Raw genomic sequence first — 57,671 nt, 5'->3', positions numbered from 1 at the left:
TAACGGGACAGGCTGCCTTCATGCGCTACGGCGAGATATTTGCAAATGTTACGGCACTCATGTTGCTGGCCTTGATGATTGGCGGCGTCTTCGTCCTGTTTGGAGAGCCGCTGTGGCCGCGGCACTACGCGAGAATGGTGCTGGTTACGGATATCGATGCCATGACCACCGCGTCAGTCCGAACAAGCTGCCTGCCCAGTCCCTGCCTGCCCGACACCATCGATCATACCGTGCTCACTCCTCGCCCCGAAGACGGACCTTGATTTGCGATTTGCAGACGCTGGAGCTGGGTACGGAAAAGCCCGCCGCGCAGCTCGGGCGGCGGGCTTTTTTGGTGAATCAACCCACGGTAGACCGTCTGGCCACGACTAGGTCAGGATAATCACGATCTTGTAGGTATTCGGGTCGACGATGACGATCCGGCCGTCGGCGAGCACGAAATACTCATAGCCTTCGTAAGCCGGAACGATCTTGACGATGCGCGCCGGCAGGCGATGCAGCCGGACCTTCTTTCGCGGGACCTCGACACCGACGGAGATGTCGAAATCGACGTTGGAAACGGGTTGGACGTTCGTCTCCTTGATGACCTGAGTGATCTCTGTCTTCTGCTCAACGGTCACATTGCTGATGGAAGCGGTCGAACTCTGGTCCTGCTGGGTAGAAGTATTGCTCTGAGCCTGGTTTGTGGTCGTGGTCCCAGCCTTACCCTGAGCCTGCTCTTCGGTCTGCATCTTGGAGCTGCCCTGAGCCTGCTCGGTGGTGGTGGTTCCAGCCTTGCCCTGGGCTTGCTCCTCGGTCTTCATCTTCGTGTTGCCCGTGGCCTGCTGGTCAGTCGTGGCGCCAGCCTTGCCTTGGGCCTGCTCTTCAGTCTTCATCTTCGTGTTGCCCGTGGCCTGCTGCTCAGTCGTAGCGCCAGCCTTGCCCTGAGCCTGCTCGCCGGTCTTCAGCTTCGGTTTGCCCTGCGCCTGTTGATCAGTGGTGGCGCCGGCCTTGCCCTGAGCCTGCTCGCCCATCTTGGCGCCGTTCTGGCAATTGGCAGTGCCGGCTGCACAATTGGCGCCGGACTGATCGTCGGTCGACTGCTGCATCTGGGCAAGTGCGGCCCCGCAGCTGACGCTGATTGCTAACATGCTGGTGATCAGAACGCCTTTCATGAGAGATCTCCTTGGAAAACGCGTCCCTTCACCCCGCAAAACTGCGTCTAAAAAACTTTGTTCCAAACTAATGGAGGGAAACGGCAAGCGATCCGAGTGGCGGAACAAGCTCCACCTGATGACGTTACCGGCCTATAGCGACCCCGCTGCGAACAGCATGACGCGGCGCAGCGCAGAGGTGGCTCACGAGGAAAGGAGACTATCATGAGAATGCATCTTTCGGCGGCCGCGGCTGGGTTTTTGCTGCTTGCGGGTGTCGGCGCCGCTGCCGCTCAGGACGTGGTCATCGAACCGCAGCAGGAGACGATCGTACGCGAGTATGTGAAAAAGCAGCCTCTGGCGTCCGTCCAGCTTCCCGGCGTGGAGCTCAATGTCGGCTCGACCCTGCCCGATACCGTCGAGCTTCATGAGGTTCCCGACGTCAAATACCGCTATGTCGTCGTCGACAATCGGACCGTCCTGGTCGATCCTGGCACGCGCAGGATTGTAAAGGTCATCGAGTGAGCAAGCGCGTCGCTTTGAAGGGACATGCGGCGCGTCCAGCATTGTCGACATCCCGACGCAGAAAGGCCCGCCGTTTCGAAGCACGGCGGGCCTCATAGCGGAGACGAGGTCCGGACAATTTCTGAACCAGCATTGGCCTAGAACGCATGATCCCAGCACGCCCTGTGCTCGCCAGGCCCGAAACTTTGAGAGAATATTCCCGGCTTCGCATCTCGCGGGAAATACGGTGCTTTGATCCGACGGTCAGCATTCCCGATGATGCCGACAAGGCTTGGCACTCCGCCTGGCCGCAACGACTTCAGAACCGACGGGATAGATCATGTCTGGGAACACCAACACTTTGCACTCATTTTTCTCCGCAAGTATAAACCGGCGCGCCGGTCTCGCTGTACTTCTCGCATCAGCGGTTGCGATTGTCAGCCTTGCTGCGCCGTCGCTCGCCGAGGACAAGACGGCGGTCAAGGTCGGCATCATGAGCGGCGAGGACGAGGACGTCTGGCGCGTCGTCACCGCCCAGGCGGCGGATAGGGGCCTGACAATCGAGACCGTGGTGTTCAACGACTATACCCAGCCGAATGAAGCGCTCGAGCGTGGCGAAATCGACGCCAACGCCTTCCAGCACAAGCCCTATCTCGACAACCAGATCAAGACGCAGGGCTATCACATCGTCCCGGTCGGCTATACCGGGGTCTGGCCGATCGGCCTTTATTCCAAGAAGTACGCGAAGATTGCCGACCTGCCAGAAGGCGCGGTCATTGGCGTGCCGAACGACCCGTCCAATGAGGGCCGCGCACTGCGCGTCCTGCAGAGCGAACATCTGATCAAGCTCAGGGAAGGCACCGGCATTCTGGCGACGACCACCGACATCGCCGAAAACCCGAAGCACTTGGTCATCAAGGAGCTGGACGCAGGCATCGTCGGGCGCTCGGTGGAAGACCTCGACGCGGCCGTAGTCAACACGGATTGGGCGCTTAAAAGCGGCCTCACACCGGAGAATCGCATCGCCCAGGAGGCGGTGGCCGACAATCCCTACCGCAATTTCATCGCGGTCAAGGCCGGCAATGAAAACCAGCCCTGGGTAAAGACATTGGTCGCCTCCTATCAGAACGAAAAGGTGAAGGCCGAATTCGATCGGGTCTACAAGGGAACCGGCATCAGCGCCTATTGATGCCGAGCTCGACTGGGCGCCGAAGCCCGGCATGGTAAAGCGGTCCGCGCTTCAACGCGGACCGCGATCGCGTTTGCGGGACACCAATACAGGAACTTTCATGAACCAGCATTTCGCCTCGGTCACCGAAGTCATGCGTCCCGTCGGCGGCCGCTCCGCCGGACCGAACGATGTCGTGCGCCTCATCGAGCTGAAACGCCGCTTCGGCGCGACAGCGGCGCTGGACGGCGTGTCGCTCAGCGTGCGCCAGGGCGAGATCCTCGGCATCATCGGCCGCAGCGGCGCCGGCAAGTCGACGCTGATACGCTGCCTGAACGGCCTGGAGCGGCCGGATTCAGGACAGGTCTACATCGAAGGCCGCGACATCAGCCGGCTCGGCGAGCGCGAATTGCAGCCGCTGCGCCGGCGCATCGGCATGATCTTCCAGCATTTCAACCTGCTGTCCGCCAAGACGGTCGAAGACAACGTAGCGCTGCCGCTCAAGATCGAAGGCCGGCCCAGGGCCGAACGCCTGGCGCGCGCCGCCGAGCTGCTCGAGCTCGTCGGGCTGTCGGAGAAGGCGAAAGCCTATCCGGCGTCGCTGTCGGGCGGGCAGAAGCAGCGTGTCGGCATTGCCCGGGCGCTTGCGGCGCGCCCGGCGCTACTTTTGTCCGACGAAGCGACCTCGGCGCTCGACCCGGAGACGACGCGCTCCATCCTCGCCTTGCTGAGGGACATCAACCGGCAGCTTGGCTTGACCATCCTGCTGATCACGCATGAGATGGAGGTGATCCGCTCGATCGCCGACCGGGTCGCGGTGATCGACGCTGGGCGGATCGTCGAGCAAGGGCCGGTGTGGTCGGTCTTTGCCGACCCGAAATCGGCGATCACACAAAGCCTGCTCGGCGGCATCCGGCCGCAATTGCCGGCGGAGATCGCAAGCCAGCTAACGCAGAACGCCGGCGTGGAGGCGATCCTCAGGATCGACGTGGCCGGTGAGGCCGCGCGAAGCCCGCTTTTGTCCGATCTTGCCTCGGCAGTTCCCGGCTCGTTCCGCCTCGTGCATGGCGGCATCGATCACGTCCAGCAGCAGCCTGTCGGGACACTGTTCGTGGCGGTCGCCGGCAGCAATGAAGCTCACCTGGCAGAGGTGATCGCGTTCTTGAAAGCCCGCCAAGCGCGGGTGGAGGTGCTTGGCCATGTCGCCGGTTCTGTTTGAGCTTCTCGTCCGTTCAATCTGGGAAACGATCCTGATGACGGCCGCCTCCGGCCTCGTCTCGCTGACTTTCGGGCTGCCGCTCGGCCTGGCGCTGGTCGCCACCGACCGCGGCGGCATCGCCGAAAACCTGTGGGTGAACCGCGCGCTTGGCGCTGTCATCAACGGCTTCCGCTCGGTGCCTTTCATCATCCTGCTGGTTGCGCTGATCCCGGTGACGCGGCTGATCGTCGGCACCTCGATCGGCACCTGGGCAGCGATCGTGCCGCTGTCGATCGCGGCGACGCCTTACTATGCCCGGATCGCCGAAGTGTCGCTGCGCGAGGTCGACCATGGGCTGATCGAGGCAGCACGCGCCATGGGCGGCAACCGCTGGACGATCATTCGCGAGGTGCTGGTGCCGGAAGCGTTGCCCGGCATCGTCGCCGGCTTCACGGTGACGCTGGTGACGCTGATCGGCGCCTCGGCCATGGCCGGTGCCATCGGCGCCGGCGGTCTCGGCGACCTCGCCATCCGCTACGGCTACCAGCGCTTCGAGACGTCCGTCATGATCGCCGTTGTCATTGTGCTGATCATCCTGGTCTGCGGCATCCAGTGGGCCGGCGACCGGCTGGTCGCGAGGCTGGACCACAGAGCGTGACCGGCGAACCGCGGCCAATCAACGCCTTTAATTTCTGAGAAAGTTCAGATTGTTCTCGATGCTCTCGCTGGCCCAAGCGAGCTTTTCGCGATCGTCGGGGCGCAAGGGAGCCTCGACCGCGACGGTGAACAAGTGCCAGGCGAGACTGTCGGATAGAAGCCATGTGGTGACCTGTTCGCTGAAGATCACGTGCCCATTATCGAGTGTCTTGATGTTGCCGGTAATCACGTCCGCACAGTGCAACATGGCCTCGGGGTAAGGGCTATCACGCCATGCCGCTAATGCAGCTGCTACATCCATTCCGGCAAGCACTATGCCCTCCAGCCAGGGAACCGCGTTCCCTTCATCGGGATGCATGGTCATCGCTTTTCGCCAGGCAGCCTGAAACAGCTCCTTGACAGCCTGCTGTTCTTCCAACGGCCAATCGCGCCAGGAGGTCCTTTCGAGCTTTGCGGCAATCACGTTGGCGTCGAACCCCATCGAAGGTTCGCCTTGGATGGCAAGTTCAAGCACTCTCGGCAGAAAGTGCCGGTAGTCATCGACGTCGCCGACCGTCCATATGGCCGATCCGGCATAGGCGCCGAGGTTTTCACCACTGAGCTCCCGAAGCGGACCACTGGATACTCCCCGAAAGATCGATTCCAAATCCTTGTACGGCGAGCCATGCAGGTGGCGGGGCGATGGATAAGACGCGAAAGCGGCATAGACGCGTTCGACTGCGTGGGCCAGTTCAGACGAGAGATCAGCCTCCAGGGGATTTGGGTTGCTCATCCGCTACGACTCCGAACAGGTCTCTGGCTTGCTCTGCGGTATAGTAGCCAAGCTTGACATCCCGAGCGACCAATTGCGGATCGCGCTGCAACGGATCGCCGTAGCCGCCGCCGCCCGGTGTGCCGACGCGCACGCGGTCGCCTGCCTTCAACGCGATGTCCTGTTCCTTGGAGAGGTGCGGCGGCACATGTTCCTCGCCGTTGCGGAACACGGTGACCGTGTTAACCGCGCCGTCCTTGCCGCCGAGCGCGCCTTGCGGGCCGAAGCGGCCGTGATCCATGACGAAAGAGGCGCGGGCGTCGCCGCGCAGGATCTCTACCTCATAGGCGAGCCCAAACCCGCCGCGGTGCTTGCCGGCGCCGCCCGAGCCTTCGCGCAGCGCATAATGCCGGTAGAGCACCGGGAAGGCCTGCTCCATGATCTCGACCGGCGGCGACTTGGAGATGCCGATGGTAGAGCAGCCATTGGTCAGGCCGTCGTGACCGGCATTGCCGCCATAACCGCCGCCGGAGATCTGGTACATGACATAATCGCGGCCACGGACCGGATCGTTGCCGCCGAGCGCGAAATTGCCGCTGGAGCCAGCCGGAGCCGCCGTCACCCTGTCCGGCAGGGCCTGCACCATCGCCGCGAACACCGCCTCGGCGATGCGCTGCGAAACCTCGGCCGCGCAGCCCGACACAGGGCGCGGATATTTGGCGTCGAGGAAGGTGCCTTCCGGCCGCTTGACGATCAGCGGTTCGAAGGCGCCGGCGCTGATCGGCACGTCCGGGAAAATATGGCGCATGGCGAGATACACCGAGGACAAGGTCGTCGCCAGAACGCTGTTCATCGGCCCGGCGCAGGGCTGTGATGAGCCCGAGAAGTCGAAGCTGAGCGTGTCGCCTTGTTTCTCGACTGCCAGCGCGATGATCAGCGGCTCGTTTACCACGCCGTCTGAATCGACGAAGGCCTGTGAGCGATAGATCCCGTCGGGAATGGCCGATATGTTGACGCGCATCTGTTCAGCGGCGCGGCGGCGCAGTTCGGCGATCGCATCGACGACCGTTTCATCTCCGTAACGATCCAGGATTCCGCTAAACCTGTCCTGGCCGATTAGCAGTGCCGCCGCCTGCGCGCGGATATCGCCAATGCGCTGGTCGGCGACACGGATGTTGGAGCAGATGATGGCGTAGATCTCAGGGTCGAGCACGCCCTTCTTGAACAGTTTCACCGGCGGCAACCGCAGGCCTTCCTGCTCGACCGCCGTTGCCGAGGCGGAGAATCCGCCCGGCACCGAACCGCCAATGTCGGGCCAATGGCCGGTGTTCGAAAGCCAGCAGAATATCCTGCCGTCGCGGTAGACCGGCATGGCGAAGCGCACATCCATGAGATGGGTGCCGCCGAGATAGGGATCATTGACGATGTAGATATCGCCCGGCTCGGGCGGCAGGCAGCGTCCGTCGGCGATCATCTCGATCACGGTTTTGGTCGAATACTGCATGACGCCGACGAACACCGGCAGGCCCTGGCTGCCTTGCGCGATCAGCGAACCATCGAGCGCCGAATAGATGCCATCCGAACGGTCATTGGCCTCGGCGATAACAGGCGAGAACGCGGCGCGCGAAAACGTCAGGTCCATTTCGTCGCAGACTTGCTGCAGGGCCGCCTGGAGGACCGAAAGCGTAATGGTGTCGAGCTGCGCCATCTCAGGCCTCACCGATGTCGATGATGATGTTGCCGTCGGCATCCGATCGCGCCCGGTCACCGGGCTCCAGCACAGTCGTCGCGTCCATCTGTTCGAGGATCGCCGGACCTTCGATTGTTGCGTCGAGCGGCAACTTTTCCCTGCTGTAGACCGGCGTGTCGTACCAGCGCCCGCCATACCAGACAGGCCGGATCTCGCGCCGCGCCTCTTCGAGCGTTTTGGCGCGCCCAGCCGGGTCGATCAGCCGGGACAGATCGATTGCCGGCCGCACGCCGGTGACCGAAGTGTTGAGATTGACCAGATTGGCGCGGATTTCCGGCAACTGGACCTTGAAGCGGGCGAAATAGGCCTTCTCGAACAGTTGCTGCAGTCCCTCGCGTGTCACCGCAGACGACGGCAGCGGCACGTTGATGATATGCGTCTGGCCGACGAACTGCATGTCGGCGGAATGCGTGATACGGATTGCTTCCGGCTTCACCGCTTCCTTGCCGATCAGCTCCTCGCCTTCGTTTCGGTGCCGTTCCAATGTCTCGTGGAGTTGGGTTTCATCGAGACTGGCCACCGGCTGGTTGACCGTGTTGACGAAATCATGGCGCAGATCGGCGACGACGCAGCCGAGAGCATTGGTGATGCCCGGCCGCGCCGGCACCAGCACTTTCGGCAGGCCTAGTTCGCGCGCCAATGCCGTCGCATGCAGCGGCCCGGCGCCGCCGAAGGCGAACAGCGCGAAATCGCGCGGGTCGTGGCCGCGCGACACCGAGACCATGCGGATGGCGCCAGCCATCTTCACGTTGCCGAGCCGCAGCACCGCACCCGCCGCCTCGACGCCGGACAAGCCTGTGGCGCGGCCGATCCTGTCCTCGAATATACCGGTGACCCGCTCGACGGTGACCGGGTTTTCCACCGCGAGCAGCTTCTTCGGCGCCAGCCTGCCGAGCACCAGATTGGCGTCGGTGATGGTCGGCTCCAAGCCGCCGCGTCCGTAGCAGATTGGCCCGGGATTGGCGCCGGCGCTTTCCGGGCCGATCTGGATCAGGCCGGCCGCATCGACGCGGGCGATCGAGCCGCCGCCGGCGCCGACCGTATGCACCGCCACCATCGGCACGTGGATCGGCATCGCATATTCGATCTCGATCTCGTTCGACACCGCCGGCTCGGCGTTGCGGATCAGCGCCACGTCGGTTGAGGTGCCGCCCATGTCGTAGGTGACCAGATTTTCGAAGCCGGCGCGTTTTCCGGTATAGGCGGCAGCAATGACACCGGAAGCGGGGCCGGACATGACGGTCTTGGCCGACTCACGTGTGACAAAGCGGGCCGAGATCATGCCGCCATTGCCGTTCATGATCAGAAAGTCGCGGGCGTAGCCTTTTGACGCCAGCTCCTTGCGCAGCCGCTCGACATAGCGTTCGAGGATCGGTTGCACCGAAGCGTTGACCGAAGCGGTCACCCCGCGCTCGAATTCGCGCGCTTCCGAAAGCAGGGCGTGGCCTGTCGTGATGTAGCCGTTCGGCCAAAGCTCGGCCGCGATCTCGGCGGCGCGCCGCTCATGCGCCGGGTTGGCGTAGGAGTGCAGGAAATGGATGACGAGGGATTCGCAGCCGGCTGCGATCAGTTGTGAAATCGCTGCCCGCATCTCGGCCTCGTCGAGTGGGATGCGCACCGCGCCCGAGGCCTCGACCCGCTCCGACACTTCGAGCCGCAGATTGCGCGGAATGATCGGCACGAACGTGCCTGTCATGCCATAGGCTTGCGGCCGTGTCCGCCGGCCAAGCTCGATGACGTCACGAAAGCCGCGCGTGGTGATCATGCCGGTTTTGGCCAGCCGGCGCTCCAGCACCGCGTTGGTGGTGGTCGTCGTGCCGTGCACGATGAGGTCGATGCCGTCGACCGGAAATCCGGTGGCGCCAAGTGCCGAAACGACGCCGAACGCCTGGTTGTCGACTGTCGTCGGGGTCTTGGCGATGTGCACCCGGCCACCGTCACGGCCGTCGATCAGAAGCAGGTCGGTAAAGGTGCCGCCGACATCTATGCCGGCGACGACGCCGCCAGTTGAATCCAGCGCTTGCGCCGAAAAATTCTGTCCCATTGTCGAAACCCGAAATGCCCGAACTGCCTAGATGCCTTAGTTTGGAAAGCTGTTTTACGGTGGCGTCTTGACGCAAATATCGTTTGTATACTAATAAATTCCGGACACAAGAGCTTACCGCTTCGGAGTGTGCAAACGGCACGCTGGAACCTGACCGGTTCGGGCGCGCAGGTGGAGATTTGGCGCCGGCGCTGAGCCGGCCCAGAAGGTTAGGTTTGATGAACACCACATCCGCGTTCAACACAGCCGGCGCCCGGCCGCTGCAGTTCCCGATACCGGCCAATGTCTATGCCGAAACCGTCGTCTCGGTGAAGCATTATACCGACCGGCTGTTTTCGTTCCGCATCACCCGGCCGCAGTCGCTGCGCTTCCGCTCCGGCGAATTCGTCATGATCGGCCTGCCCAATGCCGAGAAGCCAGTGTTCCGCGCCTATTCGATCGCCAGCCCGTCCTGGGACGACGAACTCGAATTCTTCTCGATCAAGGTGCCGGACGGCCCGCTTACCTCGGACCTGCAGAAAATCGAGATCGGCGATACCGTCATCATGCGGCAGAAGTCGACCGGCACGCTGGTGGTCGACGCGCTGACGCCGGCCAAGCGCCTGTTCATGATCTCGACCGGCACCGGCATTGCTCCATTCGCCAGCCTGCTGCGCGATCCCGACACCTATGAGAAGTTCGAGCAGGTGGTGCTGACCCATACCTGCCGCGACAATGCCGAGCTCACCTACGGCCAGGAGCTGGTGACAGCGCTTGAGAAGGACCCGCTGATCGGCGAACTGACCGGCGGCCGCGTCACGCTGTATAGTTCGACGACGCGCGAGACCTCCGTGCGCATGGGCCGCATCACCGCGCTGATCGGCTCGGGCAAATTCTACACCGATCTCGGCATCGACAGGCTCAATCCCGAGACCGACCGCATCATGATCTGCGGCTCGATGCATATGCTCAAGGACGTCAAGGAACTGGCCGAAAGCCTCGGCTTCCAGGAAGGCTCGCTGCACCATCCGGCAAGCTTCGTCGTCGAGCGCGCCTTCGTCGGCTGAGACGCGCAGCTCAGCGTCCACTGGTTCGAGACCCTGATTTTGATCATGCGGTCAAAAATCGGCTGCCTTGACCGCCTTTTTCCGCTATGACTGCTTGAAGGACTCGTGAAGCGCTGCTTCACGGTCTATCTTCGGCATAAGTCGCTGAACAAGGGGCAGGAGATGAGCAGCACAATCCGCGAAACCGATCTCGGCACGTCCAAGATCACGCCGCTGCCGGCGCGCGCCGCCGCCAATGCGCCGATGCCGCAAGCCCATGGCATTGCTCGCAATCCCGGCATGAGGCTCGATCTCGGCTTCATGGAATCGATGCGCGGCGTCAACCGCTCGGCGCTGGAACGCCGCGTCGCCAGCCTGACCAAAAGACGCTCGATCAAGGCCGATAACCAGGCGGCCTGGCTGCTGCGCGCCGTCGCCTGCATGGACCTGACGACGCTGAACTCGAACGACACGGAAGAGCGTGTGCGCAGGCTCTGTGCCAAGGCGGTCAACCCGTTCCGTCGCGACATCGTCGAGGGGCTGGGCATTACTGGTGAAAAGATCCGCCCGGCGGCGGTCTGCGTCTATCATCCCTTCGTCGCCACCGCCGTAGAAGCGCTGCGCGGCAGCGGCGTCCATGTCGCCGCCGTTTCGACCGCCTTCCCGCATGGCCTTGCACCGCTTTCGACGCGCCTGCAAGAGATCGAAGCATCGGTCCGCGACGGCGCCGACGAGATCGACGTCGTCATCCCGCGCGGCCTGGTATTCGCGGCGAAATGGCAGGAGCTCTATAACGAGATCGTCTCGATGCGCGCCGCTTGCGGCGAGGCGCATCTGAAGGTGATCCTCGGTACCGGCGACCTCGCCACGCTGCGCAACGTCATGCTCGCCTCGATGGTGGCGATGATGGCGGGTGCAGATTTCATCAAGACCTCGACCGGCAAGGAAAGCGTCAACGCGACGCTGCCGGTCGGCCTTGCCATGGTGCGCGCTATCCGCGCCTATTTCGAGGAAACCGGCTATCTCATCGGCTTCAAGCCGGCCGGTGGCATTTCCACGGCAAAAGCCTCGCTCGATTGGCTGGTGCTGATGAAAGAAGAACTGGGCCGGCCGTGGCTGGAGCCGGAGCTGTTCCGTTTCGGAGCATCGAGCCTTTTGACCGATATCGAGCGCCAGCTCGAGCATCATCTGACCGGCCACTACTCGGCCAATCATCGCCACGCGATGGCGTGATTCGGAGCGCTTCATGAACATTCTCGAACGCTATCACGCCATGGAATACGGCCCGGCGCCGGAGGCGCGCAACGAGGCCGATGTGTGGCTTGCCGCGCGGGATTTCGGCAAAGCGCTGTTTATCGGCGGCGACTGGAAGGCAGCCAGCGGAGGCAAAACCTTCGACACCAGCGATCCGTCCTCGGGAAAGCTGCTGGCCAAGGTGTCGGATGCCGGTGCCGCCGATATCGACGCGGCGGTTGCGGCGGCCACAAAAGCGCTGCCGAAATGGAGCGCCAGCACCGGATATCAACGCGCCAAAGTGCTCTACGCCATCGGCCGCGCCATGCAGCGCCACCAACGGCTGTTCGCGGTGCTGGAATCGATCGACAATGGCAAGCCGATCCGCGAAAGCCGCGACATCGACGTGCCGCTGGCGATCCGCCATTTCATCCATCATGCCGGCTGGGCGCAGGCGCTGGACAGGGATTTTCCCGGCCACAAGGGCGTCGGCGTCGTCGGCCAGATCATCCCGTGGAACTTCCCGCTCTTGATGCTCGCCTGGAAGATCGCGCCGGCGCTCGCTGCGGGCTGCACCGTGGTGCTCAAACCCGCGGAATTCACGCCGCTCACCGCGATCCTGTTTGCCGAGATCTGCGGACGCGCCGGCGTGCCGAAGGGCGTCGTCAACATCGTCCAGGGCGGGCCGGAGGCGGGCGCGACCATCGTCAACCATCCCGGCGTCCAGAAGATTGCCTTCACCGGTTCGTCCGAGGTCGGCAAGATCATCCGCAAGGCCACTGCCGGCTCGGGCAAAAAACTGTCGCTGGAGCTTGGCGGCAAGTCGGCATTCGTCGTTTTCGAGGATGCCGACCTCGACAGCGCCGTCGAGGGTCTGGTCGACGGCATCTGGTTTAACCAGGGCCAGGTGTGCTGTGCCGGCTCGCGCCTTCTGGTGCAAGAAGGCATCGCCGACCCCTTCGTCGCCAAGGTCAAGACGCGGATGAGCCGGCTGCGCGTCGGCAGTCCGCTCGACAAGAACACCGATATCGGCCCGCTGGTCGATTTGACTCAGCTCGATCGCGTCAAGGGCCTGATCGCCGAAGGCGCCAAGCAGGGCGCGATCTGCTGGCAGCCGGACTCGGCACTGCCCGCCGCGGGCTATTACCATCTGCCAACGCTGGCGACAGGTGTTTCGCCGGCTAACATCCTGGCACAGGAAGAGGTGTTCGGGCCGGTGCTCGCCACTATGACCTTCCGCAACACCGAGGAAGCGATCGAGCTCGCCAACAACACACGCTATGGCCTGGCCGCTTCGGTGTGGAGTGAGAACATCAATCTTGCCCTGCACGTCGCGCCGCAATTGAAGGCCGGCGTCGTCTGGGTCAACGGCACCAATATGTTCGACGCCTCCTGCGGCTTCGGCGGCTACCGCGAGAGCGGCTTTGGCCGTGAAGGCGGGCGCGAGGGCATGTTCGAATATCTCTCGGCAAAACTGCCGCTCGGCCCGATCATCAAACCGGCAACGTCTTCGGCCCAACCTGTCGAGCAGGCGGAAGGTGGCGCCATCGACCGCACGGCAAAGCTGTTCATCGGCGGCAAGCAGGTCCGGCCGGACGGCAATTATTCCTTCGCCATCGCCAGCGCCAAGGGCAAGCTTGCCGGCGAGATCGGTCTCGGCAACCGCAAGGATATCCGTGACGCCGTCGCGGCCGCGCGCGCCTGCAAGGCCTGGCCGGAGGCGACCGCCTACAACCGTAGCCAGGTGCTCTATTACCTGGCCGAAAACCTTTCCGGCCGCGCAGACGAGTTTGCCGCCCGTTTGACCCAGCTCACCGGCGCGACCGCCAAGGCGGCGCGTGACGAGGTCGAGCTGTCGATCGAGCGCCTTTTCCTCTATGCCGGCTTGGCCGACAAATTCGAGGCCCGCGTCCACCAGCCGCCGGCCCGCGCCGTCACATTGGCGCTGCACGAGCCAGTCGGCGTCGTCGGCATCATCGCGCCGGACAATGCGCCTCTGCTTGGCCTGATCTCGCTGGTGGCGCCGGCGCTTGCCATGGGCAACACCGTAGTCGCAGTGCCATCCGAAAAATACCCGCTGCTTGCCACCGACCTCTACCAGGTCATCGAATATTCCGACGTTCCGGCAGGCGCCATCAATATCGTCACCGGCCGTAGCGCCGAGCTTGCCGGCGTATTAGCCAAGCATGACGATGTCGACGGGCTCTGGGTGTTCGCCGATGCCGAGACTTGCGCCAAGGCCGAGGCCGAGTCCATCGGCAATCTCAAACGCGTCTGGACCGGCAACGGCCACAGCCTCGACTGGCCCTCGAACGAAGCAGCCGGCGATGCCTTGCTGCGCCGTGCGATCGAGGTCAAGAACGTCTGGGTGCCCTACGGCGACTGAGTGCCCCGGAGAGACGTCCGGGCTTGACGGGCCAAAAGATGTTCTTTACCGAGAAAAAACATTTGGCTGGCAGGCGAATATCGAAACAGGCGGGATGGTAGTGCCCGGCTGGCACATTGCGCCCCGGCCTTGCGCCGGTAAAGCCGAACGACCACAGACGGGCGAGGAGAAAAGCATGGCGGATCTGACAGGCAAAATCGTTGTCGTCACGGCGGCGGCGCAAGGCATCGGCCGGGCGAGCGCGCTGGCGTTCGCCAAGGTCGGCGCCGTCGTCCATGCCACCGACATCAACGAGGTGGTGCTCGCCGACCTCGGCAAGACGCCCGGTATCAAGACCCGCAAGCTCGACGTGCTGAACGACGAGGCGGTGAACGCCGCTTTTGCCGAGATCGGCGCCGTGGACGTGCTGTTCAATTGCGCCGGCTTCGTCCATTCCGGCTCGATCCTCGAGATGAAGGACGGCGATCTCGACTTTGCCTATGATCTCAATGTCCGCTCGATGATCCGCACCATCCGCGCCGTGCTGCCCGGCATGCTGGAGCGCGGCGACGGCTCGATCATCAACATGGCATCGCTGGCCAGTTCGACCAAGGGCGTGCCGAACCGCTTCGTCTATGGCCTAACCAAGGCAGCCGTCATCGGCCTGACCAAGTCGGTCGCCGCCGACTATGTCGGCAAGGGCATACGCTGCAATGCGATCTGTCCGGGCACGGTCGAAAGCCCGTCGCTGCAGGACCGCATGCATGCGCAGGGCGACTACGAAGCAGCTCGCGCCGCCTTCATCGCGCGCCAGCCGATGGGCCGCCTCGGCACGCCCGAAGAAATCGCCGACCTCGCCGTCTATCTGGCCGGCGCCACCTATACGTCGGGGCAGGCTTATAATATCGACGGTGGCTGGTCGATCTAAGAGGCCATTTGAAAACCCTACTCCGCCGGGCGCCTGACGCGGCTTTCTGCGCTTCCGGTGCTCACGTACTTTAAGTACGCTCCGCTCCGGTTCTCGAAACCCACGCCATTCGCCGCAGCGGAGCGAGTTTGCAAACGGCCTCTGGTCGCAACTGGGAGAAAACTGCATGAAACTGCTGCGCTATGGCGAGGCGGGGAGCGAACGCCCCGGCCTGCTCGATGCGGATGGAACGATCCGCGACCTCTCCGCCCATGTCACCGACATTGCCGGCAAGGCGCTCGACCCGGCATCGCTCGAGACATTGTCGAAGCTCGACCCGAAGACGCTACCGGCGGTTTCCGGCAAGCCACGCATCGGCGCCTGCGTCGCCGGCACCGGCAAATTCATCTGCATCGGTCTCAACTATTCCGACCATGCTGCCGAAACCGGCGCCACCGTGCCGCCGGAGCCGATCATCTTCATGAAGGCAAGCTCGGCTATTGTCGGGCCGAACGACGACGTGCTGATCCCGCGCGGTTCGGTGAAGACCGACTGGGAGGTCGAGCTCGGCGTGGTGATCGGCAAGACTGCAAAGTATGTCACCGAGGCCGAGGCGCTTGATTATGTCGCCGGCTATTGCGTCGCGCACGACGTCTCCGAGCGCGCCTTCCAGGCCGAGCGCCAGGGCCAGTGGACCAAGGGCAAGTCCTGCGACACGTTCGGGCCGATCGGCCCGTGGCTGGTGACCAGGGACGAGATCAAGGACCCGCAGAACATCCCGATGTGGCTGACGGTCAACGGCAAGACCATGCAGAACGGCTCGACCAAGACCATGGTCTTTGGCGTCGCTTATCTCGTCTCCTATCTCAGCCAGTTCATGTCGCTGCACCCGGGCGACATCATCTCTACCGGCACGCCGCCCGGCGTCGGCCTCGGCATGAAGCCGCCGGTCTTCCTGAAGCCCGGCGACGTGGTCGAGCTCGGTATCGAAGGGCTGGGCATCCAGAAGCAGACGTTCAAGGCGGATTTGTAGGCGGCGCTTTGCCTTCTCCCCTTGGGGGAGAAGGTGGATCGGCGCGCAGCGCCGAGACGGATGAGGGGTGCTGCAAGAAAACGAGGCGTGAAAACATCAGGGGATTTTAGGCACTTACGCCTTCAGCGTAGCGATCCGTCCAACACCCCTCATCCGACCGAGCTTCGCTCGGCCACCTTCTCCCACAAGGGGAGAAGGGGAGTCGGCGCCTGCGCTACTTCAGCACCTTCCCATCGGCTCCAAACCGGTATGTCTTTGCCGGATCCGGCGTCGCATAGAGCGTGGCACCCGGTTCAGCGTTATAGACGCCGAAGATGCGCACTGTGATCAAGCCGGCCTTCTCGCAGTCGAGATAGAGGTTGGTGTCGGCGCCAAGGTGCTCGGCATGGACAACCGTGCCTTTCCAGGCACCGGATTTCGGATCGACGGTCAGGTGCTCGGGACGGACACCGATGGTCTTGGCCGTCTCGCCAAGCCTGGCCCCGTCGACGAAGTTCATCTTCGGTGAGCCGATGAAGCCGGCGACGAATTCATTTGCCGGCGAATTGTAAAGCTCCATCGGTCCGCCGATCTGCTCGATCTTTCCCGCGTTCAGCACGACGATCTTGTCGGCCAGTGTCATCGCCTCGACCTGGTCGTGGGTGACATAGATCATCGTGGCCTTCAGCCGGCGATGCAATTGCGCGATCTCCAGCCTGGTGTTGACGCGCAGTGCGGCGTCGAGGTTCGACAGCGGCTCGTCGAACAGAAAAAGCTTGGGCTCACGCACCACGGCGCGGCCGATGGCGACGCGCTGGCGCTGGCCGCCGGACAACTCGGCCGGCCGCCTCGAGAGGTAGGGCTCCAGCGACAGCATCGAGGAAGCGATGCCGATGCGGCGGTCGATCTCGGCCGCCGGCGTGCCCGCCTGCTTGAGGCCGAGGCCCATATTGTTCTTCACAGTCAGATGCGGATAGAGCGCATAGGTCTGGAACACCATGGCGATACCGCGCTTGGCCGGCGGCGTGGCGGAGACGTCCGCCCCGTCGATCACCACGCGGCCCGAGGTCGAGTCCTCCAGCCCGGCAATGACCCTGAGCAGCGTCGACTTCCCGCAACCGGATGGACCGACGAAGACGACGAACTCGCCATCCGTCACCTCGAGGTTGATGCCCTTCAGCACCTCGACCGGCCCGAAGGCTTTTTTCACGTTCTCGATGTTCAGCGAGCCCACGGCTTCGTCCCTGTTCTAGAGTTTCACGGCGAGGCCGCTGCGCACGCTCTCGTCTGCGGCAAGGCAGACGGCGAGCGACTTCACCGCGTCGTCCATGTGGCGGGTCAAGTCCAGATCCTCGCGGATCGCCTTCAGCACAAACGCCTGTTCCAGGTCGCAGAGGTCCTGATGGCCGGGCTCGCCTTGCATCGACAGCATTTCGTCCGGTTTCGCGAACTTGCCGTCGGCGCCGGTCGCCGCGCTGTGCAGGCGGATGGTCGAGGTCTTGGTGTGGGTGTCGATGTCGTCGGACCTGACACCCTCCTTCATGACGATCGACACGCAGCCATTGGGCGAGATCACGTCCTTGACGAAGAAAGCCGTCTCCGAAATCATCGGCCCCCAGCCGGCCTCGTACCAGCCGACCGAACCGTCGTCGAATAGCACCTGCAGATGACCGTAATTGTACATTGACGGCGCGATCTCGTCGCTCAGCCTCAGCCCCATGCCGCGCACCTCGACTGGCCTGGCGTCGGTGATCTGCAGCATCACGTCGAGATAATGCACGCCGCAATCGACGATCGGCGATGTCGTCTGCATCAGCTGCTTGTGCGTCTCCCAGCTATGGCCGGAGGATTGCTGGTTGAGGTTCATGCGGAACACGTAAGGGCCGCCGAGCTTGCGCGCCTCGGCGATCAGCCGGATCCAGGACGGGTGATGGCGCAGGATGTAGCCGATCACCAGTTTTTTGCCGTTGGCCTTGGCTGCCGCGACCACGCGCTTTGCATCGGCGACCGTCGTTGCCAGCGGCTTTTCGACGAAGACATGGCAGCCGGCCTCGAATGCACTGACCGCATAGTCGGCATGGCTGTCGGAATAGGTAGCGATGCAGGCGACATCGGGCTTTTCGTCGCGTAGCGCCTCGTCGAAGGAACGCCGGATGGCGTAGGTCGAAAGCCCTTCCGGCAGCGGCACATCGGAGCGGTTGACCAGCGCGGCGATCTGGAATCCCGGATTGGTGTGATAGGCCAGCGCATGGCTGCGCCCCATATTGCCGAGCCCGGCGACGACAACGCGAAGGGGTTTTTGCGAATTCACTTGACCGCTCCCGAAGTGATGCCGCGGATCAGCTGCCGCGAGAAGATGACGTAGAGGATCAGCACCGGCATGATCGCCAGCGACAGTGCCGCCAGGATGGCATTCCAGTTGGTGACGAACTGGCCGAGGAACAGTTGCGCGCCGAGCGTCACCGTCTTGGTGTCCTCTGACGGCGCCAGGATCAGCGGGAACCACAGATCGTTCCAGATCGGGATCATGGTGAAGACGGCGACCGTTGCCATAGATGGCCTGACCAGCGGCAACACCAGGCGGAAGAAGATGGTGTATTCCGATAGCCCGTCGATGCGGCCGGCGTTCTTCAGGTCGTCGGAGACCTGCTTCATGAATTCCGACAGGATGAAGACGGCAAGCGGCAGGCCCTGCGCCGTGTAGACCAGGATCAGCGCCGTCAGCGTGTTGACCAGCCCGCTCGCCACCATCAGCTGCAGGATGGCGACGGTGCCGAGGCGGATCGGGATCATGATGCCGAGCGCCAGATAGAGCCCCATCAGCGAATTGCCGCGGAAGCGGTATTCCGACAGCGCGAAGGCAGCCATGGCGCCGAACAAAAGCACGAAGAACAGCGAGGCGACGGTGACGACAAGGCTGTTCTGGAAATAGTGGATGAAGTCGCCCTGGCCGATCACCGTGGTGTAGCCGATCAGGTCGAAGGTCCCTGGCGTCGGCGGCGTCAGCGGCGCGCCGAAAATCCCTGCGCGCGATTTGAACGAATTCATGATCACGAGGATCACCGGAAACAGCGCGATCGCCGTGTAGGTCAGAAGGATCGCATGCGCGCCAATGGTGCGGGGCAGCGAACGGGTTGCGGTGCTCATGGTCGCGCTCCCCTAAAACTGGTAGCGACGCAAGCGCGTCTGTACGAGGAACAGATAGACGCAGACGCCGCCGAGGATGATCAGGAACATCATCGTGGCGATCGCCGCGCCCATGTTGGGATCGCCGACCTGCAGCTGGAAACCGAAGAAGGCGCGGTAGAGGAAGGTGCCGAGAATATCCGTTGAATAATTCGGCCCGGCCAGCGCGCCTTGCGCGGTGTAGATCAGGTCGAAAGCGTTGAAGTTGCCGACGAAGGTCAGGATCGAGATGATGCCGATCGACGGCAGGATGAGCGGCAGCTTGATCTTCCAGAACTGCGCCATCCCAGTGATGCCGTCGCATTCGGCCGCTTCGATCACCTCTTCGGGAATGGACAGCAGTGCCGCATAGATCAGCATCATCGGGATGCCGACGAACTGCCACACCGAGATCAGGCTGAGCGCGGTCAGCGCATATTGCGCCTTGCCGAGCCAGGGCGTGAACAGGCTTTTCAGGCCGACAAGGTCCATCATATGCGGCGCCACGCCCCATAGCGGCGACAGGATCAGCTTCCAGGCGAAGCCGACGATGACGAAAGACAGGATCGTCGGCACGAAGATCGCCGTGCGGTAGAAGGCGGAAAACCGTAGCCTGGGGCTGGACAGAAGTGCGGCCAAAAGGACGCCGATCGGGTTCTGCACCAGCATGTGGATGATGAAGAACCAGACATTGTTCCTGAGCGCGTTCCAGAAATTGACCGACCAGTTGGGATCACCGAACAGCATGCGGAAATTTTCCAGTCCGACGAAGACCTGCGACTGGTTGATGTTGCGGAACAGCGATAGCTGCAGCGTGCCGGCCAGCGGCAGGATCATGATCGCCGTATAGACCAGCAGCGCCGGCGCCAGGAAAACGCCGATATGCCAACGGAACGGTCTTTTCGGTGCTGCGGCCATGCGTTCGGTCCCCGCCGATCAGGTCTTGCTATTGCCGCCAAAGGGCGCGGCGCCTCCCCCCCCTCGAGGGGAGGGTGCCTCGCAAAGCGAGGCGGGTGGGGTCGGCAGAGGCAGCGCGCCATCGTCGTTCGACCGTGCTTTCCAGCAGCGATCAAGCCGCAGCCTGCCTCGACCGACCCCCTCTGTCGCCTTCGGCGACATCTCCCCCTCGAGGGGGGAGACAACGCTTCGCCGCGCTTTACTTCGCCGGCTTGTACCAGCTGTCGAGGCCGTCCTGCAGCTTCTTGGCGGCAGCTTCCGGCGTGTCGGTGCCGTTGATGACGTTGGCCGATTCAACCCACGTCTCGTTTTCGAGGTTCGGCGTGCCGCGCGACAGGATCTGGTAGGTCGAGCGGATCGTCGACTTGCACTTGCCGCGCCAGGAGACGAATTCCTGGGCCAGCGGGTCTTCCATCTTCACCGGGGTGTTGTTCAGGCTGAAGAAGCCCGGCAGCGCGTTGGCGTAGATGGTGGCGAAATCCGGCGAGGCCACCCAGGACAGGAAGGTCTTGGCCGCATCCGCGTTCTTCGAGGCCGCATTGAGGCCCATGCCGATGTCGGTGTGGTCGGAGATGTAGCAGGTGTCGCCGGCCTTCTGCACCGGCGGCGGGAAGGCGCCCATCTTGAACTGCGCCTGCGTGTTGAACAGGCCGATCTCCCACGAGCCGGCCGGGTAGATGGCGGCGCGGCCGAGCGTGAACAGGTTCTGGCTGTCCGGATAGGTCTGCGCCTCGAAGCCGTCGCCGAGGTAGTCCTTCCACTTGGCCAGTTCCTTGAAGGGCTCGACCCACTGCGGATCGGTCAGCTTCTGCTCGCCCTTGATCAGCGCCAGGCGGCCTTCCTCGCCCTTCCAGTAGTTGGGGCCGATGTTCTGGTAGCCCATGGTCGCCGCTTCCCAGAGGTCCTTGGTGCCCATCGCCATCGGGATGTAAGTGCCGTCGGCCTTGATCTTGTCGAGCGCGGCGAAGAATTCGTCGCGCGTCTCCGGCACCTTGATGCCGAGCTTGTCGAAGGCGTCCTTGTTGTAGATGAAGCCATGGATGACGGAGGCCATCGGCACGCAGAAACTCGACTTGCCGTCGTCGGTCTGCCAGGCGGCCTTGGCGACGTCGGAGAAGTTCTCCATGCCGGGCAGGGTCGAGATGTCGGCGAGGTTGCCCTTCTTGAAGAGTTCCAGCGACTTGTCGAACGGGCGGCAGGTGATCAGGTCGCCGGCCGAGCCGGCGGCGAGCTTGGCGCCGAGGGCGGCGTCATATTCGGTTGGCGCCGACGGCGCGAACACCACCTTGATGCCCGGGTTCTTGGCTTCGAAGGCCGGGATCAGCTTGTCCTTCCAGATGGCAAGGTCGTCGCCGCGCCAGCTTTCGATGTTGAGCGTTACGTCGTCGGCATAAGCCACCCCGGCGGAGCCGAGAATGCTGGTGCCGAGAAGAAGTGCCGTCAGTAGCTTCGTTGTCATGCTCAGTCTCCCTGTTGACCTTTTTCAGGTTCGGTTTTGATGAGAACAGAGGCATTGCGCCCCTTGCTCCCCTCGATCGCGGAAAGGGCCGGCCGCAGCTTGTGGCCAGTCCCTTCCAATATCTTCTCGGCTGCATCGGCGCTGGCGGCGCCGGCGGCGAGCAGAATAGCGGTCTTGACGACGCCGCCGCTCCTTTCGAGCAGGCGCGCCGCCTCGTCCTTGTCGCGCCCGCTGACGGCGGCGACGATGCGTGCGGCGCGGTCGCGCAGCTTGATGTTGTCGGCCATGAGGTTGACCATGTAGCCGTCATGGACATGGCCGAGATGGATGGCGGCGAGCGTCGACAGCATGTTGAGCGCGATCTTCTGGGCGGTGCCTGCGCCCATGCGCGTTGAGCCGGCAATCAGCTCCGGCGGCGTTTCGAGCAGGATGGCGATGTCGGCCAGCCGCAACAGCGGCGCATCCCTGTTGTTGGCGATGGCAATGGTCGCCGCACCGCGGCGCCTGGCGTCCTCGATCGCCCTGACTGCATAAGGTGTCGAGCCGCTGGCCGAGACGGCGATCAGGCAGTCGCCCTTGCCGATGCGGGCGGCGGCAACTGCTGCCGAAGCTTCCTCGGTGTCGTCCTCCGGCCCGCCGGCCAGTGTCTTGAAGGCCTCGTCGCCGCCGGCGATCAGGATGGCGATGCGGTCGCGTTGGATGCCGAAAGTGCCCGGCAGCTCAAGCGCATCGGCCAGTGCCATCAGGCCCGAACTGCCGGCAGCCGCATAGGCGAGCTTGCCGCCGCTTTTCAGTCTGCTTGCGATGATTTCGGCTGCCGCAGCAATGGCAGGAATGGCGCCGTGCACGGCCTTGGCGGCCTCGATCTGTGCGTTGGCCAAAGAGGAAAGGACGGCTTCCGGGGCCTGGATATCCAGTCCCTCGGCATTCTGGTGAAGCGCTTCGGTGCGCGTTTCGGCCATCCGCTTTCCTCCAATCGAGAAAACCATACCAAAAAAATACCACTTGTCCACACGCATTAATGAAATCCTTGCGGCAGTGCAGGCATGCGAACGAAATCGGTTGATTTTCCAACAAACTACGCCTTAACTTTTTTGAAACGGAAATTAATCCTTGGCTATTGGTATTTTATTGGTATTATCCGCCCGGAGGAGAAATCGCGTGAAATTCGTGCTCGGCATCGATGGCGGCGGCACCAGCTGCAGGGCGGCCCTTGCAACGGCCGACGGCATCGTCCTCGGCCGCGCCAAAAGCGGTGCCGCCAACATCCGAACCGATCTCACCGGCGCCAGGACGAACATCGTCGACGCAGCGCAGCAGGCCTTTGTCGCCGCGGGCAAGGATCCCGCACTGATCCCGCAAACTCCGGCCGTTCTCGGTCTTGCCGGCGCCAATGTCGGCACCTACCGGCAGCAGCTCGAAGCGATCCTGCCGTTTCGCATCAGCCGTGTCGAGACCGACGCCGAGATCGCGCTGGAAGGCGCGGTTGGCTCCGGCGACGGCGCCATGGCCATACTCGGCACGGGCACCGCCTATATGGCACGCAAACAAGGCAAGTCGCGCGCCATCGGCGGCTGGGGGTTCCAGGTCGGCGACCAGGGCAGCGGCGCCCGTATCGGCCGCGACCTGCTCGAGCAGACGCTGCTCGCCTATGACGGCATCCGCCAGGGATCGCCGCTGACGGAGACCATGCTCGCCATCTTCCGTAACAATCCCGAGGATCTGGTCGAATTCACCACCAACGCCAAGCCCGGCGATTTCGGCGGCTTCGCGCCCAAGGTGTTCGAACATGCCGAAAAAGGCGACGTCGTCGCTATCTGGATCCTCGACAAGGCGGTCGCCGATGTCGAAGCAGCGCTTGGCGTGCTCGACCTGGGCGGCGGCGATCCGCTCTGCCTGCTCGGCGGGTTGGCGCCGCTTTACGCGCCGCGCCTGTCGGCCCGCTACCGGGCGCTGCTGAAACCGCCGCTCGACGACGCGCTGGGCGGCGCGGTTCAGATGGCGGCTCGGATTTTCGCAAACACGGCGGAGGCAGCTCGATGAGTGAGGCCGCCGACCAGATATTCGCGGCGCTGAAACAATCGTCGCAGAGTGGCGCGCCGCTCTATCTGCAGCTCAGGAAGAGTATCGAGGATGCGGTCAAACGCGGGCTGATCGGACCTGGCGATGCGCTGCCTTCCGAGCGCGACATCGCTAGCAAGGCCGACATTTCGCGCGTCACCGTGCGCAAGGCGGTGCAGGACCTGGTCAAGGGCGGCATCCTCGTCCAGCGCCATGGTTCCGGTACCTTCGTTGCGCCACGTATGGAGCGCGTCGAGCAGTCGCTGTCGATGCTGACCTCGTTTACCGAGGACATGGCACGGCGCGGCATGGCGGTGCGTTCGGCTTGGCTCGACCGCGGCCTCTATCCGCCGTCGCCCGACGAGATGATGGTGCTCGGCCTGGCGTCGAACGAATTGGTGGCGCGCGTGGCGCGCCTTCGTATCGCCAACGACACGCCGCTGGCGATCGAGCGCGCCTCGCTATCGACAAGCGTGCTGCCCGATCCGGCGGCGATTGGTTCGTCGCTCTACGCCGCGTTGGAAAAGACCGGCAACAGGCCGGTGCGGGCGGTGCAGCGCATTTCCGCCACCAATCTCGGCGATAGCGACGCACAGCTGCTGGAAGTACCGCCGGGCATTGCCGGCCTGCACATCGAGCGTATCTCCTATCTGGCGAGCGGCAAGGTGATCGAGTTTACCCGCTCCATCTACAGGGGCGACGCCTATGATTTTGTCGCCGAACTCCGGCTGAGCGGGCCGGGCGAAGAGGGCCGGCCATGACCGCGAGAACGACCCATATGCGGCGCGAGATCGAGGAGATCCCGGAGGCCACCGCCCGTCTGCTCGATGGCTCGGCCGCGGTGCTGACGGAAGCTGGACGCGGCATTCGCGAGCGCGACCCGAATTTCGTCGTCACCGTGGCGCGCGGCTCGTCCGACCATGCCGCGACCTTCATGAAATATGCCGTGGAGTTGACCGCCGGGCTGGCGGTTGCATCGGTCGGCCCGTCGATCGCCTCGATCTATGGCGCCAAGCTGAAGCTGGGCGGCTCGGCCTGCCTGGCGATCTCGCAGTCCGGCAAGAGCCCGGACATCGTTGCAATGGCGCAAGCGGCGAGGACCGGCGGTTCGCTGACCGTCGCCATCACCAACACCGCCGATTCGCCGCTGGCGCGGGCTTCGGACTACGCGATCGACATCCTGGCCGGACCGGAGCGCAGCGTCGCGGCGACGAAGACCTTCGTCAATTCAGCCGTCGCCGGACTCGCCTTGATGGCGCATTGCACCGGCGACGAGAAACTCCTGGTGGCGCTCGCGCGCTTGCCGGAGCATTTTCGCAAGGCGATCGCCTGCGACTGGATGGCGCTGGCCGGGGCGCTGGAGACGCAAAAGTCGCTGTTCATTCTCGGTCGCGGCCCGTCGGCGGCGATCGCCAACGAGGCGGCGCTGAAATTCAAGGAAACCTGCGCCATGCATGCGGAAGCCTATAGTGCCGCCGAGGTCATGCACGGCCCGCTGGCGCTGGTCGGTCCCGGTTTCCCGGTGCTGGCGCTGGCTGCTCGCGATGCGTCCGAGCCATCGGTGGCCGATGCCGCCGACAGCCTGGCCGGCAAGGGCGCTGCCGTCTTTGTGACGTCGAACAAGGCAAAGAGCGCTCAGCGCCTGCCGCATGTCGCAACCGGTCATCCGCTGACCGACCCGCTGACGCTGATCGTGTCGTTCTATGGTTTCGTCGAGGCTTTTGCCCGCCATCGCGGCCTCGACCCCGACACGCCGCCCAATCTGCGCAAGGTAACGGAAACCCTATGAGCGACCGTTTTGCCCTTACTGGCGCCCGGATTTTCGATGGCGACGACTGGCACGACAATGCGGCGCTTGTCGTGCGCGACGGCCTCGTCGAGGCCATTGTTGCCGCCGGTGCCATTCCATCCGATGTTGCGCGTATCGAGACCGGCGGCGGCATGCTGGCGCCTGGCTTCGTCGATCTGCAGGTCAATGGCGGCGGCGGCGTCATGCTCAACGACCATCCGGACGTCGCCTCGATCGAGACCATCTGCCGGGCGCACGCACCCTTCGGCACGGCGGCGCTGTTGCCGACGCTGATCACCGACACGTCCGAGATCACCGCCGCGGCGGTTGCGGCCGGAGCCGAAGCGGCACGGAGGAAGGTGCCGGGGTTCCTGGGCCTGCACCTCGAAGGGCCGCATCTGTCGATCGCCCGCAAGGGCGCACATGACCCGGGTTTGATCCGGCCGATGCTAGACTCCGACCAGACGATGCTGATCGCCGCACGGAAAAACCTGCCCGTGCTGCTGACGACGGTGGCGCCCGAATCCGTCGAGCCCAGCCAGGTGTCGGCGCTTAGCAAGGCCGGCATTGTCGTCAGCATCGGCCATTCCGATACCGGCTATGCCACGGCTCGCGCCTTTGCCGAGGCCGGCGCAACGGTGGTCACCCATCTGTTCAATGCGATGAGCCAGATCGGCAATCGCGAGCCGGGGCTGGCGGGCGCCGCAATCGATACAGGCACATTCTATGCCGGCATCATCGCCGACGGTATCCATGTCGATCCGGCCACCATGGCCATCGCCTTGCGCGCCAAGCAGGGGCCGGGCAAGATCCTGCTCGTTACCGATGCCATGGCGACGATCGGCACCGACATGACCTCGTTCACGCTGAACGGCCGCACCATCCACCGCAAGGATGGCAGGCTGACACTTGCCGACGGCACGCTGGCGGGCGCGGATCTCGACATGATTTCCGCGGTGCGCTTCATGCACCGCGTCGTCGGCCTCGACCTCGACGAAACCTTGCGCATGGCCTCGCTCTATCCGGCGCAGGCGATCGGCCAGTCGCACCGGCTCGGGCGCTTCGCCAACGGTACCGCGGCCAACATCGTTTCGCTGTCGGACGATCTGGACATTAAAAGCGTCTGGATCGATGGTGCCAGGGTTTTTGCAGGCAGCCCTGCTCGTTAGATTAGCCGGCTTTGGACGTATAGAGGTCCTTGTAGGCTTCGCGCAGCAGGTTCTTCTGCACCTTGCCCATCGTGTTGCGCGGCAGTTCGTCGACGAAGATCACCCGTTTCGGATGCTTGTACCTAGCGAGGCGCCCGGCGATGGCCTCAACGATCCCTGCGGCGCTGATGGTCGAGCCCAGCGCCCTCACCACGACAGCGGTGACGCCTTCGCCGAAATCCGGATGGGCAACGCCGATGACAGCGCTTTCGGCGACGCCAGGCAGTGCGTCGATCTCGCTCTCGACTTCCTTTGGATAGATATTGTAGCCGCCGGAAATGATCAGGTCCTTGCCGCGGCCGACGATGTGGACATAGCCGTCAGCATCGATCAGTCCGAGATCGCCGGTGATGAAGAAACCGTCGTCACGGAACTCCGCTTTGGTCTTTTCCGGCATGCGCCAGTAGCCGCAAAAGACATTGGGACCCCTCACCTCGATCATGCCGACATCGCCCTTGGCAAGTGTTTCGCCGCTCTCGGGGTCGGTGATGCGCAGGGAAACGCCGGTCAGGGGAAACCCGACCGTGCCGGCACGCCGCTCGCCATCATAAGGATTCGACGTGTTCATGTTGGTCTCGGTCATGCCGTAGCGCTCGAGGATGGCGTGGCCGGTGCGCTCTCGCCAGGCTCTGTGCGTCTCGGCCAAAAGCGGCGCCGAGCCGGAAATGAACAGGCGGATGTTTTTCGCCGCTTGCCGGTTCAAACCGTCCTGCTGCAGCAGGCGGACGTAGAAGGTCGGCACGCCCATCAGCACGGTGGCCCGCGGCAGCAGCGAGACGATGCGGGCCGGGTCGAATTTGGTTTCGAACAGCATCGAGGCGCCGGCCATCAGGACGACATTGGTGGCGACGAAAAGGCCATGCGTGTGGAAAACCGGCAGCGCGTGAATCAGCACGTCTGCGGCAGTGAAGCGCCAGAGGTCGACCAGCACCCGCGCATTGGAGGCGAGGTTTTCGTGGCTGAGCATGGCGCCTTTCGAACGGCCGGTGGTGCCGGATGTGTAGAGGATCGCAGCAAGGTCGTCCGGTCCGCGCGCCACGTCGTGGAAGTCCACGGCCGCCTCAGAGGCCCGATCGGTCAACGAACCCTCGCCCTTGCTGCCGAGTGTCGCGACCGCAGCGCCCGAGGTCTGCGCCAAAGCGCCGATCTCGGTCACTCGCGCCGGGTCGCAGACGATCAGTCGCGGCTCGGCATCCCTGAAGAAATAGTCGAGCTCGGTCAGCGTATAGGCGGTGTTGAGCGGCAGGAAGATCGCGCCGGCACGCAGACAGGCGAGATAGAGGAAAATGGCCTCCGGGCTCTTCTCGACCTGAACGGCGACGCGGTCGCCGGCTTCGACACCCAGCTGCGACAGCACATGTGCCAGTTGAGCGGAGCGCGCCAGCATTTCGCCATAGCTGATCGAGCGCCCGTCCTCTGCCTCCATCAAAAGGCGTCCGGGCGTGGGCATCCGGGCACGGAAAGCATCGAACAGATGGTTGCTCAAAAGTCCCCCCGAGCGGCTGTCTCCGGCCGAACGGCGGCGGTCAGCCGGCCGCCTTGTCCGCCGCTGCCCTGATTGCCTCGATGTTTGCCCGATAGGCTGCGACGCTGCCGCCCTTGAAAATGGCCGCACCGGCGACCAGCACGCTGGCGCCGGCGGCGGTGACCAGGGGCGCAGTTTCCGGCGAAATGCCGCCGTCGATCTCGATCCGGATCGGCCTGTCACCGATCAGCGCCTTCACCCGCTTCACCTTGTCTACGATCGCCGGAATGAAGGCCTGGCCGCCGAAGCCCGGATTGACCGTCATGATCAGGATAAGATCGAGCCGGTCGAGCACGTATTCGATCATCGTCTCCGGTGTCGCGGGGTTGAGTGACACGCCGGCCTTCTTGCCAAGGTTTTTGACCGTTTGCAGCGACCGGTCGAGATGTGGCCCGGCTTCGGCGTGCACCGTGATGCCGTCGCACCCGGCCTCAGCGAAGGCGGCCAGATAGGGGTCGGCGGGGGCGATCATCAGATGGCAGTCGAAGAAAGCCTTGGTGCGGTTGCGGATCGCCTTGATCACCGGCGGCCCGAAGGTGATGTTGGGGACGAAATGCCCGTCCATGACGTCGAGATGGATCCAGTCGGCGCCGGCGGCCGCCACCGCCTCGACCTCGTCGCCGAGCTTCGAGAAATCGGAAGCCAGCACCGATGGCGCGATCAGGGTTTTTTTGCTCATGACGCGGTCTTCCCGAACGCCTCGGTTTACGGCCCCTCTGTATCGCCTGCCTAGACCATGAGTCGAGTCCGGAAAGTGGAAGCCGGTTTGTCCTTCCGCTGATGCCACGGCTTCAGGTTTTCGCTGCTCTTTCATCTGCCAGCCAAAGAAAAACCCGCCGGATCGCTCCGGCGGGGTTTTCTTGATCGAATGATCACCGTTTTGAAGTTCGCGTGCGATCCTATTGCTCGAGCTGCGGCTTGCGCCTTGGCAGCTGCTGAAGAACATCTGGATTCAGCAGCAGGCTCGGTTTGCGGATCGGCTGGCACTGGCCATTAATCGGCCGCGCGCCCGGTGCGCACTCCAGCCGCGGTTTGCGGCAGGCGCCGTCGCGCAGCTCTGTCCCACGCGGGCAGACGCAGACGCCACGCTTGTTGTGGATCTGACCAGGTATCGAGCACTCCACCACAACAGGCTTCTTGCGCCTGCAGGCATTGCCTTGCACTTCCGTGCCTTTCGGGCAGACGCAATCGCCTCCGGCGTCGTGGATCTGGCCGCGGATGGTGCACTGCTCCGGCTTCGGCTGGATTGGCCGGCAGACATTGCCCCTGACTTCCGTACCCCGCGGGCAGACGCAATCGCCTGCGGCGTTATGGATCTGGCCCCGAATGGTGCACTGCTCGGGTTTCGGCTGGATTGGCCGGCAGGCATTGCCTTTGACTTCGGTGCCCCGCGGGCAGACGCAATCGCCGGCAGCGTCGTGGATCTGGCCACGGATGGTGCACTGCTCGGGCTGCGGCTTGCTGCCCACGCAAGCGCCGTTCTCCAGCTCGGTTCCGCGCGGACAGACGCAGCGTCCGTCTTCGGTACGGATCTGGCCTTTGAGCAGAACGCAAGGTTTTGGCTTCGGCACGATGACCGTGCCGCCCCCGGACGAGCATTGGCCATTGCGGAAGGTCGTGCCGGGCGGGCAGACGCAGTTGCCGGCGTCGTTCATGACGAAGCCTTGCGAGCATTCCTTCTTCACCTCATTCCTGATGGTGAAGGGATGGCAGGCATAGGCCTTGCCGCGATCACCCTGCACGTCGGCCGCACCGCGGGACAGCACGTCGCCACCGCCTTGCACCGGCGTGTTCGGGGACAGCACGCCGACACAGTTCTGGCCGTTGACAGTGCCCTGCAGATTGGCCAGACGGCCATCGTCCGGAATGATCACGGTCACCGTGTGCAGGTGGCTTTCCCCGGCGCCGAGCGTCAGTTGGGCGATGCAGGACAGAGGCAAGATTGCCGGCTCCGGCGAGCAGCCGAAGGGCGGATCGATCGAGGTGATCGCAACGCCTTCCAGCCGGCCGAGGCCTTCGACGCCGATCGCATCGCCGAGGCGAACCGGACCGGAGAAGGCGCTCGCGCCATCGTTCGTGATGGTGATCTCGAACGAGCAGGGCTGGCCGGGCTTGCACTCGGCATCACCGGTCTTCTCGACGCGGATGGTCGAGGCGCCGCTGCCCTTGGCGCAGGCCTGGCCGATCGGATAGACGATGTCGTCTCCCGGAGCCGGGCCGTAGGAGCCGCGTGCGCAGTTCTCGAATTCGCCGTTCGCGGCAACCGTCACGTCGAAATGGCGGCTGGTTCCAGGCGTCATGACGGCGCCGGGAATCTGGCACGACAGCGCATTGGCCGGAACCGGTCCGCAAGCCCATTCCGCGCCGTCTGGGGTGACGGTCTGGATCTGGACCGGCGCTCCGCCGGCTATCAGCGTCGCGGCATCGTTGACCCGTACCGGACCGGTCGGGGCAGTGGTGCCGAGACTGATGACGGTAATGCGGCAGGAAACGACCGCAGCACCGGCCAGCGAACCATTGCAAACCTTGGTGATGCGCAGGGCCGGCTGGCCGGCATTCGGATGACGGATGCGTTCCTTGGCGCAGGCCCTGTTGTTGGTGATGTCGTTCTCACCGGGAATAGCTTTCACCTCGGCGCAGTTCTCGACACTGTCGGGCCGGTAGTTGGCCGGCATCACCGCCCTGACGAAGATCGGCGTCGAGGCGCCAGGCAACAGCACGATGCCGGCATTGTCGCAGCGGAACTGGCCGGGGCCGTTCGGTCCGCATGTCCATGGCGGCGTCGGGCCGAAGGTCGAGGATGCCGGCGCGCCGCCCGGATAGGTATCGACGACCGTCAGCGGCCCATTGTAGGGGACGCTGCCATTGTTGATGATGTCGATCACGAATGTGCAGACGCCATCGGCCGAACAGAATTCGGTGCGGGCGCGCTTCTTCAGGATCAGATCGACCTTCTTCTCCACCGGCGGCCGGCAGTCGCGGTCACGATCGCCACGCCTGCAGACCGGGATCGAAGTACAGCCGCGATCATTTTGCTGGCTGCCGAAAAGCGGCTTGCCGCTGGCGCCGTAATTATAGCTAGCGCAATTGCGCAAGACACTGCCTCGCCAGCCTGCGGCCGGCTTGAAGCCGAGTTCGAGGTCGACAGAGGCACCCGGATTGAGCGTGGTCACCGGATGAGTGCAAATCATCGGGGTGGTTGCAGGCGCGCAGACCCAGGACGGGTTCGGCCCTGAATCGAGGGTGGAGCCGGCCGGCAGGGTGACTTCGTCGAGCACGATCTTGCCGTGGTAGGGTGCATCGCCGACATTGGTGACCCTGATGGTGAAGTCGCAGCCGCCACCCATCGTGCAACGTTGCACGTCGGCGCGCTTTTCGACTTTCAGATCCGGTTCCTTGTCCTTCGGTGGGCAGCGCTGATCACGCGGGATGACGATATCGACAGTCTGCGTACAGCACAGGCCCCAGCCCTCCCTCGGGCCGGCATAGGTTTCGATACCGGTGACGATGATGTGGATGACGTCGCCGGGTGAAGCGCCGACGATCTTCCAATTGAGCACACCGCCGCCGGCCGGCACCAATTGCGTGTCGGGAATGATGGTGATGCCGGGTGTCGTCGTCGAAAGCTGCACCCATTTGCCAGCCATCTCTGGGCCGACCGGCATGTGGTAGATGAAGGCGCCGCCGCCGGGCACGCAATCGACCGTGCCGCGCTCCACCTTGAAGCATTCCTTGCCGGGAGGTGGAGGCGGCGGGTTGCACCTGGTGACGTCGATCTTGATCGACGTCTTTGCACCCGTGAGATAATTGCCGTCGTCCGGCTTGCCCGGATCCTGCGACGGGATTTCGACGCCGGCGCCGCGTTCGCGGCTCACCTTAACCATGCCCTGGTTGTGAACGGTCGTCGGCGACGGAAACGCCGCATGGTCAATCTTGGCGGTGATCTGGAAGGTGACGACGCGCTCGTTCGCAGCGCCGATGCCGTCGAGATCGCTGGCGGAAATCCGGAAATCGGACACCGTCGCGGTATCGTCCGGGCCAGCCGAACTGCTGATCGCAGCACCAGGCAGCGGTCCGTCGGACGCATCGGTGCCGTCGCCGGTCACATGCACGCCGACGATGCGCAGGCCGTGCGGGAGTTGGTCCCTGAAATCGAGCCTGACCTTTTTCAGCATGGCGGCGAGGTCCGGGCTGGCAAAACCCTGCGGATTGCCGCGCAAGCCAAAGCTCAGCGAGTATACGACATAGTCGCAGCCTCTCTGGGTGCCTTTCTTGGTGAAGAAGGGCACGATCCGGCCCGGCTCCGGATTGACGATTCGAGGATTGTCGAAATCGAGCCTGGGATCTGGAACGGCAGTGTAGATGCCCGCATCGGCAGGCTTGGTCTTGGCCGGAGCAAGGTCTTCAGCGAAGCCTTGCAGCGGACTCAGCATGGCGACCGCGATACCGGCCGCCATCAGCCAGCGCACACCGCGCCTGGCGAGTGACAGGGGTTTCATGATGGTCTCCATGACGAATGATTGTTTGCCGGTTGATTGGCTGCTCGTCGCAAGCGGGGAAAGTGCGAGATTGCTCATCTTCCCCTCCTCACGGTTCGCAGCTGACGGCTGGGGTTCTGAGCGGCAAGGTCATCTTGCAGCAAGGATAGTAGCCGCCCTTGTCGCTATCGGACTGCCTGTAGAAGCAGAGCCCGACATCGACCGTATCGCCAGGGTAATGGCCGGTGATGCCGATCGTGTATGGCGCGCCGGGCGCATGCGACAGAGGTGAAGTCACCCCAACGCCAGGCGTCCTGGACAGAGCCTTGATCGAATCGCCGCCAAAGCCGGCATGGTCATGGAGATAGAGATCGGCCTCGAGGCCGGAGGGCGTGCAGAAATACCTGACATCCTCGACATCGATGCAAGGAGGCAGATTGCCGGGGGGCGGAAAGTCCGGCGGATAGAACGGTGGCAGATAGCCGCCCGGCACCTGCTCGTAATAGCCGGCACGGCCTTCGCAGGGGCGCCAGACCTCGACGTCGCCGACATGGCCTTCGACTTCCGGGTCTTCGAAATAATTGTCGAAGTCGACGAACCACGAGCCGAAAGGCGGCATGTTGGCCGGCTTGACCAGTGCCGTCGGCGTGATTTGCACGCCGTGCACGGCGAGCGGCCCGCCAGCTGCGAGTTGTTCGGCAAGCTCCGGGTTGTCGCGCAACTTGTCGCCGGTATCGACCAGCGTGTCGGTGCAGACGCCGGTATCGAGATTGCCTTCGGCATCGTAGCCATATTGCAGGTCAAGGCCGCCGGCCGACTGTCGGTTGTCTTGCGGGAAGCCGACCGCATATTCCTGCGGCACTTCCACCCAGGCCGATTCCGTCGCCGGATCGTCCGGAATTTCGCGCCAGTAGCGGATGACCTCACCCTTGCCGGAATCGGCGAACTGGCTGTAGTCGTAGCGGTTCTCCACCGGGCCGCGCTGGGCCAGGTACATGAAGCCTTCGTTGTCGAAGGCGATGTCGGTGACCGCGTAATCCTTGTCGGCCTTGACCGTCAGTTCCCAGCGCGGGTCGCCGGCGAAACTGCCGTCGCCGGCAACGCCTACCGACCAGATCTCCGCCTTATCACCGACCGAATAATAGAGCCGGCCGCCACGATAGGCGACCGACCAGACGCGGCGCTCGTCCTGCGTGTAGCCCCAGCTGTCGGGGTCCTCGCTGTCGAAGGCAGCACCCTGGATGTCCATCACCGAGCCGTCGTCGGCAACGGCGGCAAGCCCGTGCGCCGGGCGACCGGCTATGCCGTGGTCGAACGTGTCGAGCAGCGCGCCATTGGCGTCGATGCGGTGGATGAGGCCGGTGTCGAGATCGCTGGCGAAGAACTGGCGGTGGGTATTGTCGAAAGTGACGTCGCCGATGCCGGGACCGCTATTGGCGTCGATATCGGCGAATTTCGAGACGGCGCCGGTGATGCCGTCGATCTTCCAGATCGTTCCGGGGCCGCCGCCGTTTTCGGTGCCGAACTGGCCGTCCATGAAGACAGCGTCAGCCGTGCCGCGGCGCTGCCGCTCCGGCCGGCCGTCGGCGTCGCCGTCTGGCGTGACTATGCGGATGCCGTGCAGCGACGTGGCGCCGGCATAGAGGTTTGGAATGGCCGATGGGACGCCGTCGCGCACGCCGTCGTCGTAGGTGATGCCGAACACCTGGCCGATTTGCCCGGCTGTGACCTCGAACGGTGGCGGGGTGAAGACCAATTGGCCAGACGCCGGCCCGCCCAGCCTTGAGACGTCGAAGATGCGCAAGGTCGCGCGCGCCGTGTCGATGAAGGTTTCGTCGACGGGATCGACGCCCGGCGGCAGGCCTTCCTCGAAATTGGGAATGATGGTGCCGGAGAATCCGGTCACTGCCATCGAGCCGGGATAGATGATCTGCGTTTCCTGAGCCTGGGCCGAGCCACCGAGCCAGAGCCCAGCGGCGAGCGCCAGGATCGACAATCCGCTGGCAGCCTGGATGGCGCGGCGCAAACGGCCGGCACGAGAGCGCACGAACGCGCCGTGGTCGCAAGACATGGATCTCCCCCCACAGGTCATGGGAGAAACATCCGGTCCCGGCGCGCAAATCAGGGCAAGGCGCGGCGTTCCGGCACGTTCGTCCCTGATCGAATTGTCTGCTTTCCTCAACGTCACGATACGCCTGCGTCCGCGCAGGGTCAACGGAACCGGCGAAAAGCCCAGCGCATCGACCCGGTCCCGAAGGCGATGGTCGCGCTGAGTTCCTGCTGTTCCCGGAGACCATGGAGCCTCTGGATCTGTGGTCATGGGGCTTTCCTTTCCGGGGCCGCACCACGCGGCACCTGAGCATCAGTCGCGGGGCGAGGCGGAAAGGTTCATGGGCCGGGGGCCGGGCCGGCTGGATCACCGCCGAAAATACGGGCCTGCCGGTCCCGAATCCGATCAACCGCGATGAATGGTGAACGCCTTGCGCAGAATGCTTGCGCGCCACGCAGCCTGTTCTTATATACGCGCCAAGCCGTCCAGCGCCGAACGCCGGTTGCCGGAGCGGAATTTCTTGTGAACAGGGGCTTTCGTCGGAACGCCTGTACGGGTCCTGAGAGCCTGCTTAGCGGAGAGATTAGAGAAATGGCAAAAGTAATCGGTATCGATCTGGGAACAACCAACTCCTGTGTCGCCATCATGGACGGCAAGGAATCCAAGGTGATCGAGAATGCGGAAGGCGCCCGCACGACCCCTTCCATCGTCGCCATCAACAGCGACGGCGAGCGCCTCGTCGGCCAGCCGGCCAAGCGCCAGGCGGTTACCAATCCTGAGAACACCATTTTCGCGGTCAAGCGCCTGATCGGCCGCCGCTACGACGATCCGGTGACGGAGAAGGACAAGAAGCTTGTCCCCTACAAGATCGTCAAGGGCGACAATGGCGACGCCTGGGTCGAGGCCGGCGGCAAGAAGCAGTCGCCTAGCCAGATCTCGGCGATGATCCTGCAGAAGATGAAGGAAACGGCGGAGGCCTATCTCGGCGAGAAGGTCGAGAAGGCAGTCATCACCGTTCCGGCCTATTTCAACGACGCCCAGCGCCAGGCGACCAAGGATGCCGGCAAGATCGCCGGCCTCGAAGTGCTGCGCATCATCAACGAGCCGACGGCGGCCGCGCTTGCCTATGGACTGGACAAGAAGGAAGGCAAGACGATTGCCGTCTATGACCTTGGCGGCGGCACGTTCGATATTTCGGTGCTCGAAATCGGCGACGGCGTGTTCGAGGTGAAATCGACCAATGGCGACACCTTCCTCGGCGGCGAGGATTTCGACATGCGTCTGGTCGAATATCTGGCGGCCGAGTTCAAGAAGGAACAGGGCATCGACCTGCGGAACGACAAGCTCGCCCTTCAGCGCCTCAAGGAAGCGGCTGAAAAGGCCAAGATCGAGCTGTCGTCCACCACGCAGACCGAAATCAACCTGCCCTTCATCACCGCCGATGCCACCGGCCCCAAGCACCTGACGCTGAAGCTGACGCGGGCGAAGTTCGAGAGCCTGGTCGAGGATCTCGTCCAGCGCACGATCGATCCTTGCAAGGCGGCGCTCAAGGATGCCGGCCTGAAGGCCGGCGAAATCGACGAAGTCGTCCTGGTCGGCGGCATGACCCGTATGCCCAAGATCCAGGAGATCGTGAAGCAGTTCTTCGGCAAGGAGCCGCACAAGGGCGTCAACCCGGATGAGGTCGTCGCGTTAGGCGCCGCTATCCAGGCCGGCGTGCTGCAGGGCGACGTCAAGGACGTGCTGCTGCTCGACGTGACGCCGTTGTCGCTCGGCATCGAGACGCTGGGCGGCGTATTCACGCGGCTGATCGAACGCAACACGACGATTCCGACAAAGAAGAGCCAGGTGTTCTCCACGGCCGAGGATTCGCAGTCGGCGGTGACCATCCGCGTCTTCCAGGGCGAGCGTGAAATGGCCGCCGACAACAAGGCGCTCGGCCAGTTCGATCTGGTCGGCATCCCGCCTGCGCCGCGCGGCGTGCCGCAGATCGAGGTCACCTTCGACATCGACGCCAACGGCATCGTCAACGTCTCGGCCAAGGACAAGGGCACCGGCAAGGAGCACCAGATCCGCATCCAGGCGTCCGGCGGCCTTTCGGACGCCGACATTGAGAAGATGGTCAAGGACGCCGAGGCCAATGCCGAAGCCGACAAGAAGCGGCGCGCGCTGGTCGAGGCCCGCAACCAGGCCGAGGCGCTGGTGCATTCCTCGGAGAAGTCTCTGAAGGAATACGGCGAGAAGGTTTCCGAGGCCGACCGCACGGCGATTGCCGATGCGATCGCGGCGCTGAAGACCGCTGCCGAAGGCGACGATGTGACCGAGATCGAGGCCAAGACGCAGACGCTCGCCGAAGTCTCGATGAAGCTCGGCCAGGCCATGTACGAGGCTTCACAGAAGGAAGCCGCCGAGGCCGACGCCAAGGCTGATGCCGCCAAGGACAGTGACGTCGTCGATGCCGACTTCGAGGAAATCGACGAAGACGACGAGAAGAAGAAGTCGGCCTGAACCGCCTGACGGTACAGGTAAGGGAGAAAGCCCGGCGCACAGCCGGGCTTTTTTGCAACCCTTTGCCGGAAAAACGCTGCGCTGCCCGAAAAAATGCGGACAAAGCCTCGTAGACACTGGCATCGCGCCTCCATCACACCTAAATCGGAACAGCGTGCCGGCAAACGACGCAACGATGCTTCAAGACGTTGACTATCCGGACTGCGGGAAAACATGAAAGCTGATTTTTACGAAACGCTAGGCGTGCAAAAGGGCGCCGACGAGAAGGAGCTCAAGAGCGCTTTTCGCAAGCTCGCCATGCAGTTCCATCCCGACCGCAACCCAGGCGACCATGCCTGCGAGCACAAGTTCAAGGAAATCAACGAAGCCTACGAGACACTGAAGGACCCGCAGAAGCGCGCCGCCTATGATCGCTTCGGCCACGCCGCCTTCGAGCACGGCGGTATGAATGGCGGGGCGCAAGGCTTTGGCGCCGGCGGCTTCGCCGACATTTTCGAAGACATTTTCGGCGACATGATGGGCGGGCGCCAGCGCCGCTCGTCCGGCGGCCGCGAGCGCGGCGCCGACCTGCGCTACAATATGGAAATTACGCTGGAAGAGGCATTTTCCGGCAAGACCGCGCAGATTCGGGTGCCAGCCTCGATTTCCTGCTCGGAATGCTCGGGCAGCGGCGCCAAGCCTGGCACCCAGCCCGTCACCTGCTCGATGTGCAACGGCCACGGCAAGGTGCGCGCCACGCAAGGCTTCTTCTCGATCGAGCGCACCTGCCCGCAATGCCAGGGGCGCGGCCAGACCATCAAGGATCCGTGCCCGAAATGCGCTGGCCAGGGCCGTGTCACCGAGGAGCGCTCGCTGTCGGTAAACATCCCTGCCGGCATCGAGGATGGCACCCGCATCCGGCTGGCCAATGAGGGCGAGGCCGGCCTGCGCGGCGGCCCGTCGGGCGATCTCTACATCTTCCTCGCGGTCAAGCCGCACGAATTCTTCCAGCGCGACGGGGCCGATCTTTATTGCAAGGTGCCGATCTCGATGACGACGGCAGCGCTTGGCGGCTCGTTCGAGGTGACGACACTGGACGGTACCCAGACGAAGGTGAAGGTGCCGGAAGGCACCCAGAACGGTCGCCAGTTCCGCCTCAAGGGCAAGGGCATGCCTGTGCTGCGCCAGCCCAATATCGGCGACCTCTACATCCAGACCGTGGTTGAGACGCCGCAGAACCTTTCGCGCCGTCAGCGCGAATTGCTGGAGGAATTCGAGCAGCTTTCCTCAAAGGACAATTCGCCTCAGTCGAGCGGATTTTTCGCCCGCATGAAAGACTTTTTCGAAACGTTCGGCGAGCACTGAAGCTGATCCCTGGAAAACGCTTCCCGAGCGTCATCAACACCTTATCCGGGGATTCGCCTTGTCTTGCACCTCGTAACTGCTAAGTAGCATGCGAGGGAGCGTTGAGGAGGACTTTCAATGACGCGTAGTCCCGGACTGCGAAAGACGCTGGCGGAAAAGTTCGACGACGAGCTGAAGTTCTTCAAGGGCTGGATCGATAAGCCGAAGGCGGTCGGTTCGATCGTCCCGACCAGTTCCATCACCGCTGGCAAGATGGCCTCGATCGTCGATCCGACATCCGGCCTGCCGGTGCTCGAGGTCGGACCCGGTACAGGCGTCATCACACGCGCCATCCTCGCCCAGGGCATTAAGCCTGAGAATCTCTACGCGGTCGAATATTCCACTGATTTCGTGCGCCATCTGCGCCAGCTTTATCCAGGCGTCAACGTCATCGAGGGCGACGCCTTCAATCTCGACGCGACGCTCGGCGACAAGCGCGACCTGATCTTCGATTCTGTGATATCGGGCGTGCCGCTGCTCAATTTCCCTGTCGCCCAGCGCATCGCCTATGTCGAGAGCCTGCTCGACCGTATCCCGGCGGGCCGGCCGATCGTGCAGCTGACTTACGGGCCGCTGTCGCCGATCCCGCCGGGCCGCGGCGACTATACGGTCGAGCATTTCCATTTCGTCATCCGCAACATTCCGCCGACGCAGCTTTGGATCTACCGACGCGGGGCGCATGAATTGAAACGTTGGGTTTGAATAGCACTTGTCTTATACCCATCGGGTGACAAGGCAGACCCATGGCTGTGATCCCGAAAATTCTCGTCGTCGCCGGTTCGGTGCGCAGCGGCGCCTATAGCGGCAGGACCGCCGACGTGGCACAGAAGGAACTTGCCATGCAGGGCGCCGAGGTGACCCGCATCTCGCTCGCCGACTATCCGCTGCCGATCCTCGACCAGGATTTGGAAAAGGACGAAGGCATTCCCGAAAACGCCGTCAAGCTCGGCCGGATGATCGCCGCCCATGACGGGCTGCTGATCGCGACGCCCGAATATAACGGCTCCATTCCACCGTTGCTCAAGAACAGCATCGACTGGGTGAGCCAGCTGCGCAAGGATGGCGGCCGGACGTTCAGGCCACTTGCCGGCAAGGTCGCCGGCCTCTGCTCGTCTTCCAACGGACCCTTCGGCGGGATACGCTGCATCAACCATCTGCGCGCCGTTCTGGTACGCTGCCGGATGGAGGTGGTGACACCGGAATGCTCGGTGCCGGAGGGCGGCAACGCCTTCGACGACGAGGGCAAGTTCAGGGACGAGAGACTAAGCCAATCGATGGAGCACCTATGCCGAACGCTGATCGAAACCTCGCGCATGCTGTCGACGCGGATCGAGGCATGATCCCGGACGCCGCGCATGCCGACACGATGCAGGAAAGGCTGATCGTCGGCCTCGACCTGCCGACGCTGAAGGAAGCCGAGAAAGCGGTGCGCGAGCTCGACGGGATCGTCTCCTTCTACAAGATCGGTTACCAGCTCGCGTTTGCCGGCGGGCTCGACTTCGCCCGCGAGCTGGCCAGCGGCGGCACCAGGATCTTTCTCGACATGAAGCTGCTCGACATCGACAACACCGTGGCCAAGGGGGTCGAAAACATCGCCAGGATGGGCATGAGCATGCTGACCATCCATGCCTATCCGAAGACGATGAAGGCGGCGGTCGAGGCTGCCAGGGGCAGCGACCTTTGCCTGCTCGGGGTCACCGTGCTGACCTCGATGGACGAGCAGGACGTGATCGACGCCGGCTATGAGTATGATCCGCATACACTGGTGCTGAGGCGCTCCGAGCAGGCGCTGCATGCCGGCATGGGCGGCATCGTCTGCTCGGCCGAAGAAGCCGAGGCGGTGCGCCGCATCGTCGGCCCCGACCTGGCCGTGGTGACGCCGGGAATCCGGCCGAAGGGCAGCGACCATGGCGACCAGAAACGGGTGGTGACGCCGGCGCAGGCGATCCGCAACGGCTCCAGCCATCTCGTCATCAGCCGGCCGATCGTCGGAGCGGCCGACAGGCGGGCGGCGGCGGAAGCGATCCTCGATGAAGTGCGCTCGGCCTGAGGGCAGGAATTAACCCGGAGAAAAGCCATGCCCAAGGGATACTGGATCGCTCGCGTCGATGTACGCGATGCGGAAGGCTACAAGGACTATGTCGCAGCTGCCAAACCGGCCTTCGACCGCTTCGGCGCCAAGTTCCTGGCGCGCGGCGGCGCGCATGAGAAGGCCGAGGGGCCGGGCCGCGACCGCAACGTGATCATCGAGTTTCCGTCGCTTGCGGCGGCGCATGACTGCTACCACTCGCCCGAATACCAGCGCGCCGTCGCGATCCGCCAGAAGGTGGCCGAGGGCGAAATCGTGTTGGTCGAGGGGATTTAGGCGAGAAGCCGGTTCGCCGCTGCCTCCGCCATCGCATCGGCGAGGCTCAAGCCCCATTGCTGGCGACAGTAATCGCGGAAATCGAAGCAGGGCAGGCCGGGGCAGACCTCGAACTCGATGAGGTGGACGCTGTCGTCGGCTTCGACCCGGAGGTCGATGGAAAAGACGTCGCGCAGGCCAGGCCCGACCATCAGGCGTTCGGCGATGCGACGGATTCTTGCATCGGCTTCAGGCTGGCTGCCGGCGACCGGCAGCAGCACCGGCTCGGTATATTTTCCCGCAGCTTTCGCCGCTGCGCCGGTATCGCCGTAAAGCGCCAGGCTGTCCTGCATGGTCTGGAAATCGCCGCCCGAATCGACAAAGGCGATGCCCAGCGCCTCGACGCCGGTATCCGTCCTCAATCCGAGAAAACTGGCGCGCGCGTTGCGGCCGGCGACATAGGGCTGGACGATGACATCGTCGCGATAGGCGGCGAAGACGCGTCGGCTAAGCTCCAGCGCGTGGCCGAGATCGTGGCAGTGCGAATCCGGCCAGATGCCGATCTTGGCGCCGAGCCGGTTCGGCTTGACGAACCAGCCGGCGGGCGAGGCCGGTGGCGCGACCAGCCAGGCGCCGTCACGGGCAAGGCCCGCCTGCGGCACCGGCAGGCCAAGCGCGCCGAGCACGGCGCCGGACCGGAACTTGTCCTGACAGAGCGCGAACAGCGCATCGTCGGCGCCGATCGCCTTCAGGCAATTCAGCCGTACCAGAGCCGGTGCGGCGCCGCCGCGGAAATAGGCGACGCCGTCGGTCAGCGTCCAGACAAGCGTGGTCTTCGGGTCCTCGCCGCCGAGAACGCTTGCGGCGTCGTCGAGCGTCACCGGCGCAAATGACAGGCCGCGCTTCTGGCAAGCGGCGGCAAGTGCGTCGAATTCAGCAGCGATATCGGTCGATTGCGCCAGATAGGAGGCGATTTCGGCGGCACGCTCCGGCACGTGGTTATCGGCGACCAGCCGATCGAAGCAAGCCTTTTCCGGCTCGTAGACAAGGATCAGCTTCGGCTCGCGGCTTGACATGATCGAAACGATTTCCCGGCAGCACGATTGCCTAAAGCAATTCCAGGAAAAGCGTGAAACGGTTTTCCGTCCGGAATTGCGTCAAAACAAAGAGATAGAGCGGTTCAGCGTTCCCGCGAAACGATGAAGCGTTCAAGCATCGCACGGCGAGCGCATTCGGCTTTCGCGGAACCGACGTCAGCTGGACGCCTGCACGACAGTGCTAGATATGGGTCTAGCCAATCAGCACACGCGGCTCGAAGCGACCATTGACTGGAATGTGGAGCATGAATGTCATGCCGGCTTGCGGGTCGAGCAGGTGCTGCTTCTCGCTCTTGCCCGACCAGGCGGAGGTGACCGCCAGCCGGTCGGCATTCCTGCCGACGAAAGCCGGACAGGAAGGCTGCGTCGCCGGCATCGCCACCGAACGGACGAGCTTGCCGTCGGGTCCATAGGCTTCGACGACGCTGCCGCCCCAGCAGGCGTTCCACAATATGCCGTCACGGTCGAGCACCGAACCATCGATATAGCCCTTGGCCGAACGGTGGTCGACGAAGACCTTCGGTTCGCCAACCGGCAGTCCGGTCGCCGGATCGCAGCCGACGCGCATCAACAGGCCGGTGCTGGTGTCGGTGTAATAGGCAATGGTCCCATCCTCGGAAAAGCAGATCGAGTTGGGCACAGTAATGTCGGCATAAAGCCGGCGCAGCTCGCCCTTGAAGAACCAGTAGATCGAACCGGCACCCTTCGCCTCGCCCTTGCCCATTGTGCCGACCCAGAGCGCGCCGCAAGGGTGAACGCGTGAATCGTTCGAGCGGGTGACCGCATTGTCGGCCTCGATCGGCGTGTGCAACGTCAGCTTGCCGGTCGCGACGTCGCGGACATGCAGGCCGGTCTCGGTGGCGATCAACTGGCGCCGGTCGTCGACGATGGCGACGGCGCTGGCCATCTGACCGAGCTCGTGGATCTTGACCGCACCGCCGGACAGGAGCTTTTCCAGGAGCTGGCCATTGACGATGTCGAACCAGTAGAGCGTGTCGGTGGCAGGGTCATAGCTTGGTCCCTCGCCGAGTTGGCAGACATGGTCGGAAAAAACCGAAACAATGGTCTCGCTCATCATGCCGCTCCAAACGCCGCGTCCCAGGCCTGAACTGCGGCTTTCGCTCGCGCTGCCACTTCGTCGACGCTCATGCCCGGCTTGAAGAGGCTGGAGCCAAGACCGAAGACGCTGACGCCGGCTGCCTTGTAGCCGGGAAAATCCTTATCCGAAACGCCGCCGACCGCGCCGACCAGCACACTGGCCGGCAGCACCGCGCGCATCGCCGAAATGCCTGCCGCGCCAAGCACGCTCGCCGGGAAGAATTTCAATGCCGAGGCGCCGAGCCGGATTGCTTGAAATGCCTCGGTCGGCGTGAACACGCCAGGCATCGTCACCATGCCATAGTGCATGGCACGGCCCATGACCTCGGCATCGATATTGGGGCTGACCAGCAGCCGCCCGCCGGCCTTGTGCAGGCCGTCGACATCGGCGGCGCTGAGCACCGTGCCGGCACCGACCAAGGCTGTTGGAGGAAGCGCTCCGACAATGCTGGCGATGGAGGCGTAAGGATCGGGCGAGTTGAGCGGCACCTCGATCGCTTCGATACCGGCGCCGAAGATCGCCTGGCCGATTGCCACCGCCTCGCTTGGCTTGAGGCCACGCAGGATGGCGACCAGACCCCGCTCGAGCTTTGGAAAAGGTGCGGTTTCGGTCATGCGGCAACTCCATTTCCAGCGATCATGCCATTTTCGCGCGCGGCTTCAGCAAGACCGGCACGCACCGCCTCGTCGGCGTCGACCACCCTGACCGCGAGCCCGGCAAGGCCGAGCGCCTCGGCATAGAGCTTGCCGAGTGCGCCCGACGCGATCAGCACGACGGGCACGGCACTCGCCCCATAACGGCGATTTGCCGAAGCGATCTCGCCGCCGATCAGCAGGCCGGACAGGCAGGCGGCGGCATCCTCGGGCTTCAGATCCTGCAGCAGGCTGGCGGCGCGGATCGAGAACAGTCTTGAACCGATGTCACCGCCTTCGGCCAACGCCTTCAGGCACCACTCCCGGAAAAATGGATTTTCGGCGGCAACCGGCTTCGGCGCCTCGCCCAGCGAATGGCGCAAGATCGAGTGCGCGGCCAGCACCGAAAACAGCTCGCCGGTCGGCCAGGTGCCGAAACCAGCAACAGAGCCGTCCTGGACCAGCACCCATTTCGAATGGGTGCCAGGCATGCAGACGAGATGGCGTCCCTTTGCCGGCAAGCCGGCGCCGGCAAGCTGCGTCTCCTCGCCGCGCATGACATCCGGGGCGTCGGCCAGACGCTGGGCAAGGCCGGGCACGATGCGGATGTCGCGGCGCTGGCCGGGAATGCGGGCAGCGCCGGCGAGAATAGCGCCGATCGGCGCCGGCACGCTGACATAGGGTGCCTCCAGCCAGCCCTGGCGCGAACCGGCCATGCCGCAAATGATGACCGGCAGCGCCTCGGCTGCGCCCAAGGCAGCCAGATGCCCTTCGAGAATGGACGAAAATCCTTTAGCCTGGGCGGTGATCAGCCCGTCATCGCCGCGCCGCTCGGCGAGAACCTTGCCGGCGCCGTCGAGCAGCCAGACCCTCATGCGGGTGGTGCCCCAGTCGACGGCCGCGACGGAAGCTGCCTTGCTCGATGAGATCACAGGAACCCCCCATCGACGATCAGCATCTGCGCGGTCAGCATGCGTGAGGCATCCGACGCCAGGAACAGCACGGTGCCGACAATGTCTTCCGGCTGCATCACCTCTTTGATGCACTGTTTGGCGACATGAGCGGCGAGCGCTTCTTCGGTGACCCAGAGCTTTCTCTGCCGCTCGGTGATCACCCAGCCGGGCGCGATCGCGTTGACACGGATGCCGTCGACGCCGAGCTTGCCGGCAAGACCCTTGGTGAGACCGACGATGCCGGCCTTGGCGGCGGTGTAGGCCGGCATATCGGGATGGTTGATGAGAAACGAGGTCGAGGTGAAGTTGATGATCGAGCCGCCGCCGGCCCGCTTCATGCCCGGCGCCACCGCCTGTGCGCTGAAGAAATGCGGGCGCAGGTTGATGGCATGGTTGTTGTCCCAGAACTCCACCGTGACGTCTTCGACGGCATGACGGTCATCCTGCGCGGCATTGTTGACCAGCACGGTCACGTCGCCATGCGCCTTGGCGGCTTTAGCCGCCGATAGCCGCAACGCCTCGATGTCGCGTATGTCGGTCTTGAGATAAAGCGGCCGCCGGCCCAGCTCCTTCTCTAACCGATCGGCCAGCGCCACACTCGGACGGTCCGCGATATCGATGAAGGCGACCTTTGCCCCCTGGCGGACAAAACCTTCGGTCAAGGCAGCACCAATGCCGGAGCCGCCGCCGGTGATCAGCACCGAAGCGCCTTCGAGGTCGGCAAAGCGTGCCGATGGCATCATGAAATTCTCTCCCGGTCCAATGATCTCGGTCGGCCGGCGCGCATCCTATCCAGCCGTGTCGGGCGGGCAAGGGCGAAAGAGTGGATTGTCGGGACTTATGTCCGACAAAAGGCCGCATGGCCGCCGATCGATCAGCTGCCCAGCCGGACGCGGTACAATTCGACTGCGGCTCCGCTGGTCCCGGCAACCGGCTCAAGCCATTCCGGCACGCTGCCGCGCATCAGCCCGGCAAGAAAGCCTGCCGGCGCCTTGGCTGCGAGGAGCTTGCTTTCGGCGCTGCCGGGGCACAGCGCGACGAGGCCGACGTGATGATCCGCCACGACCGTCCTGGCATCGGCATCGGACCCAAGGAAGGCATCGAGCGCCAGCAGGTTGCCGGCGACATTGCGATGATAAGGCCCGGCGAAGACGCGATGTCCGGAATAGGCCAGGATAGGCGATCCGAGATTGGAAATTGCCAGCACGGTGGTGCCGGGCAGGCGGCCGAGTGCCGCAAAGGAGGCCATGCGCTGGCAAGCGACATCGGCGCCGTCGCCATTATCGGCGGCGGTATTGCTGTCCTCGAAGGCGACCGAGGTTGCCGCGGCAGCCCCAGTCCAGACGGCATTCACTGAAACCAGCCAGACGGCGGCCATGCGCAGCGCCACGCCGCGCGACGGGCTGACCTCTGCCCGTTGACGCCATTTGGCAATCCAGGCGGCAAGCGGGATGACGGCGAAGGCGATCGAGAATGTCGAACCGCGCACCTGCCAGGCACTGACGATGAAGGCCACGACAAGCAGCGCGCCGACAAGGCTGTCCTGCCGCCGCCAGCCGCCACGGCCAAGGCGAAGCGCCATCAGCACGAGCGCGATGAGCGGCGTGGCATAGCGCGCCACCACCCCGGCCGGATCTTCAGCGAGCAGCTTGAACAGCGACTGCGCCTCGTCGATGTGATCAAGCCATAGCTCCTTGAGGCGCGGATCGAGGTTGGCGTAGGGCGCTGCCAGGCATTGTGGGAACAAAAAGACGATGACAGCGGCCAATACCAGGGCAAGCAGGCCAAGCGAGGCGATGCGCCGTTGGCGCGTGCGGCCGGCGGGCTCGATCGACGCTATCGCCGCAAGGCCGGTTCCGGCAATCGCCGCGACGACGAACTGCACGGCCGAGAAGGCGTCGCATTGCGCCTGACCCCAGGCAGACGGCGCAATGGTGGCGACAAAGACGAGAGCGGACACGCCGGCAAAGCCGAGGCCGAAATCCCGGGCGATCAGCCTCTCGCCATTGGCGCCGAGGGCGAACAGCATGGCAACAGAGGCGCCGATGGTGGCCACATAAGGCGCGGTCTCCATGCCGACGGCCAGCATCAATCCGGTGCACAGGCCGGAGAGCAATGCCGCCGGCCTGCGCGTTGGCGCTTCAAGCAACAGGCTCAGGCTGGCCATGCTCAGCATCAGCTGGACATTGTGGTGATCGAGCGCGCCAGGCGAAAAAATGCCGAGGAAATACAGTGCGGCAGCGCCGATCACGACAGCGGGCAGCACGGCGCTGTCACCGGCAAAGCTGCGCGCGGCGCGAGCCGTGAAAAATACGGTCAGGCAGAAGAGCAGCGCCGGCCACAGCACTTGCGCAACATTCTCGGCAAAGGCCGCGCTGCCGGTCAGGGCCGATACGGCGATGATGATGGCGGCGATCGGCGCATCGACCAGCCGCGACCAATGCATGACGAAACCGCCTTCCAGGCCCATCCTGTACTGGTGGAGATCGAACCACCTTTGGCCGGCCAGCATGTCGCGAACTTCGACGAGGCGCAGCAGATTGTCGTTGTCGCCGCCGGCATTGGTCAGTGCCGGGAAGCCGGCAAAGGCATTGACGGCAAGCGCCAGCGCCGTGGCAAGCAGCGCCAGCGCGATATCGGACCTCCAAATGGAGGCGCCATCGTCGGCTGTGCTCATATCGGGACCTTTGGAAGGAATACGGTGCGGTTTAAACCTAGCCTTAACAGCTTCAATAAATAGTAAAGCCGCCCGAGCGAGGCCGGCGTTTGAGCGGTCAGGGGCCTTACAGGGCATCCGGAGACGAAAATGCCACAAGAAGTGCGCCATGAGCCGAGCATCGCCGTGCTCCTGCCTTGCTACAATGAGGAGCTGACGATCGGCGAAGTGGTGCGGCGCTTTCGCGAAACGCTGCCTGCCGCCGCGATCTATGTCTACGACAACAATTCGCGCGACCTGACGGCGCTCCGAGCCCGCGCCGCCGGCGCCATCGTGGTGCGCGAGCCGCGCCAGGGCAAAGGCAATGTCGTGCGCCGCATGTTCGCCGACATCGAGGCCGACATCTACCTGATGGCCGACGGCGACGGCACCTATGCGCCGGAGGACGCGCCGCAACTGATCAACACGCTGCTGACCGAGCGCTCCGACATGGTGGTGGGCACCAGGCGCGGCGTCGCCAACGACGCCGGCAGGACAGGCCACGCCTTCGGCAACCGCATCTTCAACAGCCTCTACAAACGTTTGTTTGGCTCGGACTTTACCGATATCTTCTCGGGTTACCGCGCCTTCACCAGGCGCTTCGTCAAGAGTTTTCCCGCCGTTTCCGGCGGTTTCGAGATCGAGACCGAAATGTCGGTGCACGCCTCGCAGCTCAAATTGCCGGTCAGCGAGATCGGCCTCGACTATGGCCGCCGGCCGGAAGGCTCCTCGTCGAAGCTGTCGACCTTTCGCGACGGCGCGAAGATCCTGTGGATGTTCGCCATGCTGATGAAGGAGACGCAGCCGCTGCGTTTCTTCGGCGCTTTTTCGGTGTTCTTCCTGGCATCAAGCCTGTTTCTGATGGCGCCGGTGCTGATCGAGTTCGCCGAAACCGGGCTTGTGCCGCGCATGCCGACGTGGGTGCTGTCGGTCGGGCTGCTGCTGCTGTCGATGCTGGCGGCGGTGACCGGGGTAATCCTCGATTCGGTGTCGCGCGGCCGGGCCGAGCAGAAGCGCATCTTCTATCTGTCGATGCCTTCCGGCCGCGTCGAACGCGAACGCGCAAGTGCGCTCGCGACTTTGAAGACCGGACCGCGCAAGACCCCGCGGGCGGCTTAGAGCCCTAAATGGGACGCCTCGCCCGCTTCATTGTCGCCGGCGGTATCGGCTTCGTCGCCGACGCGGCGGCGCTTTGGCTGGTGTTGGCGATAGCGCCGCTTGGCCCCTTCGCAGCCCGAATCATCTCGATCGGTTTTGCCTTGTCCGTCACCTGGCTGATCAATCGCCATCTGACCTTCTCGCCTTCCAGCCGCGGCGTCGCGCAAGAGGGCGCACGCTATGGCGGCGTCGGCATCGCCACCAGCCTCGTCAATTATCTCGTCTATTGCGCCATGCTGTTCGCGCTGCCGATGGTGCCGCCGCTCGTCGCCCTTGCGGTCGCCTCGCTGGTTGCCATGGCGCTGTCCTTCCTCGGCTATTCCAAGCTGGTCTTCGACCGCTGAACGCACATCGCATTGGGGTCTGCGCCAGAAGCGCAGCCTCATCATGACCTTGGCCGATTGGCAGAGGCCGCCGATTTCCTTATATCGCTCTCGTCGATGCATCGGCCCGAAAAATCGGAATCGATTTTCGGAAAGCGCGATGCATGGATTCAAAGTGTTGGAGCGTATGTGCGTCCGGGTGGACGCACGTTCGTTGCAACTGCGCCGGAGAGCACCCATGCCCCTGAAAGTCGCCGTCCAGATGGACCACATCTCTACCGTGTCGATTGCCGGCGACACGTCGTTTGCGCTGTCGCTGGAAGCGCAGCGGCGCGGGCACCAGCTGTTCCACTACACGCCCGACCGGCTGTCGCTGCGCGAAGGCAAGGTGTTTGCCCGTATCGAGGCGATGCAGGTCCGCGACGAGAAGGGCAACCATTATTCGCTGGGCGAGAAGGTGCGCACCGATCTTGCGGAGATGGACGTCATCCTTTTGCGGCAGGATCCGCCCTTCGACATGAACTACATCACCACCACGCATATCCTCGAGCGCATCCATCCGAAGACGCTGGTGGTCAACGACCCGGCCTGGGTGCGCAACAGCCCGGAAAAGATCTTCGTCACCGAATTTCCCGACCTGATGCCGGACACGCTGATCACCAAGGACCCGCTCGAGGTCGCCGCCTTTCGCAAGGAGTTCGGCGATATCATCGTCAAGCCGCTCTACGGCAATGGCGGCGCCGGCATCTTTCACCTGCACGAGGCCGACCGCAACCTCGCCTCGCTGCTCGAAATGTTCGGCCAGTTGTTCCGCGAACCCTACATCGTGCAGCGCTACCTCAAGGAGGTGCGGGGTGGCGACAAGCGCATCATCCTGATTGACGGCGAGCCTGTCGGCGCCATCAACCGCGTGCCGGCCGAGCATGATTCGCGCTCCAACATGCATGTCGGCGGCCGCGCCGAAAAGACCGAATTGACGGAACGCGAACGCGAGATCTGCGCCCGCATCGGCCCCGCGCTGAAAGAGCGCGGCTTCATCCTCGTCGGCATCGACGTCATCGGCGACTACATGACCGAGATCAACGTGACCTCACCGACCGGCATACGCGAAGTGCAGCGCTTCGGCGGCGCCGACATCGCCAGCCTGTTCTGGGATGCCGTGGAGGAGAAGCGCAACTAGCCTCGCTTCGCGAGCGGCCGCGTTGCAAACCATTGCAGCCGTGGCGCTCAGCTGTTCCCCAAATGTTCTTGCCTTCGCCGGAAATCTGTGGTTGTCTCGGGTGACGCCGTTCGCGGCATGATCGCAAAGGCTTGGGGCAAAAGCCTGCATCTGGGGTGAAGACATGGTGGCGCGGGTTCGCACGGTTGCTTTCCAGGGCATCGAGGCCGTGCCGGTCGACGTGCAGGTGATGATCGCGCCGGGCAAAGTCAACATGCACATCGTCGGGCTGGCCGACAAGGCTGTGGCCGAAAGCCGCGAGCGGGTGCAGGCTGCACTTCATGCATCCGGCCTGTCGATGCCGTCGAAGAAGGTCACCGTCAATCTGGCGCCCGCCGACCTGCCCAAGGAGGGCAGCCATTACGATCTGCCGATCGCGCTCGGTTTGATGGCGGCGCTCGGCGCCATTCCGGGCGACATGCTGGCCGGCTATGTCGTGCTTGGCGAATTGTCGCTCGACGGCACCATTGCCGCGGTGGCGGGCGCGCTGCCGGCGGCGATCGGCGCCAATGCCGAAGGCAAGGGCTTGATCTGTCCGTTCGCCTGCGGGCCGGAAGCGGCGTGGGCCGGCAAGGATTTCGACATATTGGCGCCGCGCAGCCTGATCGCCATCGCCAATCATTTTCGCGGCACGCAGGTTTTGTCACGGCCGGAAGCCGGCATCCATGCCGCGGCGCGCGACCTGCCCGATCTCGCCGACATCAAGGGCCAGGAGACCGCCAAGCGGGCGCTGGAGGTGGCGGCCGCCGGCGGTCATAATCTTTTGATGGTCGGACCGCCGGGGTCGGGAAAGTCGATGCTGGCGCAGCGGCTGCCGTCGATCCTACCGCCGCTGGCGCCCAGGGAATTGCTCGAAGTCTCGATGATCGCCTCGGTGGCCGGCGAACTCGGCGAAGGAAAACTCACCGACCGGCGGCCGTTCCGCGCGCCGCATCATTCGGCCTCGATGGCGGCGATGGTCGGCGGCGGTCTGCGCGTGCGGCCGGGCGAGGCCTCGCTTGCCCATCACGGCGTGCTGTTCCTCGACGAATTCCCCGAATTCTCGCCGCAGGCGCTCGATGCACTGCGCCAGCCGCTCGAGACCGGCGACTGCATGATCGCGCGCGCCAATCATCGCGTCACCTATCCGGCGCGTATCCAGCTGGTCGCGGCGATGAACCCGTGCCGTTGCGGCATGGCCGGCGAGCCGGGCTATCGCTGCCTGCGCGGCGACCGCTGCCGCACCGACTACCAGGCGCGCATTTCCGGCCCGCTGCTCGATCGCATCGATCTCAGGATCGAGGTGCCGGCGGTCTCGGCCAGCGATCTGATCCGGCCGGACCGGGCGGAGAAAAGTGCCGCCGTCGCACTACGTGTTGCCCGCGCCCGTACGATCCAGCGAGAGCGCTTCGAGCGGCTCGGCGCGACCGCCACCACCAACGCCCATTGCTCGCCGTCAGTCATCGAGGAGATCGCCATGCCCGACGCCGCCGGCCTGTCGCTGCTGAGGGATGCCAGCGAAAAGCTCGGCTTTTCCGCACGAGCCTATCACCGCGTCTTGAAGGTGGCGCGGACCCTGGCCGATCTCGAGGCCAGCGAGACGGTCGGCCGCATCCATCTGGCCGAAGCGATTTCCTATCGCATGAGTTCGGAGCGGATGGCGCAGGCGGCGTGACGTTCCCCTCCCCCTTGAGGGGAGGGTGGCCGCGAAGCGGCCGGGTGGGGTCGCCGGTGAGACGCTCGGCCTGTCGCATTTCGAAACCGGCCGAGGTGCGGAGCGTTGCGATGTTCCTCCTAGAGCAACGGACATTCAGATGGGATCATTCTGCCGGTGCACGACATCGGGCTCGCCACCTTTCGCGTGGTTTGTCTCGCCATCCCGGAAAGAGAATTGATTCCATCTGGGCGTCCGTTGCTCTAGGGCGCACCGTCAGAATTGGGTTGGCGCACTGCATTGGCGACCCCACTCGGCCCTTCGGCCCACCCTCCCCTCAAGGGGGAGGGGGACGCCGGCGCTTACCCTTGGCCGGCGTGCATCGTGCTTTCGGTTCAGCCGTTATCCCGCGTCTTCAGCTCCAGCCGCCGTGCGTGCAGCACTGGCTCGGTGTAGCCGTTGGGTTGCACGCGCCCCTTGAAGACCAGGTCACAGGCGGCGAGGAAGGCGATGGACTTGTCGAAATCCGGCGCCATCGGCCGGTAGAGCGGATCGCCGTCGTTCTGGCGGTCGACGATCGCCGCCATGCGTTTCATCGTCTCCATGACCTGCTCGGGCGTGCAGACGCCGTGATGCAGCCAGTTGGCGATGTGCTGCGAGGAGATGCGCAGCGTGGCGCGGTCCTCCATCAGACCGACGTCGTTTATGTCAGGCACTTTCGAACAGCCGACGCCCTGGTCGATCCAGCGCACGACATAGCCCAGAATGCCTTGCGCATTGTTGTCGAGCTCCTTCTGGATGTCTTCTGGCGACCAGTTCGGCCGCACAGCGACCGGCACCGACAAGATGTCGTCGAGTTTTGCCTTGGGCCGGCTCTTCAGCGCCGCTTGCACGGCATGGACGTCGACCTTGTGATAATGGGTGGCGTGCAGCGTCGCCGCCGTCGGCGACGGCACCCAGGCGGTGTTGGCGCCGGCCTGGGGATGCGCGATTTTCTCGGCCAGCATCGCCGCCATAAGGTCGGGCATCGCCCACATGCCTTTGCCTATCTGGGCGTGGCCGGCCAACCCACATTCCAGCCCGATGTCGACGTTCCAGGCTTCGTAGGCGGCGATCCAGGCGGCCTGCTTCATGTCGCCCTTGCGGATCATCGGGCCGGCTTCCATCGAGGTGTGGATCTCGTCGCCGGTGCGATCGAGGAAGCCGGTGTTGATGAAGACGACGCGTTCTTTCGCGGCGCGGATCGCCTCCTTGAGGTTGACGGTGGTGCGCCGCTCCTCGTCCATGATGCCCATCTTGATGGTGTTTTTGGGCACGCCGAGCAGCGCTTCGACGCGGTCGAAAATCTCGACGGCGAAGGCAACTTCGTCGGGCCCGTGCATCTTGGGCTTTACGATGTACATCGAGCCGGCGCGAGAATTGGCGCGGCGCCCGTTCACGCCGACGTCATGCAGCGCGATCAGCGCCGTCAGCGCCGCATCCATGATGCCTTCCGGCACCTCGTTGCCGTCGCGGTCTGATATCGCCGGATTGGTCATAAGGTGGCCGACATTCCTGACCAGCATCAGCGAGCGGCCGGGCAAGGTCAGCGTGCCGCCATCGGGCGCGGTATAGGTGCGGTCGGGGTTGAGCCTGCGGACAAAGCTCTTGCCGGCCTTGGTGATCTCCTCCGCCAAGTCGCCCTTCATCAGGCCGAGCCAGTTGCGGTAGACCAGCACCTTGTCCTGCGCATCCACTGCGGCGATCGAATCCTCGCAGTCCTGGATGGTGGTCAGTGCCGATTCCAGCACGACATCGGCAATGCCGGCCGGATCGGTGCGGCCGATCTGGTTGTTGTGGTCGACAACGATTTCGATATGCAGGCCGTTCTTGGTGAGCAGCACGGCTTCGGGGTCGGCGGCATCGCCGCGATAGCCGGCAAACTGTCTGAGGTCGGCAAGCGTGGTGGCGCCGGCACCCTCGCCCAGCCGCAATATGCCGTTGGCGACCGAAAGCCCGTTGACGCCGGCCCATTTGCCTGTCGTGAGCGGCACCGCCTCGTCGAAGAAGCTTTTCACCCAGGCGACGACTTTGGCGCCGCGCGCCGGATTGAATTTGTTGCCTCGCTCGGCGCCGTCCGTCTCCGGGACGGCGTCGGTTCCGTAGAGCGCATCGTACAGCGAGCCCCAGCGCGCATTGGCAGCATTCAGCGCATAACGCGCGTTCATCACCGGCACCACCAGCTGCGGCCCGGCAACCAAAGCGATTTCCGGGTCGACATTTTCGGTGGTCACGCTGAACGCCGGCCCCTCGGGCAGGAGATAGCCGATCTCGCGGAGGAACGTCTTGTAGGCCTCCATGTCGACGGGCGCGCCATTGTCGCGATACCAGCGGTCGAGTTTGTCCTGCATGGCATCGCGCTTTTCGAGCAGTGCCCGGTTTTTTGGCGAGAGATCATGGACGATCGCCGAAAAACCGCTCCAGAATGCCTCCGCTTCAATGCCGGTGCCCGGCAGCGCCTCGTTCACGACGAAATCATGAAGCTCGCGGGCAATCCGCAATCCGGCGATCTCGACGCGATCGGTCATCAGGGCTTCTCCAGACGAAAGGCTAGGCCGGGCCTTTGGCATGTCACGGTGGCAGGGTCAATTCAGCTCAGGGTGAAGGTAGGGCGTTTTCGCTGCCGATCTCCCCCTTGAGGGCCCCTTGTGGGGGAGATGGCCGGCAGGCCAGAGGGGGTCGCCTCGCGGGAAGTGCAACCTCTTCTTTGCACCAAATCGCGTCGCGCTTCATGCGAGGCGACCCCCTCGGTCGCCTTCGGCGACATCTCCCCCTCAAGGAGGGCGATTACGCGCTCACACCGCAATCCTTGGCCGTCCCGACGCCACCGCCACGACGTGCGCCTCGATGAACATGCGCTGGCCCTCTACGGTGGAGACGCGGTATTCGCTGGCGATTTCGATCTCGGCGCTGTCGGTGCCGGCGTCCTTAGCCCGCCCGGCGGCAATCGCCCGCACATCCTTCTCCGCCGCGGCGATCGCCGCCGCCTCGTCGTTGAAATCGCGCACGCTTTCACCGGAGGCAACGCGGAACAGCCCTTCCTTGGGCTGGCTGACCCGCGCCTCCGCCGACACCCGGACCTGGCCGACGACGGCGCCGAGCGCGTTGGCGACATCGGTATCCTGCGGCACCACGCATCGATTGCCGACCAGCTCGGCCAGGCCGGCATAATGCAGCGGCGCCGAGGCGCCGAGGCCGATGACCGGACGGTCGAGGGCGACGCTCAAGCGGGCGATGCCGGGATGCGCGTCGACGGCGCGCTGGACCAGGGCATGGGCGACGGTCGCCGCGCCATCCAGCCCGTCCTCGGCAAAGGCGGTTTCGAGGATGACTTCGGCCGACAGGCGGGTCAGCGCGGTCAGCACCCGTTCCGAGATCGCCTCCGGCGAGGCGGCGATGAACTGGCCGCGGCCGTCGCGCCTGCGCGCGAACAGCTCGGCACCCAGACGCGCCGCGGCCGCATCCCAATTGGCCTGCCTGCCCAGCACATGCGCCGCATCCGACGGCGTGAAGCCGGCGACATGCACCAGCCCGCGCGACACCAGCCGGTTCAAGGTGGCGTTCTGGGCGTTCGAGGTCAGCAATCTGTCTAGAGCCTGCGGCACAGCACCGATCAGCTCGTAAAGCTTGGCTTCGGCACCGGTCAGTCCGGCCGCCAGCCGCTCCGGCACGCCGGTGCGCACCGCCAGCCGGCCATCCATGCGGCCGGGGTTGGGCGCGCGCAGCTGGCGTTCGAGCTCTGATGTGACGGCCTCGCCATGCATCAAGCCGGCCAGCGCCAGCGGCACCAGGCGGCGCGGGCCGAGCAGGATTCTCGGATTGAGCGCGCCATCCTCCAGCGCCACTTCGGAATCGCCGCCGAGGCCAAAAGTGCGCATGGCGACGGCCTCGACCATGGTGCGGAAACCGCCGACGGTGGCGCCTTCCGGATCGAGCCGCGGCCGGCCCTTGTCGAGCACGGCGACGTCGGTGGTGGTGCCGCCGATATCGGAGACCACCGCATCGTCGAGGCCGGTCATGTGGCGGGCGCCGACAAGGCTGGCGGCCGGGCCGGACAGGATGGTCTCGATCGGCCGCTGGCGGGCAAAGGCAGCCGAGACCAGAGCGCCGTCGCCGCGCACCACCATCAGCGGGGCGGCAATGTTGCGCGCGGCCAAAAAGCCTTCGGTTGCCGCGACCAGCCGGTCGATCATCGAGATCAGCCTGGCGTTGAGCAATGTCGTCAGCGCCCGGCGCGGGCCGCCGAGCTTGGCCGACAGTTCGTGGCTGGCGGTGACCGGCAGGCCGGTCCTGTCACGGATCAGGTCGCGCGCAGCAAGCTCATGCGCCGGGTTGCGGGTGGCGAAATAGGCGCAGACGGCAAAGCCGGACACCGACTTTTCCAGTTCCGGCAAAGCTGCCTCCAGCCCGGACAGATCGAGCTTTGCCGCATTGCCGTGGACATCGTGGCCGCCGGGGCAGAACACCACCGGGTCGGTGCCAAGCGCCGCCTTCAGCCCGTCGCGGGCAAGGTCGCCCTCGGCAAAGCCGATCATCACCAGCGCCACGCGCCCGCCCTGGCCCTCGACCAGCGCATTGGTGGCTAGCGTCGTCGACATCGACACCAGTTTGATCGCTGCCGGGTCGGTGCCGGCCATTTCGAGCACCGCATCGACCGCGCCGGAGATGCCGACCGCCAGATCATGGCGCGTGGTCAGCGCCTTGGCCTTGGCCAGCACCTTGCCGCTTGGCCCGCCGGCCTCCGACCACAGCACGGCGTCGGTATAGGTGCCGCCGGTGTCGATGCCGAGGAACAGGGGTGAGGGTTTGGGCTTGGCGGTCATATTTGGGTCCGGAGAATTCGTCTCCGCCCCTTAGCGGATATGAACGGGCCGATAAAGGCACGAGCGCTGGGCCAAGGCAGCGTAATCTCCCCCCTCGAGGGGGAGATGGCCGGCAGGCCAGAGGGGGTCGTCTCGCGTGGAGCGCCGGCATTCTCTGGCCGCGATGGCGTTGGCGTCAGGACGCACCGACCCCCTCTGTCGCCTTCGGCGACATCTCCCCCTCAAGGAGGGAGATAGCGGCGGCCCCTACCCCACAAACCCCACGCGCTTGTGCGAGCCATCGCAGAACGGCTTGTTGGCGGAGTGGCCGCAGCGGCAGAGGAAGGTGCGTTGCGTGCGGTCGACCGTGTGGCCGGTGCCGGTGACGATTTCGACATTGCCTTCGAGCTTGAGCGGGCCGTTGGTCGTTGGTGTGACGGTCAGCGGGCCATTCCGCACCTCCAGCGCCGGCGTGTCCTTCAGCGCCGGCTCGCCGGTGGCGGTGAAGCCCGATTTGGTGTGGCTGCCGTCGCAGAACGGCTTGTTTTCCGAGGCGCCGCAGCGGCAGAGCGTGGCGCGGTAAAACGTTTCGCCGCCCAACACGATCTCGGCATGGACGGCAAGCGGACCGTTTTCCCTTATGCGCACAATGTTGACCACCGGCGGCTGTTCCTGCGGCCCGCCATCCTTGCGAATATAGGTGATGGCGCCGGACGGGCAGGCTTCGGCGAGCGCCACGATCTTCTCGACGCTGGCCGCATCCGGATGGATCCACTGGCCGGGCGCATTGGGCACGAAGACATGCGGATCGCCAAGCACGCAGTTGCGCGAATGGATGCAACGTTTTCCCGAAAAGCCGATGTCGATGTTCTCGCCTTCGACCACTGCCATGGGTGGGTCTCCTGTCGGACTACGCTATGGCGACAGTCGGGACGACGTCAAGGCAGCATTCTCCCCCTCGTGAGGGCCGACCTCGGGCGCGGCGGTAAGGGAATTCGCATTTTTTGCTCGCAGCACCACATTTTGTTCTTGCTTTGTGCCGGCAGCTATGCTACTAATTTGCCTATGGTGCTAATTGGCTCCAACGACCCGCCTGCCGAGGCGGGTTTTTTGTTTCAGCTTTGAAATTCCGTTGCCGGCCTGCACTCGCGGGACGGCCCTCTCCCCCCTCGAGGGCAGGGCAATCGCATTTGGATTCTTACGAAGAGGACCCCCACCCTAACCCTCCCCACAAGGGGGAGGGAATGCTGCCGCGCGCCCTTACTTCCCCTTTTGGCGCCGAAAGGCAGGCAATTTGCCGAGGTCAGCGCCAACGGAAGTCTCCCTCCCCCTTGTGGGGAGGGGTTA

At 64.1% G+C, this 57,671-nt stretch carries 47 protein-coding genes; 24 read left to right on the top strand and 23 right to left on the bottom strand.

Annotated elements, in window-relative coordinates; translation table 11 throughout:
- Positions 1-20: 20 nt before the first annotated feature.
- Positions 21-263, top strand: a complete 243-nt coding sequence (locus tag NKH41_RS08330; protein ID WP_352473088.1) for a polymerase — start codon at positions 21-23, stop codon at positions 261-263.
- Positions 264-368: 105 nt separating this feature from the next.
- On the opposite strand, the gene NKH41_RS08325 is transcribed toward NKH41_RS08330, so the two are convergent.
- Positions 369-1,154, bottom strand: coding sequence for a DUF1236 domain-containing protein (locus NKH41_RS08325; protein WP_352473089.1), 786 nt, complete (start codon positions 1,152-1,154; stop codon positions 369-371).
- A gap of 204 nt (positions 1,155-1,358) precedes the next feature.
- Between NKH41_RS08325 and NKH41_RS08320 the strand changes: the two genes are divergently transcribed.
- The 4 genes from NKH41_RS08320 (at position 1,359) to NKH41_RS08305 (ending at position 4,661) form a co-directional block, all read left to right on the top strand.
- A complete protein-coding gene (locus NKH41_RS08320) occupies positions 1,359-1,658 on the top strand; it encodes a DUF1236 domain-containing protein (protein ID WP_352473090.1) in 300 nt (99 codons plus the stop codon).
- Positions 1,659-1,977: 319 nt separating this feature from the next.
- A complete protein-coding gene (locus NKH41_RS08315) occupies positions 1,978-2,826 on the top strand; it encodes a MetQ/NlpA family lipoprotein (protein ID WP_352473092.1) in 849 nt (282 codons plus the stop codon).
- 100 nt (positions 2,827-2,926) lie between these two features.
- Positions 2,927-4,024 carry a methionine ABC transporter ATP-binding protein gene (locus tag NKH41_RS08310; protein ID WP_502893761.1) on the top strand — a complete coding sequence of 366 codons (1,098 nt, stop codon included), beginning with the start codon at positions 2,927-2,929 and terminating at the stop codon, positions 4,022-4,024.
- The gene (locus NKH41_RS08305) at positions 4,005-4,661 is read left to right on the top strand and encodes a methionine ABC transporter permease (protein WP_352473093.1); all 657 of its coding nucleotides are present in this window, start codon (positions 4,005-4,007) and stop codon (positions 4,659-4,661) included. The genes NKH41_RS08310 and NKH41_RS08305 overlap by 20 nt, the downstream gene beginning before the upstream one ends.
- Before the next feature lie 27 nt (positions 4,662-4,688).
- Here the strand turns inward: NKH41_RS08305 and NKH41_RS08300 are convergent, their stop codons facing one another.
- The 3 genes from NKH41_RS08300 to NKH41_RS08290 are packed head-to-tail and all read right to left on the bottom strand — an operon-like array spanning position 4,689 to position 9,205.
- A complete protein-coding gene (locus NKH41_RS08300; RefSeq protein ID WP_352771058.1) occupies positions 4,689-5,432 on the bottom strand; it encodes a hypothetical protein in 744 nt (247 codons plus the stop codon).
- Positions 5,404-7,119: a hydantoinase B/oxoprolinase family protein gene (locus NKH41_RS08295; RefSeq protein ID WP_352771056.1), complete on the bottom strand. Its 1,716-nt coding sequence runs from the start codon at positions 7,117-7,119 to the stop codon at positions 5,404-5,406. The genes NKH41_RS08300 and NKH41_RS08295 overlap by 29 nt, the downstream gene beginning before the upstream one ends.
- 1 nt (position 7,120) lies before the next feature.
- Positions 7,121-9,205 carry a hydantoinase/oxoprolinase family protein gene (locus NKH41_RS08290; protein ID WP_352771054.1) on the bottom strand — a complete coding sequence of 695 codons (2,085 nt, stop codon included), beginning with the start codon at positions 9,203-9,205 and terminating at the stop codon, positions 7,121-7,123.
- A gap of 218 nt (positions 9,206-9,423) precedes the next feature.
- Here NKH41_RS08290 and NKH41_RS08285 point away from each other — a divergent pair, with 218 nt between their 5' ends.
- From NKH41_RS08285 to NKH41_RS08265, 5 genes are all read left to right on the top strand, one after another.
- Entirely contained in the window at positions 9,424-10,251 is an 828-nt protein-coding gene (locus NKH41_RS08285) for a ferredoxin--NADP reductase (RefSeq protein WP_352771053.1), read from the top strand.
- A 162-nt stretch (positions 10,252-10,413) separates the two neighbouring features.
- On the top strand, positions 10,414-11,463 hold the full coding sequence (deoC, locus tag NKH41_RS08280) for a deoxyribose-phosphate aldolase (protein ID WP_352473098.1): 1,050 nt from the start codon (positions 10,414-10,416) through the stop codon (positions 11,461-11,463).
- Positions 11,464-11,476: 13 nt separating this feature from the next.
- Entirely contained in the window at positions 11,477-13,849 is a 2,373-nt protein-coding gene (locus NKH41_RS08275) for an aldehyde dehydrogenase family protein (protein ID WP_352771051.1), read from the top strand.
- Between the two features lie 175 nt (positions 13,850-14,024).
- The gene (locus tag NKH41_RS08270; RefSeq protein WP_023677124.1) at positions 14,025-14,756 is read left to right on the top strand and encodes an SDR family oxidoreductase; all 732 of its coding nucleotides are present in this window, start codon (positions 14,025-14,027) and stop codon (positions 14,754-14,756) included.
- A gap of 166 nt (positions 14,757-14,922) precedes the next feature.
- Positions 14,923-15,768 (top strand): fumarylacetoacetate hydrolase family protein, encoded by an 846-nt coding sequence (locus NKH41_RS08265; protein ID WP_352771049.1) that lies wholly within the window; start codon positions 14,923-14,925, stop codon positions 15,766-15,768.
- A gap of 214 nt (positions 15,769-15,982) precedes the next feature.
- Here NKH41_RS08265 and NKH41_RS08260 read toward each other — a convergent pair whose 3' ends face one another.
- The 6 genes from NKH41_RS08260 to NKH41_RS08235 all read right to left on the bottom strand — a co-directional run bounded on the left by NKH41_RS08260 (position 15,983) and on the right by NKH41_RS08235 (position 22,290).
- Positions 15,983-16,981 carry an ABC transporter ATP-binding protein gene (locus NKH41_RS08260; RefSeq protein ID WP_352527632.1) on the bottom strand — a complete coding sequence of 333 codons (999 nt, stop codon included), beginning with the start codon at positions 16,979-16,981 and terminating at the stop codon, positions 15,983-15,985.
- Positions 16,982-16,996: 15 nt separating this feature from the next.
- Complete coding sequence (locus NKH41_RS08255) at positions 16,997-18,058, bottom strand: Gfo/Idh/MocA family protein (protein ID WP_352771047.1); 1,062 nt, start codon at positions 18,056-18,058, stop codon at positions 16,997-16,999.
- Complete coding sequence (locus NKH41_RS08250) at positions 18,055-18,894, bottom strand: carbohydrate ABC transporter permease (RefSeq protein ID WP_352771045.1); 840 nt, start codon at positions 18,892-18,894, stop codon at positions 18,055-18,057. Before NKH41_RS08250 ends, NKH41_RS08255 begins: the two co-directional genes overlap by 4 nt.
- Positions 18,895-18,906: 12 nt before the next feature.
- The gene (locus NKH41_RS08245) at positions 18,907-19,830 is read right to left on the bottom strand and encodes a carbohydrate ABC transporter permease (protein ID WP_023718922.1); all 924 of its coding nucleotides are present in this window, start codon (positions 19,828-19,830) and stop codon (positions 18,907-18,909) included.
- Between the two features lie 238 nt (positions 19,831-20,068).
- Positions 20,069-21,328 carry an ABC transporter substrate-binding protein gene (locus tag NKH41_RS08240; RefSeq protein WP_352449606.1) on the bottom strand — a complete coding sequence of 420 codons (1,260 nt, stop codon included), beginning with the start codon at positions 21,326-21,328 and terminating at the stop codon, positions 20,069-20,071.
- Positions 21,329-21,330: 2 nt separating this feature from the next.
- Positions 21,331-22,290 carry an N-acetylmuramic acid 6-phosphate etherase gene (locus NKH41_RS08235; RefSeq protein ID WP_031212743.1) on the bottom strand — a complete coding sequence of 320 codons (960 nt, stop codon included), beginning with the start codon at positions 22,288-22,290 and terminating at the stop codon, positions 21,331-21,333.
- A gap of 199 nt (positions 22,291-22,489) precedes the next feature.
- On the opposite strand from NKH41_RS08235, the gene NKH41_RS08230 reads away from it, so the two are divergent.
- The 4 genes from NKH41_RS08230 to nagA are packed head-to-tail and all read left to right on the top strand — an operon-like array spanning position 22,490 to position 26,347.
- The gene (locus NKH41_RS08230) at positions 22,490-23,371 is read left to right on the top strand and encodes a glucosamine kinase nucleotide-binding domain-containing protein (RefSeq protein ID WP_352472799.1); all 882 of its coding nucleotides are present in this window, start codon (positions 22,490-22,492) and stop codon (positions 23,369-23,371) included.
- Positions 23,368-24,150 carry a GntR family transcriptional regulator gene (locus tag NKH41_RS08225; protein WP_352472800.1) on the top strand — a complete coding sequence of 261 codons (783 nt, stop codon included), beginning with the start codon at positions 23,368-23,370 and terminating at the stop codon, positions 24,148-24,150. The genes NKH41_RS08230 and NKH41_RS08225 overlap by 4 nt, the downstream gene beginning before the upstream one ends.
- Entirely contained in the window at positions 24,147-25,178 is a 1,032-nt protein-coding gene (locus NKH41_RS08220; RefSeq protein WP_352771043.1) for an SIS domain-containing protein, read from the top strand. Before NKH41_RS08225 ends, NKH41_RS08220 begins: the two co-directional genes overlap by 4 nt.
- Entirely contained in the window at positions 25,175-26,347 is a 1,173-nt protein-coding gene (nagA, locus tag NKH41_RS08215) for an N-acetylglucosamine-6-phosphate deacetylase (RefSeq protein ID WP_352771042.1), read from the top strand. The genes NKH41_RS08220 and nagA overlap by 4 nt, the downstream gene beginning before the upstream one ends.
- Position 26,348: 1 nt before the next feature.
- On the opposite strand, the gene NKH41_RS08210 is transcribed toward nagA, so the two are convergent.
- From NKH41_RS08210 to NKH41_RS08195, 4 genes are all read right to left on the bottom strand, one after another.
- The gene (locus tag NKH41_RS08210; RefSeq protein ID WP_352771040.1) at positions 26,349-27,872 is read right to left on the bottom strand and encodes a malonate--CoA ligase; all 1,524 of its coding nucleotides are present in this window, start codon (positions 27,870-27,872) and stop codon (positions 26,349-26,351) included.
- Between the two features lie 40 nt (positions 27,873-27,912).
- Positions 27,913-28,590, bottom strand: coding sequence for a ribulose-phosphate 3-epimerase (gene rpe / locus NKH41_RS08205; protein WP_352472804.1), 678 nt, complete (start codon positions 28,588-28,590; stop codon positions 27,913-27,915).
- A gap of 220 nt (positions 28,591-28,810) precedes the next feature.
- Positions 28,811-32,488, bottom strand: coding sequence for a DUF7929 domain-containing protein (locus tag NKH41_RS08200; RefSeq protein ID WP_352771038.1), 3,678 nt, complete (start codon positions 32,486-32,488; stop codon positions 28,811-28,813).
- A 10-nt stretch (positions 32,489-32,498) separates the two neighbouring features.
- The gene (locus NKH41_RS08195; RefSeq protein WP_352771036.1) at positions 32,499-34,460 is read right to left on the bottom strand and encodes a hypothetical protein; all 1,962 of its coding nucleotides are present in this window, start codon (positions 34,458-34,460) and stop codon (positions 32,499-32,501) included.
- A 570-nt stretch (positions 34,461-35,030) separates the two neighbouring features.
- On the opposite strand from NKH41_RS08195, the gene dnaK reads away from it, so the two are divergent.
- The 6 genes from dnaK (at position 35,031) to NKH41_RS08165 (ending at position 40,695) form a co-directional block, all read left to right on the top strand.
- Positions 35,031-36,947 (top strand): molecular chaperone DnaK, encoded by a 1,917-nt coding sequence (gene dnaK / locus NKH41_RS08190; protein ID WP_023679851.1) that lies wholly within the window; start codon positions 35,031-35,033, stop codon positions 36,945-36,947.
- Positions 36,948-37,160: 213 nt separating this feature from the next.
- Entirely contained in the window at positions 37,161-38,291 is a 1,131-nt protein-coding gene (gene dnaJ, locus NKH41_RS08185) for a molecular chaperone DnaJ (RefSeq protein ID WP_023679852.1), read from the top strand.
- A gap of 117 nt (positions 38,292-38,408) precedes the next feature.
- Positions 38,409-39,032: a phospholipid N-methyltransferase PmtA gene (gene pmtA / locus NKH41_RS08180; RefSeq protein ID WP_352771034.1), complete on the top strand. Its 624-nt coding sequence runs from the start codon at positions 38,409-38,411 to the stop codon at positions 39,030-39,032.
- A gap of 41 nt (positions 39,033-39,073) precedes the next feature.
- Positions 39,074-39,670, top strand: a complete 597-nt coding sequence (locus NKH41_RS08175) for an NADPH-dependent FMN reductase (protein ID WP_352771032.1) — start codon at positions 39,074-39,076, stop codon at positions 39,668-39,670.
- Positions 39,667-40,380 carry an orotidine-5'-phosphate decarboxylase gene (gene pyrF / locus NKH41_RS08170; protein WP_352771030.1) on the top strand — a complete coding sequence of 238 codons (714 nt, stop codon included), beginning with the start codon at positions 39,667-39,669 and terminating at the stop codon, positions 40,378-40,380. The genes NKH41_RS08175 and pyrF overlap by 4 nt, the downstream gene beginning before the upstream one ends.
- A gap of 27 nt (positions 40,381-40,407) precedes the next feature.
- Entirely contained in the window at positions 40,408-40,695 is a 288-nt protein-coding gene (locus NKH41_RS08165; protein ID WP_023679856.1) for a DUF1330 domain-containing protein, read from the top strand.
- Here the strand turns inward: NKH41_RS08165 and NKH41_RS08160 are convergent.
- From NKH41_RS08160 to NKH41_RS08135, 6 genes are all read right to left on the bottom strand, one after another.
- The gene (locus tag NKH41_RS08160) at positions 40,692-41,750 is read right to left on the bottom strand and encodes a D-alanine--D-alanine ligase family protein (protein ID WP_352771029.1); all 1,059 of its coding nucleotides are present in this window, start codon (positions 41,748-41,750) and stop codon (positions 40,692-40,694) included. The genes NKH41_RS08165 and NKH41_RS08160 overlap by 4 nt on opposite strands.
- 214 nt (positions 41,751-41,964) lie before the next feature.
- Positions 41,965-42,846, bottom strand: coding sequence for an SMP-30/gluconolactonase/LRE family protein (locus NKH41_RS08155; RefSeq protein WP_352932418.1), 882 nt, complete (start codon positions 42,844-42,846; stop codon positions 41,965-41,967).
- Positions 42,846-43,484 (bottom strand): 2-dehydro-3-deoxy-6-phosphogalactonate aldolase, encoded by a 639-nt coding sequence (locus NKH41_RS08150; protein WP_352771026.1) that lies wholly within the window; start codon positions 43,482-43,484, stop codon positions 42,846-42,848. The genes NKH41_RS08155 and NKH41_RS08150 overlap by 1 nt, the downstream gene beginning before the upstream one ends.
- Positions 43,481-44,431: a 2-dehydro-3-deoxygalactonokinase gene (locus NKH41_RS08145; RefSeq protein ID WP_502895710.1), complete on the bottom strand. Its 951-nt coding sequence runs from the start codon at positions 44,429-44,431 to the stop codon at positions 43,481-43,483. Before NKH41_RS08145 ends, NKH41_RS08150 begins: the two co-directional genes overlap by 4 nt.
- Positions 44,431-45,198 (bottom strand): SDR family NAD(P)-dependent oxidoreductase, encoded by a 768-nt coding sequence (locus NKH41_RS08140; protein WP_352771022.1) that lies wholly within the window; start codon positions 45,196-45,198, stop codon positions 44,431-44,433. Before NKH41_RS08140 ends, NKH41_RS08145 begins: the two co-directional genes overlap by 1 nt.
- A gap of 131 nt (positions 45,199-45,329) precedes the next feature.
- Positions 45,330-47,132, bottom strand: coding sequence for a GtrA family protein (locus NKH41_RS08135; protein ID WP_352771020.1), 1,803 nt, complete (start codon positions 47,130-47,132; stop codon positions 45,330-45,332).
- 129 nt (positions 47,133-47,261) lie between these two features.
- Between NKH41_RS08135 and NKH41_RS08130 the strand changes: the two genes are divergently transcribed.
- The 4 genes from NKH41_RS08130 (at position 47,262) to NKH41_RS08115 (ending at position 51,504) form a co-directional block, all read left to right on the top strand.
- Positions 47,262-48,269 carry a glycosyltransferase gene (locus NKH41_RS08130; protein ID WP_352472814.1) on the top strand — a complete coding sequence of 336 codons (1,008 nt, stop codon included), beginning with the start codon at positions 47,262-47,264 and terminating at the stop codon, positions 48,267-48,269.
- A gap of 8 nt (positions 48,270-48,277) precedes the next feature.
- Positions 48,278-48,652: a GtrA family protein gene (locus NKH41_RS08125; RefSeq protein ID WP_352472815.1), complete on the top strand. Its 375-nt coding sequence runs from the start codon at positions 48,278-48,280 to the stop codon at positions 48,650-48,652.
- A gap of 217 nt (positions 48,653-48,869) precedes the next feature.
- Positions 48,870-49,811, top strand: coding sequence for a glutathione synthase (gene gshB / locus NKH41_RS08120; RefSeq protein WP_352491152.1), 942 nt, complete (start codon positions 48,870-48,872; stop codon positions 49,809-49,811).
- Between the two features lie 163 nt (positions 49,812-49,974).
- Entirely contained in the window at positions 49,975-51,504 is a 1,530-nt protein-coding gene (locus NKH41_RS08115) for a YifB family Mg chelatase-like AAA ATPase (RefSeq protein WP_023679867.1), read from the top strand.
- A 374-nt stretch (positions 51,505-51,878) separates the two neighbouring features.
- Here NKH41_RS08115 and NKH41_RS08110 read toward each other — a convergent pair whose 3' ends face one another.
- From NKH41_RS08110 to NKH41_RS08100, 3 genes are all read right to left on the bottom strand, one after another.
- On the bottom strand, positions 51,879-54,050 hold the full coding sequence (locus NKH41_RS08110) for a malate synthase G (protein WP_352771018.1): 2,172 nt from the start codon (positions 54,048-54,050) through the stop codon (positions 51,879-51,881).
- A gap of 267 nt (positions 54,051-54,317) precedes the next feature.
- Positions 54,318-56,345 (bottom strand): hydantoinase/oxoprolinase N-terminal domain-containing protein, encoded by a 2,028-nt coding sequence (locus tag NKH41_RS08105; protein WP_352771016.1) that lies wholly within the window; start codon positions 56,343-56,345, stop codon positions 54,318-54,320.
- A gap of 246 nt (positions 56,346-56,591) precedes the next feature.
- A complete protein-coding gene (locus NKH41_RS08100; RefSeq protein WP_352771015.1) occupies positions 56,592-57,215 on the bottom strand; it encodes a CDGSH iron-sulfur domain-containing protein in 624 nt (207 codons plus the stop codon).
- Positions 57,216-57,671: the final 456 nt, after the last annotated feature.

It is taken from the genome of Mesorhizobium sp. M1169 (assembly GCF_040318345.1).
Lineage (GTDB): Bacteria > Pseudomonadota > Alphaproteobacteria > Rhizobiales > Rhizobiaceae > Mesorhizobium.
This window is presented reverse-complemented; position numbering and strand designations above follow the sequence as displayed.

Coding starts and splice junctions, on each gene's coding strand:
- NKH41_RS08310 (WP_502893761.1), top strand. CDS start 2,927: ATGAACCAGCATTTCGCCTCGGTCACCGAAGTCATGCGTCCCGTCGGC.
- NKH41_RS08100 (WP_352771015.1), bottom strand. CDS start 57,215: ATGGCAGTGGTCGAAGGCGAGAACATCGACATCGGCTTTTCGGGAAAA.
- rpe (WP_352472804.1), bottom strand. CDS start 28,590: ATGAGCAAAAAAACCCTGATCGCGCCATCGGTGCTGGCTTCCGATTTC.
- NKH41_RS08270 (WP_023677124.1), top strand. CDS start 14,025: ATGGCGGATCTGACAGGCAAAATCGTTGTCGTCACGGCGGCGGCGCAA.
- NKH41_RS08115 (WP_023679867.1), top strand. CDS start 49,975: ATGGTGGCGCGGGTTCGCACGGTTGCTTTCCAGGGCATCGAGGCCGTG.
- NKH41_RS08325 (WP_352473089.1), bottom strand. CDS start 1,154: ATGAAAGGCGTTCTGATCACCAGCATGTTAGCAATCAGCGTCAGCTGC.
- pyrF (WP_352771030.1), top strand. CDS start 39,667: ATGATCCCGGACGCCGCGCATGCCGACACGATGCAGGAAAGGCTGATC.
- NKH41_RS08200 (WP_352771038.1), bottom strand. CDS start 32,488: ATGAGCAATCTCGCACTTTCCCCGCTTGCGACGAGCAGCCAATCAACC.
- NKH41_RS08160 (WP_352771029.1), bottom strand. CDS start 41,750: ATGTCAAGCCGCGAGCCGAAGCTGATCCTTGTCTACGAGCCGGAAAAG.
- nagA (WP_352771042.1), top strand. CDS start 25,175: ATGAGCGACCGTTTTGCCCTTACTGGCGCCCGGATTTTCGATGGCGAC.
- NKH41_RS08225 (WP_352472800.1), top strand. CDS start 23,368: ATGAGTGAGGCCGCCGACCAGATATTCGCGGCGCTGAAACAATCGTCG.
- NKH41_RS08140 (WP_352771022.1), bottom strand. CDS start 45,198: ATGATGCCATCGGCACGCTTTGCCGACCTCGAAGGCGCTTCGGTGCTG.
- NKH41_RS08240 (WP_352449606.1), bottom strand. CDS start 21,328: ATGACAACGAAGCTACTGACGGCACTTCTTCTCGGCACCAGCATTCTC.
- NKH41_RS08105 (WP_352771016.1), bottom strand. CDS start 56,345: ATGACCGCCAAGCCCAAACCCTCACCCCTGTTCCTCGGCATCGACACC.
- NKH41_RS08195 (WP_352771036.1), bottom strand. CDS start 34,460: ATGTCTTGCGACCACGGCGCGTTCGTGCGCTCTCGTGCCGGCCGTTTG.
- NKH41_RS08150 (WP_352771026.1), bottom strand. CDS start 43,484: ATGACCGAAACCGCACCTTTTCCAAAGCTCGAGCGGGGTCTGGTCGCC.
- NKH41_RS08110 (WP_352771018.1), bottom strand. CDS start 54,050: ATGACCGATCGCGTCGAGATCGCCGGATTGCGGATTGCCCGCGAGCTT.
- NKH41_RS08135 (WP_352771020.1), bottom strand. CDS start 47,132: ATGAGCACAGCCGACGATGGCGCCTCCATTTGGAGGTCCGATATCGCG.
- NKH41_RS08220 (WP_352771043.1), top strand. CDS start 24,147: ATGACCGCGAGAACGACCCATATGCGGCGCGAGATCGAGGAGATCCCG.
- NKH41_RS08245 (WP_023718922.1), bottom strand. CDS start 19,830: ATGGCCGCAGCACCGAAAAGACCGTTCCGTTGGCATATCGGCGTTTTC.
- NKH41_RS08165 (WP_023679856.1), top strand. CDS start 40,408: ATGCCCAAGGGATACTGGATCGCTCGCGTCGATGTACGCGATGCGGAA.
- NKH41_RS08175 (WP_352771032.1), top strand. CDS start 39,074: ATGGCTGTGATCCCGAAAATTCTCGTCGTCGCCGGTTCGGTGCGCAGC.
- dnaK (WP_023679851.1), top strand. CDS start 35,031: ATGGCAAAAGTAATCGGTATCGATCTGGGAACAACCAACTCCTGTGTC.
- NKH41_RS08305 (WP_352473093.1), top strand. CDS start 4,005: ATGTCGCCGGTTCTGTTTGAGCTTCTCGTCCGTTCAATCTGGGAAACG.
- dnaJ (WP_023679852.1), top strand. CDS start 37,161: ATGAAAGCTGATTTTTACGAAACGCTAGGCGTGCAAAAGGGCGCCGAC.
- NKH41_RS08300 (WP_352771058.1), bottom strand. CDS start 5,432: ATGAGCAACCCAAATCCCCTGGAGGCTGATCTCTCGTCTGAACTGGCC.
- NKH41_RS08265 (WP_352771049.1), top strand. CDS start 14,923: ATGAAACTGCTGCGCTATGGCGAGGCGGGGAGCGAACGCCCCGGCCTG.
- NKH41_RS08330 (WP_352473088.1), top strand. CDS start 21: ATGCGCTACGGCGAGATATTTGCAAATGTTACGGCACTCATGTTGCTG.
- gshB (WP_352491152.1), top strand. CDS start 48,870: ATGCCCCTGAAAGTCGCCGTCCAGATGGACCACATCTCTACCGTGTCG.
- NKH41_RS08235 (WP_031212743.1), bottom strand. CDS start 22,290: ATGGCCGAAACGCGCACCGAAGCGCTTCACCAGAATGCCGAGGGACTG.
- NKH41_RS08155 (WP_352932418.1), bottom strand. CDS start 42,846: ATGAGCGAGACCATTGTTTCGGTTTTTTCCGACCATGTCTGCCAACTC.
- NKH41_RS08275 (WP_352771051.1), top strand. CDS start 11,477: ATGAACATTCTCGAACGCTATCACGCCATGGAATACGGCCCGGCGCCG.
- deoC (WP_352473098.1), top strand. CDS start 10,414: ATGAGCAGCACAATCCGCGAAACCGATCTCGGCACGTCCAAGATCACG.
- NKH41_RS08250 (WP_352771045.1), bottom strand. CDS start 18,894: ATGAGCACCGCAACCCGTTCGCTGCCCCGCACCATTGGCGCGCATGCG.
- NKH41_RS08130 (WP_352472814.1), top strand. CDS start 47,262: ATGCCACAAGAAGTGCGCCATGAGCCGAGCATCGCCGTGCTCCTGCCT.
- NKH41_RS08315 (WP_352473092.1), top strand. CDS start 1,978: ATGTCTGGGAACACCAACACTTTGCACTCATTTTTCTCCGCAAGTATA.
- NKH41_RS08290 (WP_352771054.1), bottom strand. CDS start 9,205: ATGGGACAGAATTTTTCGGCGCAAGCGCTGGATTCAACTGGCGGCGTC.
- NKH41_RS08295 (WP_352771056.1), bottom strand. CDS start 7,119: ATGGCGCAGCTCGACACCATTACGCTTTCGGTCCTCCAGGCGGCCCTG.
- NKH41_RS08320 (WP_352473090.1), top strand. CDS start 1,359: ATGAGAATGCATCTTTCGGCGGCCGCGGCTGGGTTTTTGCTGCTTGCG.
- NKH41_RS08285 (WP_352771053.1), top strand. CDS start 9,424: ATGAACACCACATCCGCGTTCAACACAGCCGGCGCCCGGCCGCTGCAG.
- NKH41_RS08125 (WP_352472815.1), top strand. CDS start 48,278: ATGGGACGCCTCGCCCGCTTCATTGTCGCCGGCGGTATCGGCTTCGTC.
- pmtA (WP_352771034.1), top strand. CDS start 38,409: ATGACGCGTAGTCCCGGACTGCGAAAGACGCTGGCGGAAAAGTTCGAC.